The 57,671-nt window shown below is 61.7% G+C and carries 49 protein-coding genes and 2 tRNA genes (2 of these 51 running past the window's edge); 31 read left to right on the plus strand and 20 right to left on the minus strand.

Going from position 1 to position 57,671, the window contains the following annotated elements; genetic code table 11:
- On the minus strand, nt 1-826 hold the 5' portion of the coding sequence (locus ACJO2E_RS13080; RefSeq protein ID WP_406964392.1) for a DUF58 domain-containing protein. It extends 122 nt beyond the left edge of the window; only the first 826 of its 948 coding nucleotides appear in the window; the start codon lies at nt 824-826; the stop codon falls past the left edge of the window.
- Between the two features lie 14 nt (nt 827-840).
- Nucleotides 841-1,806: an AAA family ATPase gene (locus ACJO2E_RS13085; protein ID WP_406964393.1), complete on the minus strand. Its 966-nt coding sequence runs from the start codon at nt 1,804-1,806 to the stop codon at nt 841-843.
- Between the two features lie 159 nt (nt 1,807-1,965).
- On the opposite strand from ACJO2E_RS13085, the gene ACJO2E_RS13090 reads away from it, so the two are divergent.
- The 4 genes from ACJO2E_RS13090 to ACJO2E_RS13105 all read left to right on the plus strand — a co-directional run bounded on the left by ACJO2E_RS13090 (nt 1,966) and on the right by ACJO2E_RS13105 (nt 9,878).
- A complete protein-coding gene (locus ACJO2E_RS13090; protein WP_406964394.1) occupies nt 1,966-6,843 on the plus strand; it encodes an NAD-glutamate dehydrogenase in 4,878 nt (1,625 codons plus the stop codon).
- 133 nt (nt 6,844-6,976) lie between these two features.
- Complete coding sequence (gene can, locus ACJO2E_RS13095) at nt 6,977-7,657, plus strand: carbonate dehydratase (protein WP_406964395.1); 681 nt, start codon at nt 6,977-6,979, stop codon at nt 7,655-7,657.
- Nucleotides 7,654-8,706: a class I SAM-dependent methyltransferase gene (locus ACJO2E_RS13100; RefSeq protein ID WP_406964396.1), complete on the plus strand. Its 1,053-nt coding sequence runs from the start codon at nt 7,654-7,656 to the stop codon at nt 8,704-8,706. The genes can and ACJO2E_RS13100 overlap by 4 nt, the downstream gene beginning before the upstream one ends.
- Nucleotides 8,703-9,878 carry a class I SAM-dependent methyltransferase gene (locus ACJO2E_RS13105; RefSeq protein ID WP_406964397.1) on the plus strand — a complete coding sequence of 392 codons (1,176 nt, stop codon included), beginning with the start codon at nt 8,703-8,705 and terminating at the stop codon, nt 9,876-9,878. Before ACJO2E_RS13100 ends, ACJO2E_RS13105 begins: the two co-directional genes overlap by 4 nt.
- Nucleotides 9,879-9,900: 22 nt before the next feature.
- On the opposite strand, the gene ACJO2E_RS13110 is transcribed toward ACJO2E_RS13105, so the two are convergent.
- Complete coding sequence (locus tag ACJO2E_RS13110; protein WP_406964399.1) at nt 9,901-10,515, minus strand: riboflavin synthase subunit alpha; 615 nt, start codon at nt 10,513-10,515, stop codon at nt 9,901-9,903.
- Nucleotides 10,516-10,711: 196 nt separating this feature from the next.
- Here ACJO2E_RS13110 and ACJO2E_RS13115 point away from each other — a divergent pair, with 196 nt between their 5' ends.
- The 5 genes from ACJO2E_RS13115 to ACJO2E_RS13135 all read left to right on the plus strand — a co-directional run bounded on the left by ACJO2E_RS13115 (nt 10,712) and on the right by ACJO2E_RS13135 (nt 15,165).
- Nucleotides 10,712-11,737 (plus strand): hypothetical protein, encoded by a 1,026-nt coding sequence (locus tag ACJO2E_RS13115; RefSeq protein ID WP_406964400.1) that lies wholly within the window; start codon nt 10,712-10,714, stop codon nt 11,735-11,737.
- Nucleotides 11,738-11,792: 55 nt separating this feature from the next.
- Nucleotides 11,793-12,467, plus strand: a complete 675-nt coding sequence (locus tag ACJO2E_RS13120; protein WP_406964402.1) for a TetR/AcrR family transcriptional regulator — start codon at nt 11,793-11,795, stop codon at nt 12,465-12,467.
- A 151-nt stretch (nt 12,468-12,618) separates the two neighbouring features.
- On the plus strand, nt 12,619-13,089 hold the full coding sequence (locus ACJO2E_RS13125; RefSeq protein WP_406964779.1) for a L,D-transpeptidase family protein: 471 nt from the start codon (nt 12,619-12,621) through the stop codon (nt 13,087-13,089).
- 34 nt (nt 13,090-13,123) lie between these two features.
- Nucleotides 13,124-14,380, plus strand: coding sequence for a mechanosensitive ion channel family protein (locus ACJO2E_RS13130; RefSeq protein WP_406964403.1), 1,257 nt, complete (start codon nt 13,124-13,126; stop codon nt 14,378-14,380).
- Nucleotides 14,377-15,165, plus strand: coding sequence for an S-methyl-5'-thioinosine phosphorylase (locus ACJO2E_RS13135; RefSeq protein WP_406964405.1), 789 nt, complete (start codon nt 14,377-14,379; stop codon nt 15,163-15,165). The genes ACJO2E_RS13130 and ACJO2E_RS13135 overlap by 4 nt, the downstream gene beginning before the upstream one ends.
- 73 nt (nt 15,166-15,238) lie before the next feature.
- On the opposite strand, the gene ACJO2E_RS13140 is transcribed toward ACJO2E_RS13135, so the two are convergent.
- Nucleotides 15,239-15,976 (minus strand): CsiV family protein, encoded by a 738-nt coding sequence (locus tag ACJO2E_RS13140; RefSeq protein ID WP_406964406.1) that lies wholly within the window; start codon nt 15,974-15,976, stop codon nt 15,239-15,241.
- A gap of 127 nt (nt 15,977-16,103) precedes the next feature.
- Complete coding sequence (gene mfd, locus ACJO2E_RS13145; protein ID WP_406964408.1) at nt 16,104-19,610, minus strand: transcription-repair coupling factor; 3,507 nt, start codon at nt 19,608-19,610, stop codon at nt 16,104-16,106.
- 274 nt (nt 19,611-19,884) lie between these two features.
- Between mfd and ACJO2E_RS13150 the strand changes: the two genes are divergently transcribed.
- The 10 genes from ACJO2E_RS13150 to sthA all read left to right on the plus strand — a co-directional run bounded on the left by ACJO2E_RS13150 (nt 19,885) and on the right by sthA (nt 30,457).
- The gene (locus ACJO2E_RS13150) at nt 19,885-21,381 is read left to right on the plus strand and encodes a glyceraldehyde-3-phosphate dehydrogenase (protein ID WP_406964409.1); all 1,497 of its coding nucleotides are present in this window, start codon (nt 19,885-19,887) and stop codon (nt 21,379-21,381) included.
- Between the two features lie 356 nt (nt 21,382-21,737).
- Nucleotides 21,738-23,084, plus strand: a complete 1,347-nt coding sequence (locus ACJO2E_RS13155) for a Na(+)-translocating NADH-quinone reductase subunit A (protein WP_406964410.1) — start codon at nt 21,738-21,740, stop codon at nt 23,082-23,084.
- Between the two features lie 3 nt (nt 23,085-23,087).
- Entirely contained in the window at nt 23,088-24,296 is a 1,209-nt protein-coding gene (locus ACJO2E_RS13160; RefSeq protein WP_406964412.1) for an NADH:ubiquinone reductase (Na(+)-transporting) subunit B, read from the plus strand.
- Nucleotides 24,289-25,092 carry a Na(+)-translocating NADH-quinone reductase subunit C gene (locus ACJO2E_RS13165; protein ID WP_406964414.1) on the plus strand — a complete coding sequence of 268 codons (804 nt, stop codon included), beginning with the start codon at nt 24,289-24,291 and terminating at the stop codon, nt 25,090-25,092. The genes ACJO2E_RS13160 and ACJO2E_RS13165 overlap by 8 nt, the downstream gene beginning before the upstream one ends.
- 2 nt (nt 25,093-25,094) lie before the next feature.
- Nucleotides 25,095-25,760, plus strand: coding sequence for an NADH:ubiquinone reductase (Na(+)-transporting) subunit D (locus ACJO2E_RS13170; protein ID WP_328184965.1), 666 nt, complete (start codon nt 25,095-25,097; stop codon nt 25,758-25,760).
- Entirely contained in the window at nt 25,760-26,368 is a 609-nt protein-coding gene (gene nqrE, locus ACJO2E_RS13175; RefSeq protein WP_328184964.1) for an NADH:ubiquinone reductase (Na(+)-transporting) subunit E, read from the plus strand. The genes ACJO2E_RS13170 and nqrE overlap by 1 nt, the downstream gene beginning before the upstream one ends.
- A 37-nt stretch (nt 26,369-26,405) precedes the next feature.
- Complete coding sequence (nqrF, locus tag ACJO2E_RS13180; RefSeq protein WP_406964416.1) at nt 26,406-27,632, plus strand: NADH:ubiquinone reductase (Na(+)-transporting) subunit F; 1,227 nt, start codon at nt 26,406-26,408, stop codon at nt 27,630-27,632.
- A 22-nt stretch (nt 27,633-27,654) separates the two neighbouring features.
- Complete coding sequence (locus ACJO2E_RS13185; RefSeq protein WP_406964418.1) at nt 27,655-28,692, plus strand: FAD:protein FMN transferase; 1,038 nt, start codon at nt 27,655-27,657, stop codon at nt 28,690-28,692.
- A gap of 12 nt (nt 28,693-28,704) precedes the next feature.
- The gene (gene nqrM, locus ACJO2E_RS13190; protein ID WP_406964419.1) at nt 28,705-28,959 is read left to right on the plus strand and encodes a (Na+)-NQR maturation NqrM; all 255 of its coding nucleotides are present in this window, start codon (nt 28,705-28,707) and stop codon (nt 28,957-28,959) included.
- A gap of 106 nt (nt 28,960-29,065) precedes the next feature.
- Nucleotides 29,066-30,457: a Si-specific NAD(P)(+) transhydrogenase gene (gene sthA / locus ACJO2E_RS13195; protein ID WP_406964421.1), complete on the plus strand. Its 1,392-nt coding sequence runs from the start codon at nt 29,066-29,068 to the stop codon at nt 30,455-30,457.
- Nucleotides 30,458-30,514: 57 nt separating this feature from the next.
- On the opposite strand, the gene ACJO2E_RS13200 is transcribed toward sthA, so the two are convergent.
- From ACJO2E_RS13200 to dusA, 5 genes are all read right to left on the minus strand, one after another.
- Nucleotides 30,515-31,306, minus strand: a complete 792-nt coding sequence (locus ACJO2E_RS13200; protein WP_406964422.1) for a glycerophosphodiester phosphodiesterase — start codon at nt 31,304-31,306, stop codon at nt 30,515-30,517.
- Nucleotides 31,303-32,430, minus strand: coding sequence for a 3-deoxy-7-phosphoheptulonate synthase (locus ACJO2E_RS13205; protein WP_406964423.1), 1,128 nt, complete (start codon nt 32,428-32,430; stop codon nt 31,303-31,305). The genes ACJO2E_RS13200 and ACJO2E_RS13205 overlap by 4 nt, the downstream gene beginning before the upstream one ends.
- Nucleotides 32,431-32,451: 21 nt before the next feature.
- Nucleotides 32,452-32,907, minus strand: a complete 456-nt coding sequence (locus ACJO2E_RS13210) for a tellurite resistance TerB family protein (protein WP_406964425.1) — start codon at nt 32,905-32,907, stop codon at nt 32,452-32,454.
- A gap of 18 nt (nt 32,908-32,925) precedes the next feature.
- Nucleotides 32,926-33,891, minus strand: a complete 966-nt coding sequence (gene tal / locus ACJO2E_RS13215) for a transaldolase (protein WP_406964426.1) — start codon at nt 33,889-33,891, stop codon at nt 32,926-32,928.
- A 112-nt stretch (nt 33,892-34,003) separates the two neighbouring features.
- The gene (dusA, locus tag ACJO2E_RS13220) at nt 34,004-35,020 is read right to left on the minus strand and encodes a tRNA dihydrouridine(20/20a) synthase DusA (protein WP_406964427.1); all 1,017 of its coding nucleotides are present in this window, start codon (nt 35,018-35,020) and stop codon (nt 34,004-34,006) included.
- A 174-nt stretch (nt 35,021-35,194) separates the two neighbouring features.
- On the opposite strand from dusA, the gene potA reads away from it, so the two are divergent.
- Genes potA through ACJO2E_RS13245 form a run of 5 tightly spaced genes read left to right on the plus strand, consistent with a single transcriptional unit; the run spans nt 35,195 to nt 39,956 of the window.
- On the plus strand, nt 35,195-36,316 hold the full coding sequence (gene potA, locus ACJO2E_RS13225; RefSeq protein WP_406964428.1) for a spermidine/putrescine ABC transporter ATP-binding protein PotA: 1,122 nt from the start codon (nt 35,195-35,197) through the stop codon (nt 36,314-36,316).
- Complete coding sequence (gene potB, locus ACJO2E_RS13230; protein WP_406964429.1) at nt 36,309-37,169, plus strand: spermidine/putrescine ABC transporter permease PotB; 861 nt, start codon at nt 36,309-36,311, stop codon at nt 37,167-37,169. Before potA ends, potB begins: the two co-directional genes overlap by 8 nt.
- Nucleotides 37,166-37,936 (plus strand): spermidine/putrescine ABC transporter permease PotC, encoded by a 771-nt coding sequence (gene potC, locus ACJO2E_RS13235; protein ID WP_406964430.1) that lies wholly within the window; start codon nt 37,166-37,168, stop codon nt 37,934-37,936. The genes potB and potC overlap by 4 nt, the downstream gene beginning before the upstream one ends.
- Nucleotides 37,933-38,976, plus strand: coding sequence for an ABC transporter substrate-binding protein (locus tag ACJO2E_RS13240; RefSeq protein WP_406964431.1), 1,044 nt, complete (start codon nt 37,933-37,935; stop codon nt 38,974-38,976). The genes potC and ACJO2E_RS13240 overlap by 4 nt, the downstream gene beginning before the upstream one ends.
- 56 nt (nt 38,977-39,032) lie before the next feature.
- Entirely contained in the window at nt 39,033-39,956 is a 924-nt protein-coding gene (locus tag ACJO2E_RS13245) for an AEC family transporter (RefSeq protein WP_406964432.1), read from the plus strand.
- Here the strand turns inward: ACJO2E_RS13245 and ACJO2E_RS13250 are convergent.
- Entirely contained in the window at nt 39,927-40,931 is a 1,005-nt protein-coding gene (locus tag ACJO2E_RS13250) for a zinc ABC transporter substrate-binding protein (RefSeq protein ID WP_406964434.1), read from the minus strand. The genes ACJO2E_RS13245 and ACJO2E_RS13250 overlap by 30 nt on opposite strands.
- Nucleotides 40,932-41,090: 159 nt before the next feature.
- On the opposite strand from ACJO2E_RS13250, the gene gltX reads away from it, so the two are divergent.
- The 3 genes from gltX (at nt 41,091) to ACJO2E_RS13265 (ending at nt 42,846) form a co-directional block, all read left to right on the plus strand.
- Nucleotides 41,091-42,575, plus strand: a complete 1,485-nt coding sequence (gene gltX / locus ACJO2E_RS13255; protein ID WP_406964435.1) for a glutamate--tRNA ligase — start codon at nt 41,091-41,093, stop codon at nt 42,573-42,575.
- 112 nt (nt 42,576-42,687) lie between these two features.
- A tRNA-Ala gene (locus tag ACJO2E_RS13260) sits at nt 42,688-42,763 on the plus strand.
- 7 nt (nt 42,764-42,770) lie between these two features.
- Nucleotides 42,771-42,846 (plus strand) — tRNA-Glu (locus ACJO2E_RS13265).
- A gap of 391 nt (nt 42,847-43,237) precedes the next feature.
- On the opposite strand, the gene ACJO2E_RS13270 is transcribed toward ACJO2E_RS13265, so the two are convergent.
- The 3 genes from ACJO2E_RS13270 to ACJO2E_RS13280 all read right to left on the minus strand — a co-directional run bounded on the left by ACJO2E_RS13270 (nt 43,238) and on the right by ACJO2E_RS13280 (nt 46,050).
- Nucleotides 43,238-44,086 (minus strand): 6-pyruvoyl trahydropterin synthase family protein, encoded by an 849-nt coding sequence (locus tag ACJO2E_RS13270; protein ID WP_406964780.1) that lies wholly within the window; start codon nt 44,084-44,086, stop codon nt 43,238-43,240.
- A 138-nt stretch (nt 44,087-44,224) separates the two neighbouring features.
- A complete protein-coding gene (locus tag ACJO2E_RS13275; RefSeq protein ID WP_406964437.1) occupies nt 44,225-45,238 on the minus strand; it encodes a response regulator in 1,014 nt (337 codons plus the stop codon).
- Nucleotides 45,239-45,453: 215 nt separating this feature from the next.
- Nucleotides 45,454-46,050 carry a hypothetical protein gene (locus tag ACJO2E_RS13280; protein ID WP_406964438.1) on the minus strand — a complete coding sequence of 199 codons (597 nt, stop codon included), beginning with the start codon at nt 46,048-46,050 and terminating at the stop codon, nt 45,454-45,456.
- A 192-nt stretch (nt 46,051-46,242) separates the two neighbouring features.
- Here ACJO2E_RS13280 and ACJO2E_RS13285 point away from each other — a divergent pair, with 192 nt between their 5' ends.
- A complete protein-coding gene (locus ACJO2E_RS13285) occupies nt 46,243-49,167 on the plus strand; it encodes an insulinase family protein (RefSeq protein WP_406964439.1) in 2,925 nt (974 codons plus the stop codon).
- A gap of 55 nt (nt 49,168-49,222) precedes the next feature.
- On the opposite strand, the gene ppsR is transcribed toward ACJO2E_RS13285, so the two are convergent.
- Nucleotides 49,223-50,038, minus strand: coding sequence for a posphoenolpyruvate synthetase regulatory kinase/phosphorylase PpsR (ppsR, locus tag ACJO2E_RS13290; RefSeq protein ID WP_406964440.1), 816 nt, complete (start codon nt 50,036-50,038; stop codon nt 49,223-49,225).
- A 191-nt stretch (nt 50,039-50,229) separates the two neighbouring features.
- On the opposite strand from ppsR, the gene ppsA reads away from it, so the two are divergent.
- Both ppsA and rraA read left to right on the plus strand, forming a co-directional pair.
- Nucleotides 50,230-52,602: a phosphoenolpyruvate synthase gene (gene ppsA, locus ACJO2E_RS13295; protein WP_406964441.1), complete on the plus strand. Its 2,373-nt coding sequence runs from the start codon at nt 50,230-50,232 to the stop codon at nt 52,600-52,602.
- 40 nt (nt 52,603-52,642) lie between these two features.
- Nucleotides 52,643-53,119, plus strand: a complete 477-nt coding sequence (gene rraA, locus ACJO2E_RS13300; protein WP_406964442.1) for a ribonuclease E activity regulator RraA — start codon at nt 52,643-52,645, stop codon at nt 53,117-53,119.
- Between the two features lie 58 nt (nt 53,120-53,177).
- Here rraA and ACJO2E_RS13305 read toward each other — a convergent pair whose 3' ends face one another.
- From ACJO2E_RS13305 to ACJO2E_RS13315, 3 genes are all read right to left on the minus strand, one after another.
- On the minus strand, nt 53,178-53,480 hold the full coding sequence (locus tag ACJO2E_RS13305; protein WP_406964443.1) for a PilZ domain-containing protein: 303 nt from the start codon (nt 53,478-53,480) through the stop codon (nt 53,178-53,180).
- Between the two features lie 234 nt (nt 53,481-53,714).
- Nucleotides 53,715-54,422 carry a TIGR04211 family SH3 domain-containing protein gene (locus ACJO2E_RS13310; RefSeq protein WP_406964444.1) on the minus strand — a complete coding sequence of 236 codons (708 nt, stop codon included), beginning with the start codon at nt 54,420-54,422 and terminating at the stop codon, nt 53,715-53,717.
- A gap of 183 nt (nt 54,423-54,605) precedes the next feature.
- Nucleotides 54,606-54,905 (minus strand): YciI family protein, encoded by a 300-nt coding sequence (locus ACJO2E_RS13315; RefSeq protein ID WP_406964445.1) that lies wholly within the window; start codon nt 54,903-54,905, stop codon nt 54,606-54,608.
- 62 nt (nt 54,906-54,967) lie between these two features.
- On the opposite strand from ACJO2E_RS13315, the gene ACJO2E_RS13320 reads away from it, so the two are divergent.
- Nucleotides 54,968-55,840 carry a PHP domain-containing protein gene (locus ACJO2E_RS13320; protein ID WP_406964446.1) on the plus strand — a complete coding sequence of 291 codons (873 nt, stop codon included), beginning with the start codon at nt 54,968-54,970 and terminating at the stop codon, nt 55,838-55,840.
- Between the two features lie 48 nt (nt 55,841-55,888).
- On the opposite strand, the gene ACJO2E_RS13325 is transcribed toward ACJO2E_RS13320, so the two are convergent.
- Nucleotides 55,889-56,428 carry a YecA/YgfB family protein gene (locus tag ACJO2E_RS13325; protein WP_406964447.1) on the minus strand — a complete coding sequence of 180 codons (540 nt, stop codon included), beginning with the start codon at nt 56,426-56,428 and terminating at the stop codon, nt 55,889-55,891.
- 75 nt (nt 56,429-56,503) lie between these two features.
- Nucleotides 56,504-57,671, minus strand: the end of a protein-coding gene (gene rne, locus ACJO2E_RS13330) for a ribonuclease E (protein WP_406964448.1). The gene runs 2,123 nt beyond the window's last position; 1,168 of the gene's 3,291 nt are visible here — the last part of the coding sequence; its start codon lies off the right edge, out of view; it ends in the stop codon at nt 56,504-56,506.

Here is a 57,671-nt window from a genome sequence, read left to right on the forward strand (position 1 = left end):
GGGACTGCGAGTCTTCCCGCCAGGCCCGTTGCAGGGCCCGGTCGTCACCGTCGAACCAGAGTGTGCCGTCAGCGCCTCCCACGGCGTAGTCGCCATGGCCTGGCAGGTGATCGTCCAGGGGGTCGGTTACCAGTACCGCGGTGACCTGGTTGTGCATGGCCAGTCCCGCCAGCAGGGAGCGGGTGTCGCCGTCCGCTCCCTGGAAATCGCTGATCACGAACAGCCGGCTGCCGGTATGGGCGATGCGGCGGGCCTCGGTCAGTGCGTCGTTAAGGCCATCGCTGCCGGGCTCCGCCATGGTGGCCGGCTGGTGTCGCTGGTGGGCGGACAGGGCATTGAGCAGTTGCATGACCGAGCGCCGGCGCCGGGAGGGCCGGACAATCTCGGTGCTCTCGCCACCGAACACGATGCCCCCGGCCTGGTCGCCGGAACCGTGGGCGACCCAGGCCAGCAGGGCCGACAGTTCGGCGGCACGTACCTGCTTGTAGGAACCTTCACTGGCAAAGAACAGCCCGGGGCCAAGGTCGCACAGGATCAGCACGGGGCGTTCCCGTTCCTCCTCGTAGACCCGGGTGTGGGGTTCCTGCCGGCGGGCCGTGACACGCCAGTCGATGCGGCGCACGTCATCGCCGGGCTGGTAGGGGCGGACCTCGGCCAGGGACATGCCCCGGCCCCGCATCACCGAATGGTGGCCCCCGCGCCTCTGCCGCAGGGCCCGTCGGGCCGAGGGCATCTGCAGGGTGCGGGCCTGGGCCTGCAACAGCAACAGGTGCCGGAGGTCGGCGGTGACCCGGTGCTGGTGATGGGTGGCGGCGTTGCTGAACATGCTGACTCCCGGTTTCAGGCGGTGACCGGCACCCGCTCCAGCAGGCGGTTGACCACGTCGTCAGGGGTGATGCCGCCGGCCTCGGCGTCGAAGGTGAGTATCAGGCGGTGCCGCAATACATCCGGGGCGATGGCGCGTACGTCGTCCGGGGTCACGTAGTCGCGGCCATCCAGCCAGGCCAGGGCGCGGCTGCAGCGATCCAGGGCAATGGTGCCCCGGGGGCTGACGCCAAAGGCCAGCCAGCGGGCCAGGTCATCGTCCAGGGCCAGGGGATCCCGGGTCGCCAGCACCAGTGCCAGCAGGTAGTCCTCCACGGCATCGGCCATGAAAACCTCGCTCACCGACTGGCGGGCCTGATGGACCTGCTCCGCAGTTACCGGCTCACCCGCGCTGGTGGCACCCTCCCTGGCTTCCTGTCGGGCCAGGTGGAGGATCTCCCGTTCCGCTGAGGTCTCCGGGTAGCCGATCATCACATGCATCAGGAAACGGTCGAGCTGGGCTTCCGGCAGTGGATAGGTGCCCTCCTGCTCGATTGGATTCTGGGTGGCCATGACCATGAACGGTGCCGGTAGCGGGAAGGTGCGCATGCCCACACTGACCTGGCGTTCGCCCATGGCTTCCAACAGGGCCGACTGGACCTTGGCCGGCGCCCGGTTGATCTCATCCGCCAGTACCAGGTTGTGGAACACCGGCCCCCGCTGGAATTCGAACTGGCCGGTTTCCGGACGGTAGATTTCACTGCCGGTGACATCCGACGGCAACAGGTCCGGTGTGAACTGTATGCGATGGAAGTCGCCACTGAGGTTGTCCGCCAGCGCCTTGATGGCCGTGGTCTTGGCCAGGCCGGGGGCTCCTTCCACCAGCAGGTGGCCGTCTGCCAGGAGAGCGATCAGCAGGCGTTCCACCAGGGCATGCTGGCCGATAATGCGCTGGGAAAGGCGGTCCTTGAGATCGCCAAAGGTCTGTTGCAGGGAGGACATCGGGCTGACTACTCCGAAGGTTGTATTGTCTCGGTTATAACTTACGAATTTTTTGCGAATTTACAGCAAATTATCAAGGGTTTGACTATGCTGGAGTTACCATTCGTTCACATCCGTGCCTGCGTGCCGCGGCAGGCACCCGGACTGCAGAGGTGATTGATGAATACCCTGACCGTCACCAGCAAGGATCAGTTCCTTGAGCAACTGGACACGGAGTTTTTCCGCAAGCTGTCGAAGAAGGAAGCGGAACGGATCAGTCGCTTTTCCCGCCATTACCTCCTGCACCTGCCCCTGGAAGAACTGCTTGAAAGGGAGTTCCATGATACCTACGGGGCAGTGATGGCGGCCTGGCAGTTCCTGCAGAAGCGGGCGGCAGACCAGACACCGGTATCGGTCTTCAATCCGGACCTCGAGAGTGACGGCTGGCAGTCGACCCATACAGTCATCTTTATCCTGCACCCGGATATCCCATTCCTGATCGATTCGGTGCGCATTGCCATCAACAGCCGGAATATCGGCACCCACACCATCCATCACTCCATCATGACCGTGGAGCGTGACGACAAGGGCGTGCTCAAATCCCTGGACGGACCCGAAGCGTCGGAGGACGGCAGCAATATCGAAGCCTTTATTGTGCTGGAAATCGACCGCCATAGCGACCAGGAGGACCTGGCATCCCTGGAAAACCTGCTGCAGGACGTCCTCCACGAGGTGCGTATTGTGGTGTCGGACTTCGGCGCCATGAAACACAAGGCCGAGGAAATCGCCGGGGAGCTGGACAGTTCCCCCGCCGACATCACCCCGGACGATGTAGAGGAAGCGCGGGCCTTCGTGGACTGGCTGATGGACGACCATTTCACGTTCCTGGGGTACGACGAGTACGATTTTGTCACCGACAAGAAGGGCACCAATGTCTGTCGGGTGCCGGATTCAGAACTGGGTATTCTGCGGGTCAACAATGAACGGCGGGAGAAAGTGGCCCTGCGGCAGTTGCCCCGTCGCACCCGGCGCCAGATGACCCGCACCGACGAGCTGTTCATCTTTGCCAAGTCGGCCCAGCGTTCCCGGGTGCACCGGCCTGCCTACCCCGACTATATCGCCGTCAAGAAGTTCAACAGCAAGGGCGAAGTGGTGGGTGAGCGCCGCTTCCTGGGCCTGTATACCTCCCGTGCCTACAGCGATCGCCCGGAAAGTATCCCGTTGCTGCGCCGCAAGGTCCGTGAGGTGCTGGAACGCTCCGGGTTCATGCAGGACGATTACGCCGGCAAGGAGCTGGAGCAGATCCTCACCGTCTACCCCCGGGACGAACTGTTCCAGGTGGAGCTGGACGAGCTGTACCAGACCGCTCTGGATATCCTCTATATCCAGGAGCGGCGCCAGATCCGCCTGTTCATGCGGGAGGATGTGTACGGCCAGTTCGTGACCTGCCTGGCGTTCTTCCCCCGGGATATCTACAACACCGAGCTCCGTCTAAAGGTGGAGAGGGTCCTCTGCGACCGGCTGGAGGCTGAGGACATCAGCTTCATCACCCATTTCTCGGAGTCGGTGCTGGCCCGGGTCCAGTTCACCATCCGGGTACCCCAGCAGGGCAGCCGCCGGCTGCCGGTGAAGGAGCTCCAGGAGCGGGTCGTCGAACTGGCCCAGTCCTGGCGGGACGGCCTGGCGGAGGCCCTGCACGAAACCTGTGGCGAGGAGCGGGGCAACGAGCTGCTACAGAGCTACGCCTCGGCCTTCCCGGCCAGCTACCAGGACATGTTCTCGCCCCGGCGTGCCGCCATTGACCTGGAGCACATCAGCTCCGTGATCGACGGTCGTCCCCTGGCCATGAGCTTCTATCGGGCTCTGGAGGAAGAGGAGAGCACCGTTCATTTCAAGCTGTTCAATCCCACCGAACAGCTCCCCCTGTCCGATGTCATGCCCATCTTCGAGAACCTGGGATTCCGGGTGATCGGCGAACATCCGTTCGAGATTGTGGACCATGACGGTCGCGTGGTCTGGATCCATGATTTCTCGCTCCAGGCCCGGTCCGGGGCGGTGGTGGATCTCCACCGTATCCGGCCCATATTCGAAGAACTGTTCCAGCGGGTCTGGTTCGGCGAGGCGGAAAACGACGCCTTCAACAAGCTGCTGCTGTCCGCCTACCTGGGCTGGCGGGATATCGCCATCCTGCGCACGTACGCCCGCTACATGCGCCAGATACGCTTCAGTAACAGCCAGACCTTCATTGCCAACACGCTGGTCAGCCATGTGGACCTGACCGGGCTGTTGCTGCAGACCTTCGACACCCGCTTCAATCCGTCCCGGCAGCAGAGTGAGGCCAAGAGTCAGGCGGCCCAGCAGCGACTGGAACTGGAATTCAACGCCGGCCTCGACGAGGTGGATAACCTCAGTGAAGACCGTGTCCTGCGGCTGTTCCTGGAACTGATCCACGCCACCCTGCGCACCAACTACTACCAGGTGGACAACGAGGGCAGGTCCAAGTCCTATATCAGCGTGAAACTGGACCCGACCGCCATTCCGGATATGCCGCTGCCGCTGCCCATGTTCGAGATTTTCGTGTATTCGCCCCGGGTCGAGGGTGTGCACCTGCGCGGCGGCAAGGTGGCCCGTGGAGGCCTGCGCTGGTCGGACCGTTTCGAGGACTACCGCACCGAGATCCTGGGTCTGGTCAAGGCGCAGCAGGTCAAGAATGCGGTGATCGTACCGGTGGGGGCCAAAGGCGGCTTTGTGGCCAAGCGGCTGCCGGATCCGTCCGATCGGGAGGCGTTCCAGGCGGAGGGCATCGAGGCGTACAAAACCTTCATCCGCGGGTTGCTGGACATCACCGACAACCTGATTGACGCCAGCATCGAGCCACCCGTGAACGTTGTCCGCCACGATGGCGATGACCATTACCTGGTTGTCGCTGCGGACAAGGGCACCGCCACCTTCTCCGATATTGCCAACGGGCTGGCCGAGGAGTACCGCTTCTGGATGGGCGATGCCTTTGCCTCCGGCGGCAGCCACGGTTATGACCACAAGAAGATGGGCATCACCGCCCGTGGCGCCTGGGTATCGGTGGAACGTCACTTCCGCGAGATGGGGATCAACCCGGCCGAGGACACCTTCTCGGTGATCGGCATTGGTGATATGGGCGGCGATGTCTTTGGCAACGGCCTGCTGCAGTCGGACAAGGCCCGGCTGGTGGCAGCCTTTAACCACATGCACATTTTCGTGGACCCGGATCCGGATCCCGGGAAGAGTTACGCCGAGCGCAAGCGCCTGTTCGAGATGCCCCGGTCGGCCTGGTCGGATTACGATGAGTCCCTGATCTCCGAGGGTGGCGGGGTGTTCAGTCGTAGCGCCAAGTCGATTCCGGTGAGCCCGCAGATGAAGAAGCTGCTGGGTATCAAGTCGGACCGGGTGCCGCCGAACATGCTCGTCTCCCACATCCTCAAAGCGCAGGCGGACCTGTTGTGGATCGGTGGCATCGGCACCTACGTCAAGTCCACACGGGAATCCAACAGCGAAGTGGGTGACAAGGCCAACGACAACCTGCGTATCGACGGCAAGGAGTTGCGCTGTCGGATCGTGGGCGAGGGCGGTAACCTCGGCATGACCCAGCTCGGGCGTATCGAGTTCGCGCTGAATGGCGGTCGCCTGAATACCGATTTCATCGATAACTCCGGTGGGGTGGATTGTTCCGACCATGAAGTGAACATGAAGATCCTCCTCAACCGCATTGTGGCTGCCGGCGATCTCACCCAGAAGCAGCGCAACCGCATGCTTGAGGACATGACCGAGGAAGTGGCGGCCCTGGTGCTGAAGAACAACTACCGCCAGACCCAGGCCCTGACCGTGGCCAACGAGGGAGCCGTCACCCGGATCGAGGAATATCGCCGGCTGATGAATGCCTTCGAGGCGGCCGGCAAGCTCAACCGGGAGCTGGAATTCCTGCCGGATGAGGAAGCGCTGGAAGAACGCAAGATGGATGGCAAGGCCCTGACCCGGCCCGAGCTGTCGGTGTTGATTGCCTATGTCAAAGGGGATCTGAAGCAGGTCCTGATCGACAGCGACCTGCCGGACGACCCGTTACTGGTCTCCGAGATGCACAAGGTCTTTCCCGAACCGATGGTGGAGAAGTTCCCCCGGGAGCTGGAGGACCACCAGTTACGCCGGGAGATCATTGCGACCCAGATCGCCAATGACATGATCAACCATATGGGCATCACTTTCGTGGAGCGGCTGAACCAGTCCACTGGTGCTGATGCCCCGGCCATCGCCCTGGCCTGGATCATCGCCCGGGATGTGTTCCGGCTGGATACCTGGTGGGGCCGGATCGAGGAACTGGACTACAAGGTGCCGGCCTCGCTACAGATCAGTCTGATGAACGACCTGATGCGGCTGATCCGCCGCGCCGTGCGCTGGTTGTTGCGCAACCGCCGCAGCGAACTCAATATCCAGGGCCACCTGGACCGGTTTACCGACAGCATCAGCCGCATCTCCGCCAACCTGGCCGACTACCTGGGAGCCGGTGTCGAGAAGGAGTGGCGAAGCCAGAATGAGAAGTTGCAGAAGCAGGGCGTTCCCGAGGACCTGGCGGCGGTGGTGTCCGGCAGCTCGTACCTCTATTCCGCCCTGGGCATCATCGAGGTTCACGAGTCCGCCGGTGTCCCCCTCAAGACCGTGGCCAACCTCTACTACACCCTGGGTGAGCGCCTGGACCTGAACTGGTTTGCCGGGGCCATTGCCAACCTCAAGCCCACGTCGCACTGGCAGGCCCTGGCCCGTGAGAGCTTCCGGGAGGACCTGGACTGGCAGCAGCGGGCCCTGACCACCGGGGTACTGAGGATGGCAGAGGACTACAAACAGGTGGACGCCTGTGTGGAAACCTGGATGAGTCAGCACGAGGTGATGGTCCGGCGCTGGAAGGGCATGCTCGCGGAACTGAAAAGCTCCCGGCAGCCGGAATACGCGATGTTCTCGGTCGCCCTGCGGGAGTTGCTGGACCTGGCCCAGAGCAGTATCCACGCGCCCCTGTCGGAAACCATGGAATGATTGCCGACCCTGGATCGGGCCGTCGTGGGGGAAGTCCGGGACTGCTCTCTGGGACCAAGGGGGTATTGCGATTCACCGGCAAATGCCGTTCAATCTTGTCCGCGACCATTGAGGCTGAACGGAGACCGAAGGCATGAAAACACTGGAAAATCTGCTGAAAAGCAACCAGGCATGGGCGGATAGCATCAAGCAGGAAGACCCGGACTTTTTTCATCGCCTGTCCAACCAGCAGGCACCGGAATACCTATGGATAGGCTGCGCTGATAGCCGGGTACCCGCCAACCAGATTGTGGATCTGATGCCGGGTGAACTGTTTGTCCACCGTAACGTGGCCAACGTGGTGGTCCATACCGATTTCAACTGCCTGTCGGTGCTTCAGTTCGCCATTGAGGTGCTCAAGGTCAAGCATGTACTGGTGGTGGGGCACTATAACTGTGGCGGTGTCCGGGCTGCCCTCAAGGACGAGGGGTTTGGCCTGATCGGCAACTGGCTGCGTCATGTACAGGATGTGCGCGACAAGTACCAGGAAGTGCTGGACCAGCAGCCGTCGGAACAGGACCAGGTGGACCGCCTGTGCGAACTGAACGTGGTGGAGCAGGTGGAGCACGTGTGCCAGAACAGCATCGTGCAGGACGCCTGGAAACGGGGGCAGCCGCTCACCGTGCACGGTTTTATCTACGATGTGGCCGACGGCCTGCTGCGGGACCTGGGGCTCAGCATCAGCAGCGAGGCGGACCAGGCGTCTATCAAGGAGCGTAGCATCGGGGAACTGATCGGCCAGCCGGTACGTTCTGCCCGCCGTGCCGATCCATGAGCGAACCCTCCAGCGGCCTCAACGCCATTGCGGCGCTTGAGCGCAATGCCGACCTGATGAGCGGGCGGGTGGGGCTGATTGGCCTGCCCGTACCGCACCTTCCCGCCGGGCTGGAAACTGGTGACGCACCGGCGCTGGTGGTCACCGAGCACGCCGGTCTGGCGGATGCCCTGACAGGCTCTGACCGCTGCCGGGTCAGTTTCGGTTATGATCTGCCCGATGAGTGGGACCGCCCCCTGGATACCCTGGTGCTGTTTGTTCCCAAGGCCCGCCAGGCACTGGAGATGCAACTGGCCATGGCCCGGGCGCTGCTGGTTGATGGCGGCCGACTGGTACTGGTGGGCGAGAAGCGCGAGGGCATTGCCGGCGCCGCCCGGCAGTTACAGGCCCTGGCGCCGGACGCCCGCAAGGTGGACAGTGCCCGGCATTGCCAGGTCTGGGTTGCGAGCCTGGCCGGCGCGGCAGGAGCGTTTGATCCGCTTGCCTGGCTCCAGTGGCACGAACTCGATGCGGCAGGCATCCAACTGGCGGTGGCGAACATGCCCGGCATCTTCAGTGATGGCCGCCTGGACGAGGGCACCGCACGATTGCTGGAAAGCCTGTCGGACGTGCCGGTTGCCGGGCCGGTGCTGGATTTTGCCTGTGGTTCCGGGGTGATCGGCGCCTGGCTACAGGCCCGCAACCCCGACCTGGGGCCGGTGGATGGCGTGGACGTCCAGGCTCAGGCGGTAATGTGCGCCAGGCAGACCTACCAGCGTAACGGTGCCCGGGGTGAGATTATTGCCAGTGATGGCTTGCCCGCTGACCTGGGCCGTTACCGGACCATCGTGACGAACCCGCCGTTCCACTCCGGCGTGCGCACTGATACCTCCATGACCGAACGCTTCCTGCGGGAGGCCCGCCGTCACCTCCAGCCAGGTGGCGAGATGCGGCTGGTGGCCAACCGTTTCCTGCCTTACCAGCCTCTGCTGGAACAGTGTATCGGACCCTGTCAGACACTGTTCGAAGACCGGCGGTTCGCGGTCTACCAGGCCCGGGTGTTGTCTTGACCCAGGCTGATTGCAACACAGGTTTTACCGTTGGCGACCGGGTCCTCAACCTGCGGCGCCCCCATGGCGGCGGTCGGGACCTGAGGGCTTGGGACGCGGCCGATGAACAACTGGTGGCCGAAGCCCGTCAGAGGCTTACACCCGGTGACCGGGTGGCGGTGGTGGATGATGGTTTTGGTGCCCTGGCCCTGGGGCTTGCGGACTTCGTGCCCACGGTTATCGCGGACAGTGCTTCCCTGGTGGATGCCCTTGATCACAATGCGACCGCCAATAACCTGGCTGTGCCCCCAGTCCGGAGCTGGCTGGACGAACCGGGCCTTGGCGAAGCTCCAATGGACGAGGGTGGGCCTTTTGATGCGGTGGTTCTGAAGGTACCACGCCAGCTCGACTACCTGGAATTCCTGCTGAGATGGGTCAACCGGGCCCTGCGTCCGGACGGCTGGTTGCTGACCGGTGGGATGATCAAGCACCTGCCGGAACAGGCTGCGGGACTTTACCAGGAACGGGTTACCACCGAGACGGTGTTCCCGGCCCGGAAAAAGGCCCGCATGGTGCTGTGCCGTCCCGGCACCGACGGGTTGGATGGCTGGGGCGGACTCTGGAAGGGATACGCCACGCCGGGGTCCGGTCTGTCGATCCGGGCGTTGCCGGCGGTATTCGCCCGGGAACGTCTGGATATCGGCACCCGGGAGTTGTTGCCGTTGATTCCGGACGCCGTCAGCCCACTGCCGGCGGGGGGCAGGGTGCTGGACCTGGCCTGTGGCAACGGCGTGCTGGGCCTGGAGGCCCTGTCCGCCAGGCCGGACCTGTCGGTGACCTTTGCGGATATTTCCTCCCAGGCCGTCCTCAGTGCCAGCGCCAACGCCCGGGCATTGGGGGTGGCCGGGGAACAATGTCGCCTGGTCCATTCCGATGGCGTGCCGGCGGATGCCGGTCGGTTCCAGCGTATCCTGCTGAATCCGCCATTCCATGAGGGGGGTGTGGTGGGCGACCATATCGCCCTGCGCCTGTTCGCCGAGGCAGCGCAATGCCTGGACGAGGGGGGCGAGCTGCTGATGGTGGGTAACCGACACCTGGGCTACCACCGAAGCCTTCGTTCGGTCTTCGGCGATGTCCGGCAGTTGCGGGCATCGCCGAAGTTTGTCGTTTTCCGGGCGTCCAGGCCCCGTTAGCGGCCCCCTTCAATCAAACCCGTTAGCGCGGCGGCTTGTCGTATCCCATCCGGGCCAGCGTATCGACAATCGTCTGGGTCTGGCTGTCCACCTCGATATTCACCTCGTCTCCCACCTGCACATCGGCAAAGGTGGTGGCGCGCAGGGTTTCCGGTATCAGGTGCACGTTGAAGCGCCCGTCCTCCACATCGCCGATGGTCAGGCTGGCGCCGTTGACCGCGATGTAACCCTTGGCAAAGAGGTACTTGTGCCAGGCTTCCGGCACCTCGAAGGTGAGGGTGCAGTTGTTTTCCGGTTGCTCCCGGCCCACAACGCGGGCGGTGGTATGGACATGCCCGGACAGCAAGTGGCCACCGATCTCGTCGCCAATGCGGGCCGCCCGCTCGAAATTGACCCGGCTGCCCGGGGTGAGCCGGCCCAGGGTGGTGAGTCGCAGCGTTTCCTGCATGGCATCGAACCAGAGCCGGTTGCCTTGCTGGGCGGTGACCGTCATGCAGGTGCCGTCGATGGAGACGGAGGCGCCAATGGTTACGCCATCCACGGATCCGGGGGGAAAGGCGATCACAAAGGTGGTAAGGCCGGGGCGGGAGTCGACGGAATCCACGGTGGCGACGCCCTGAACAATGCCGGTAAACATGGTTGCACCTCGTAACAATTCAAAGGCAGCAAGTGTATCCCTACCGATGTAACCTATCAAAGATAATGAGTCATCGGACAGGGCGCCAGGATTGTGCCTTCCGGTAGTCTCCTAAAGTAACCGGTACACCGGGCGATAACCGAGGGTAGGAGAACGGTACAGGTCTGGCCGTTCCAGGCACACACCGGCGGCAGCTATGGCAGAAACCCGAGCGAGAAACAGCGACACCACCACGGCCCAGGGCGGGCCGGTACTGCGGCCCGGACGTCCGGCGGACCCCGGGCAGGTGTCGTCCGGTGTGCCGGTGGATCGGGCCGACAGCGTCCCGGATGAACGTGACGCCGGGGAAGCGGGCGATCATCCGCCGGCGAACACCGGTGAAGCGACCGGCGTTGAATCAGTGGCCGAATCGGGCGATGACACCTCCACAGAAGCATCCTCCGGGGCCGATGAAGCGGAACGGCGGTTTGCGGAATCTCGCCAGCGTCGGTTGCGCCGGTTATTGCGGCAGTGCGAACGCATCAACCTGATGGACTTCAATATCCTGTCCCTGGCGGGCTGGCCCGACAATTACACCCTTAATGCCGCCCGGCGCCGTCGTGACAGCTGGTTGCTCAGCGCCACCATTGCCGCCCTGGTCTTCCTGAGCGGTATGACAGGCTTTGTGCCGGCCTGGATTGCCGGCGGTGGTTTCGGCGCCTTCGTGGTAATCCTGTTGATGGGCGTGCCCTTCGTACGACGGCTGTACAGCTCGAAATCTTCCTACCTGGACCTGATCCTCTATCGCCAGCAGCTCCTGCGGGACGCCCGCAAGCACATTGCCCACCTGGAAGGGGAGCTGGGACTGATCTGGCAGTGCAACGAACTGTCCGAGTTCAATCCGACCCTGTCTTCGCCACGGTTCAGTACCCTCAAACACCTGTCCGAACAGCGACGCCTGGCGGGATCCCTGTCCAGGCGGGAGCATATCCGCCTGTACCTGATCTTCATGCTGGAAGCCGAGAAGGCCTACGAGCGGATGCAGAATGTCTATTTCGAGGAGCACCAGAAAGCCATTGACCGGGGCTGGCAGTCCGTGGCCCGTGCAGTGACCGAGCCGGAAGGCCGGCAGGGGGTGCGGGAGGAGATTGCCGAAGGAGAGGCGGATGGTGCCGGGAAAGCCCGGAAACCGGATCATGAATCCGACCGCGGAAAGGGTCCTGACAAGGCCGCCAGTGCTTGACAGATTTCTGTTTTAAACGTATGTTTAAAACAATCGTTTTTCAGGGGAAGGTGTTGTGGCCCAGTCAGATACAGTGGACCGGATTCTCGATGCGGCGGAAGAGCTGTTCGCCGAGCGGGGGTTTGCCGAAACGTCACTCAGGATGATTACCAGCAAGGCCGGGGTCAACCTGGCGGCGGTAAACTATCATTTTGGCTCCAAGAATTCCCTGATACAGTCCGTCTTTGCGCGTTTTCTCACTCCGTTCTCGGCCACCCTGGAAGCGGAGTTCGACGAGCTGGAGGCACGTCCCGGAGATCGCTCACCTTCGGTGGAGGAGATCCTCGGTGCCCTGACCGGCAGCGCGGTGCGGATGCCCCAGCGCAATGACCGCGGCATATCCATCTTCATGCGTCTGCTGGGGCTGGCCTATACCCAGTCCCAGGGGCACCTGCGCGCTTTCCTGGAGGATGAGTACAGGGGCGTGTTTACCCGCTTCATGGGGCTGCTCAAACAGGCAACCCCGGAACTCAGCTCCGTGGACCGGTACTGGCGGATCCAGTTCATGCTGGGTGCCACCGCGTTTACCATGTCGTCCAGTGACGCCCTCCGGGATATTCTCCAGGCCAAGAAGGGGGTTGAAACCCCGATCCAGGAAATCGCCGCCCGCCTGATTCCGTTCCTGGCGGCGGGCATGCAGGCGAAGGACCTGATGCTGGTGCCCCGCGCCGAGGCCAGTGTAACTTCCTAGCACATGCTTCAGGGCACGACCTGGTCAACATCATGTTCCGGCGGTTGCCTCTGTCCGCAGGGTTCGCTACCTTTGCTGCTCCCATACCTGACGCAGGAGCACAGGATTGTCGGACGATTCCCATTCCACAGGCCCCGGGCCTGCCATTGTCATTGATCTGCGGCAGCAGACCCTGGACTGGTATGGTGCCGGTGGCGAACACCGGCGCTGGCCGGTGTCCACGGCCCTCAATGGTCCCGGTGAAGCCGAACATTCCGGGTGCACGCCCCGGGGGCGGCACTATGTGCGGGCGATGATCGGGCAGGGACAGCCTGAAGCCACGGTATTCGTGGCCCGTCGTCCCACCGGCGAAACCTGGTCGGCGGAACTCTCCCGCCTGCAGCCTGAGAGGGACTGGATCCTCAGTCGCATCATCTGGCTGTGTGGGCTGGAATCCGGCTTCAATCGCGGCCCCGGTGTCGATACCTTCCGTCGTTACATCTACATTCACGGCACCCCGGATTCCGAGCCCATGGGCGAAGCGCGCTCCCATGGCTGTATCCGCATGCGAAACCGGGATGTCATCGACCTGTTCGACCGGCTGAGCCCCGGTGTGCCGGTGACCATCCGGCCCTGCCCGTAACCCTGATTCAACCGTTGTAAAGGAGATTGAGCCCGTGGATGAAACGCCAGAGGTGATAAGCAGCTGGGTCAACAACTGGAACCTGCTGTCCCAGAGCTGGCGGGTGGCCATTGTGGTGTTCGGGCTGGTCTTCGCCACGGCGGCGGTGGCTTTCCTGATCAGCCGGATCATCGTGATGCTGGAGCGGCGGTTCGAGAAGACCGACAACCTCTGGGACGACGCCGTGCTCCATGCCCTACGGAGGCCCGCTATTGGCTTTGTCTGGCTGCAGGGCGTGTTCTGGGCCGCCGAGGTGGCCCGTGTCTATTCCGATGCTGATATTTTCTCGGCCAACAGCAAGCTGCTGGAACTGGGCTTTATCTGGATACTGGTCTGGACCCTCTTCGGCGTGATCAAGAAGGCGGAGGAGATCCTGATCTCGCCCATGAAAATGAAACAGCCGATGGATTACACCACGGTGAACGCCATCAGCAAGCTGTTGCGGGCGGTGGTGGCCATTACGGCGGTGTTGACCATCATGCAGTCCCTGGGCTACAGCATTTCTGGGGTACTGGCGTTCGGGGGTGTGGGTGGCATCGCGGTGGGTTTTGCCGCCAAGGACCTGCTGGCTAATTTCTTCGGCGGCTTTATCATCCACCTGGACCGGCCCTTCAAGGTGGGGGACTGGGTGCGTTCCCCGGACCGGGAAATCGAGGGGACTGTTGAGAAAATCGGCTGGCGGCTCACCACCATCCGCACCTTTGACCAGCGTCCACTCTACGTGCCCAACGCGGCCTTCACCCAGATTGCGGTGGAGAATCCGTCACGTATGCACAACCGCCGGATTTTCGAAACCATTGGTATCCGCTATGCGGATGTCCGCGAGATGAGCGATATCGTAAATGATATCCGCTCAATGCTGGAGAACCATGAGGAAATTGATACCCGGCGGACGCTGATTGTCAACTTCCTGGCGTTCAACAGCTCGTCCCTGGATATCATGGTTTACACCTTTACCAAGACCACCCAGTGGGTGAAGTTCCATGAGATCAAGCAGGATGTGCTGCTGAAGATCAGTGATATCATCGAATCCTATGGCGCCGAGGTGGCCTTCCCCACGCGCACCCTGCATGTGGCGGACAGCTTGCGCCTGGAGCGCGATCAGTCCGAGACTGAAGACGAGCAGTCTGAAAGCGAAGAGGGCAGCGGCGGCGGCGCCCGTTCAGGCGGCAGGGCTGCGGACCGGGGCGCGGTAAGGCAGCCCAGGGGATCGGGCCAGACCACCACCCAGGGTGACGAGGCTGAAGAATGAGCGGATTAACGGACTCCACGGCCATGGGCCATGACATCGCCATTATTGGTGGTACCGGTCTGACGGAGCTGGACGGTCTCACAGTGACCGGCGAATATCGGGTGGAAACCCCCTGGGGGGCTCCGTCAGGGCCGGTGCTGAAGGGAATGTTCAGGGGGCAACCGGTGCTGTTCCTGGCTCGCCATGGGCATCCCCACCGCATACCACCCCACCAGGTGAACTACCGGGCCAACCTCTGGGCGCTGCGGGACGCCGGCGCCGCCCAGGTGATTGGTGTCAATGCGGTGGGCGGCATCACCCCGGCCATGGGGCCTGCCCGGATTGCCGTTCCCCACCAGTTGATCGACTACACCTGGGGGAGAGGGCACACCTTCTTCGAGCAGGTGGAGGGCGCGCCGTTGGAGGGCGTCACTCATATCGACTTTACCTATCCCTACAACGAACCCCTGCGGCAGGCCCTGCTGACGGCCGCAGCCCGTCGACAGGTCATGGTGGTTGATCATGGGGTCTACGGCGCCACCCAGGGGCCCCGGCTGGAAACCCCGGCGGAGATTGCCAGGCTGGAACGGGACGGCTGTGACCTGGTGGGAATGACCGGAATGCCTGAGGCGGCGCTGGCTGCGGAGCTGGGGCTGCCTTATGCCTGCCTGGCACTGTCGGTAAACTGGGCTGCCGGCAAGTCCGATCACATCATCACCATGGAGGAGATCGGTCAGGCGCTGGAAGAGGGGATGTCCGGCGTGAAGGCCATCCTGGAAGAGGTGATTCCCGACCTCCGGGGCTAGTAATCTGTCAGGACACTGGTGTTCCGACAGGGCACCGGGAACGCCAGGCGCGCTCCCGGTCCGCTACCGGCGGTCAGTCCAGCGGGCGGAAATACACCAGCACGCCGATGGTGGGGGAGTCCAGAAAGTGGATTTCCTTACTTCGCATGCGGCGAACCTCATGGATCCAGGTGATAAGCTCCCGGCCCTGGTTGCCATCCATAACGGGCATTATAGTGGCCGGTGACGTGCCCACGCCCTGGGGCTCCGCTTCGGTATCGCCCTGGTCGCTGTTGCCCTCGCTGCTGTCGCCCGTCTCGCCACCCATGGTGTCTTCCATGGCGGCGCCGTCGGCTGCCCGCCAGTGGTTGAGCTGAACGTCCACCAGCAGATAGCGGCGCCGGTTGACCTCAATGGTACCTTCAACCGCCCGGTGGCCGGCGCTCTCCAGCATCTCGCCCACTTCGATCCGCATGGGGTCGCCGTTGTAGTTGGGCGGGAAACGCTGGATCCAGCCGGTTTTCATCAGTACCCGGTATTTGCCACTGTTCTCCAGGCGGCTGGCGGCGGTGTTCAGGGTCAGATTGTTGGTGGTGCGGATGTCGGAACTGACGTTTCCGAGGTCATCCACCACCCAGAGGCGCTTGCTGGCGTCCTGACGCTCCGGGTGTTTGTCTGCCATCTGTTCCGGCAGCACTGGGTCCGCCAGCCGCTTCAGTATCACGATTTCGGCGCGATAGGTGTTGTCCGCCTGGGCGGGGGCCGCCAGGGCCATGAGCAGTGCCAGGGCCGCGAGCAGACGCTGGGCGTTGGTGAAGGCCGGTTTGTACAAAGGTGTTCTCCTGATCCGTTTGTCGAAACCAACAGCGGCCCCGTCCGGGGATGCCATTTTCCTGGTGTGTCCCGGTTGCCGAAGGCTAGCCGGCGACACCCTGTTTTCCCGGGGCAGACTGGGCCCGTCAGGCGGCCAGCTCTTTCAGCACCGATGAAATGGCGTCGAGTTTACCATCGGTTGTGTCGTCTTTCAGCCGTACGCTGAAGGTATTCGCACCTTCCAGTCGATAGGCGTCCGGAGCCTGCTGTACCTTCTGCACCAGTTTCAGTGGATCCACGGTGGTGCTGTTACCGAATTCCAGCTTCAGCCACTCGCGACCGGCGTCCACCTTGACCACGCCCAGGCCCTCGGCCCCGATGCGCAGGCTGGTCTGGCGCACCAGGTTCTTCGCCGGGTCAGGCAGCAGGCCGAAGCGGTCGATCATTTCCACCTGCAGTTCCTTCAGTTCGTCCTCACTCTTCACGCTGGCGAGCCGCTTGTAGAGCATCAGCCGGTTGTGGACATCCGGCAGGTAATCGTCGGGAATCAGCGCCGGGATGCGCAGGTTCATTTCTGTACCATGGCTCAGGGGCAGGTCGGCATTGGGGGTGCGGCCCTCGCGGATGGCCTGTACCGCCTCATCCAGCAACTGCATGTAGAGAGTGAAGCCGATGGTCTCGATCTGCCCGCTCTGTTCGTCCCCCAGAAGTTCGCCGGCGCCCCGGATCTCCAGGTCGTGGGTGGCCAGCATGAAGCCGGCGCCCAGATCCTGGGCTTCGGATATGGCGTCCAGGCGTTTGCGGGCATCAGCGGTCATGGCCTTTGGGGGCGGTGTCAGCAGGTAGGCGTAGGCCTGGTGGTGGGAGCGCCCGACCCGACCACGAAGCTGGTGCAACTGGGCCAGGCCGAACTTGTCCGCCCGCTCGATCACAATGGTGTTGGCGCTGGGAATGTCGATGCCGGTCTCGATGATGGTGGTGCACACCAGCACGTTGAAGCGCTTGTGGTAGAAGTCCGACATGATCTGTTCCAGTTCGCGCTCACGCATCTGGCCATGGGCCACGCCGATGCGTGCTTCGGGGATCAGGTTGCGCAGGTCCTCGGCGGTCTTCTGGATGGTGGCCACGTCATTGTGCAGGAAGTACACCTGGCCGCCCCGGAGGATTTCCCGCAGGATGGCCTCCTTCACCATGGCGGTGTCCTTCTGGCGGACAAAGGTCTTCACCGACAAGCGGCGCGCCGGTGGCGTGGCGATAATGGACAGATCCCGCAGGTGGCCCATAGCCATGTTCAGGGTGCGGGGAATGGGCGTGGCGGTGAGTGTCAGCATGTCCACTTCAGCCCGCAGCGCCTTGAATTTCTCCTTCTGGCCGACGCCGAAGCGGTGTTCCTCGTCAATGATCACCAGGCCCAGGTTCTTGAAGCGGATGTCGCCCTGTAACAGCTTGTGGGTGCCGATGACGATATCCGCCTTGCCTTCCTCAATCTTCTCGATGGCCTTGGCGGATTGCCCGCTGCTGCGGAACCGTGACAGCAGTTCCACGGTGACCGGGGTATCCGAGAACCGGTCCCGGAAGGATTCATAGTGCTGCTGGGCCAGCAGGGTGGTGGGGACCAGCACCGCCACCTGCTTGCCGGACCAGGTGGCGATAAAGGCTGCCCGCATGGCCACCTCCGTCTTGCCGAAGCCCACATCGCCGCACACCAGACGGTCCATGGGGCGCTCCCCGGTCATATCCTCGATCACCCGTTCGATAGCGGCCTGCTGGTCCGGGGTCTCCTCGAAGGGAAAGCCGGCGGCAAAGTGGCGGTAGGCTTCCTTGGGATCATCGAACTGGAAGCCTTTACGGGCCTCGCGGCGGGCGTAGACATCAAGCAGTTCCGCGGCGGTGTCGCGGATCTTCTCCATGGCCTTCTGCTTGGCGTTGCTCCAGCGGTCAGTGCCCAGCTTGTGCAGGGGGGCGTGCTCGGTGTCGGAGCCGGTGTAGCGGCTGATCAGGTGCAGGCTGGCCACCGGCACGTAGAGCTTCGAGCCGCCAGCGTACTCCAGGGTCAGGAATTCGGTGGCGTCCCCATCCACGGTGATGGTTTCCAGGCCCTGGTAGCGGCCGACGCCGTGGTCAATGTGCACCACCGGGGCACCCACCCGCAATTCCGACAGGTCCCGGTAACCCGAGTCGTCCACTTCTGTGGGCTTCTCCCGGCGACGGCGCTGGAGTACCCGTTCGCCGAACAGCAGGGTTTCGGTGATCAGGGCCACGCCTCCCCGGCGCAGGAGCAGGCCCGGCTCCAGGGGGGCGACAGTGATCGCCAGGTCCACGTCAGAGTCGAGGAAAGCGCGCCAGTCATCAACCGGCTTCACCTTGAGGCGGTTCTCCGCCAGGTTGTCCTTCAGGGCCTCCCGGCGCCCGGAGGATTCGGCGCAGATCAGCACCCGGCCATCGAAATCGCCGATGAACTGTCGCAGCCGCGAGGCCGGGTCACTGGACCGTCCGTCCATGGCCACATTGGGTAGCGGTTCCGTCCCCAGCGAGGTGATGCCCTGACCGGAGCGGGTGGTTTCCCCCGCCACCAGGGTGACTCGTGGGCGCTGGCGTATCAGGCCAAACAGTTCATCGGTCTTCAGGAACAGCTCGCCCGGCGGCAGGATCGGCCGCATCCGGTCGTGCCGTCGTTCCTCGTATCGGCTGGCGGTGTCCTGCTGGAACAGATCCACTGCCTCGTTCAGGCCATCGGCGGTAAATACCAGCGTCTCCCCGGGCAGGTAGTCGAACAGGGTGGCGGTGTGATCGAAGAACAGCGGCAGGTAATACTCGATGCCCGTCGGGGTGATGCCCTGGGTTACGTCCTGGTAGACCGGTGCATTGCGGTCGGCGTGGGGGAAAAACTCGAACCAGCGGTTGCGGAAACCGGAGCGGGCGTCCTTGCTCCAGGGGAATTCGTAGGCCGGCAGCAGCTCGATCCGGTCGATGCGATCCAGGGAGCGCTGGGTCTCCGGGTCGAACGTGCGAAGGGTTTCGATTTCGTTATCGAACAGGTCGATCCGGTAGGGCTGGGTAGCGCCCATGGGGAAGATGTCGACAATGGCGCCACGGACCGCGTACTCACCGTGCTCGTAGACATTCTCGGTGTGGCGGTAGCCGGCGGCCTCCAGTTGCAGGCGCCACTGCTCCGGTTGCAGCCCCTGGCCGGTTTCCAGCAACAGGGTGTTGCCCTGCAGGTAGTCCACCGGGGGCAGCCGGTGCATCAGGGTGCGGGCCGGTACGATCAGGATGCCGCGACGGGTCCGGGGCAGCCGGTGCAGGGTGCGGATACGCCGGGAGATGATGTCCTGGTGCGGAGAGAACAGGTCGTAGGGCAGGGTTTCCCAGTCCGGCAGCGACAGCAGTTCGAGGCCATCATCGGTAATGGCCTCCGCCTCTTCCTCCGGGGGCAGGCCCAGGTAGAAGCGTACCGCCTGCTCCAGACGGATGGCCTCATCGGTGCTACGGGTGATCACCAGGGTCAGGCCGTCCGTTCGCCGTGCCGTCTCGCTGATTGCCAGGGCATCAGCGCTACCGTGCAACTGGTCCCAGATGCGATGGTCCGACGCCTGGCTGGGAGGCGCGGGGATGAAGTCTGACATGGCGGTATGCTCGGTACCCGGTTTCATCGGGGTGATCAGCTCCTGCGGTTGTGCTGGTCGGCGACGGTCGTATCATGAACGGAACGTAAGTTCTGAAGCCCATCGTGGGGTGGCGACCATTCTGAAAAGGAGGGTATTCTATCGGTGACAGCCTGAACTGTCATGACAGTATGGTGAACAGGGCCTGGCAGGGTCGGGCGAGGGATTGCCGTCGCGTTTTTCGAGTAGGAGTTGTCCACAGGCTCCTTAAATTGGATAATACGCACCCATTTTTTCGAGTGCCAACTGCAGAGGTTCAAGCGTGAGTCACGAACAGATCAACCAGCACCTGTCCAACTGGACCGAGCGGGAGTCTACCGCCGAGGCCATGATTCCCCTGATCGGCCGGCTTTACCGCAAGAATAACGTGGTGACATCCGTCTACGGTCGTTCAATCATTAACCAGTCGGTTATTGGTATCATCCGGGCGCATCGCTTTGTCCGGCAGGTGGAAGACAGCGAGCTGTCCGTGCACGACACCCTGCCGCTTCTGGAGGTCATGGACAGGCTGGAGCTGGGCCAGGCTCACGTGGATATCGGCAAGCTGGCCGTGAAGTTCAAGGCCGAGGGCAATGGCCGCTCCCTGGAAGATTTCGTGCGTGACGAGATCGGTCCGGTGGTTGGCCAGTACCGCGCCGAGTCCGAGAAGAATGCGGTTGAGGAAACCAAGGACGTGGTGCTCTATGGTTTTGGTCGTATCGGTCGCCTGCTGGCCCGCATCCTGATTGAGAAGGCCGGTGGCGGTAACAACCTGCGCCTGCGTGCCATCGTGGTTCGCCAGGGTGGCGCCGACAATGACCTGGAGAAGCGCGCCAGCCTGCTGCGCCGGGATTCCGTCCATGGTCCGTTCAACGGCACCATCACCGTGGACGAGGAAAACTCTGCACTGATCGCCAATGGTAACTTCATCAAGGTGATCTACTCTGACGGCCCCGACAAGGTGGATTACACGGAATACGGTATCAATAATGCCGTGATCATCGACAACACCGGTAAGTGGCGGGACGAGGAAGGCCTGGGGCTGCATCTCAAATCGAAGGGGGCCAGCCGGGTGATCCTGACCGCCCCGGGCAAGGGCGATATCAAGAACATCGTCTATGGCATCAACAACGACAGCATCACCGATGATGACCGGATCCTGTCCGCGGCCTCCTGTACCACCAATGCCATCACGCCAGTGCTGAAGGCCGTCCATGATGAGTTCACTATCCTGGATGGGCACGTTGAGACCGTTCACTCGTACACCAACGACCAGAACCTGATCGACAACTACCACAAAGGCAGTCGCCGTGGTCGCAGTGCACCGTTGAATATGGTTCTGACCGAGACCGGGGCTGCCAAGGCGGTGGCCAAGGCCCTGCCGGAGCTCAAGGGCAAGCTGAGTGGTAACGCCATCCGGGTACCCACTCCCAACGTCTCCATGGCCATCCTTCACCTGAACCTGGAGAAGGACGTCACCGTCGAGAGCGCCAACGAGTACCTGCGGGAGATGGCCCTGCACTCCGAACTGCAGAAGCAGATCGACTTCGTCAACTCACCGGAAGTGGTGTCCTCCGACTTTGTCGGCTCCCGCCATGCCGGAGTGGTGGATGCCCAGGCCACTATTGCCAGCGGCAAACGCCTGATCCTCTATGTCTGGTATGACAACGAGTTTGGCTACAGCGCCCAGGTGATTCGCTGCGTCAACCAGATGGCGGGCGTGACCTACCCGATCTTCCCGAAGCGTTCCCGGGAATGGGCCCAGGCCCTCGCTGACTGATTCCGGTCAGTAAGCTCCAGAACCCCGGCGGCCCCTGGCCTCCGGGGTTTTTTATTACCTATCAGATACTTTTCGCCGGTTTCCATGTCCGTTCGTTACGACCAAGGTCAGGTTCCCCTGCTAAGGTTACCGGTGGAAATAGGTTCTCTTAATCTCTATAATTGGCGCGATTTTGGGTACGTCTGGCACCCGCTTCTCATCGCTTTCCTGAAAACTGACCGCTACCGCGTGCAATGGGGCACGGTCATCAGCCTTTATCCGGGCTGCACAAGCTTCGCTTGAAATGTCGGGGAACTGGGCCGCTGGGGTCGGGCGTGATCAATCCTTTAACAGTTCCTGATGAACGGACGAGGCTAATGATCAATATCAAAAAAGGCCTGGATCTTCCCATCAGCGGCGCTCCTGAACAGACCATCTCAGAAGGAAAGCCGGTACGCCATGTCGCGCTGATCGGCTTTGATTACAACGGCATGAAGCCGACGATGGAAGTGAAAGAGGGGGACCGCGTCAAGCGCGGGTCGCTGCTGTTTACGGACAAGAAGACCCAGGGCGTTCGCTATACCTCACCGGCCGCCGGTGTTGTCAAAGAAATCAACCGTGGTGAGCGGCGGGTATTCCAGTCACTGGTGATCGAAATCGACGGTGACGAGGCGGAAACCTTCGCCCGTTACAGCGACGCCGACCTGGCCTCCCTCGAGCGCCAGCAGGTGGTGGACAACCTGGTGGAATCCGGTCTGTGGACCGCCTTCCGTACCCGGCCCTTCAGTAAGGTGCCGGCCATCGACTCTTCCCCCAACTCCATTTTTGTCTCGGTGATGGACACCAATCCGCTGGCGGCGGATCCTGTGGTGATCATCAGGGAGCAGGGCGAGGCCTTCAGCAAGGGCCTGCAGATCCTGAGCAAACTGACCAACGGCAAGGTGTTCGTGACCGGCCGGCCCGGTTCCGACGTGCCGGTGCCCCAGTCCGATGCCATCCAGGTGGAGCAGTTCGACGGCGTCCATCCGGCAGGCAACGTGGGCACCCATATTCATTACCTGGATCCCGTTTCCCTGGGCAAGACGGTCTGGAGCATCGGCTACCAGGACGTGATCGACATTGCCCGGCTGTTCGAAACCGGTGAGCTTCCCGTGGAGCGTGTGGTGGCCATTGGTGGCCCGAAAGCTTCCAGTCCCCGTCTGGTCCGCACCCGCATTGGTGCCAGTCTGGACGAGCTGTTGAAGGACGAAGTGGCCTCCGACTGTGAGGTGCGTGCCATCTCCGGATCCGTGTTCGGCGGTCGCCGTGGCACCGGTCCCTGCGCCTACCTGGGGCGTTACGCGAACCAGATATCCGTGCTGGAGGAAGGCAACAAGCGCCAGTTCATGGGCTGGCTGTCCCCCGGTGCCAACAAGTTCTCGGTCATGAATATCTACCTGTCAAAGCTGGTCGGTGGCAAGAAGTTTGACTTTACCACCACCACCAACGGCAGCGAGCGGGCGATGGTCCCGGTGGGTGTCTACGAGAAGGTCATGCCCCTGGATATCCTGCCGACGCAGCTGCTGCGCACGCTGATCGTGGGCGACACCGAAATGGCACAGAAGCTGGGTGCGCTGGAGCTGGACGAAGAGGATCTGGCGCTGTGCACCTTCGTGTGTCCGGGTAAATACGAGTACGGTCCGATTCTCCGTGAGAACCTGACCCGAATCGAGATCGAGGGCTAACCGATGGCAATCCGACAGTTTCTCGATAACATCGAGCATCATTTCGAAAAGGGCGGCAAGTACGAGCGCTGGTATGCCCTGTACGAGGCGGTAGACACCATTTTCTATTCGCCGGCCAGCGTGACTTCCACCACCTCCCATGTGCGTGACGGCATCGACCTCAAGCGCATCATGATCACGGTATGGCTGTGTACGTTCCCGGCCATGTTCTTCGGCATGTGGAACATTGGCTTCCAGGCCAACAACTTCCTGGCGGCCAATCCGGATGCCATGGTGGCCGACGGTGGTCTGCGGGCGGCCTTCATCCAGGCGCTGGCAGTGACTGGCTCCGGTGCCGGTATCTGGGACAACTTTGTCTATGGCATGGCGTACTTCATTCCCATCTACTTCGTCACCTTCGCGGTTGGCGGTTTCTGGGAAGTGCTGTTCGCCACCGTCCGTCGTCACGAGGTGAACGAGGGTTTCTTCGTGACCTCCGTGCTGTTCGCGCTGATCTGTCCGCCCACCATCCCGCTCTGGCAGGTGGCCCTGGGCATCACCTTCGGTGTGGTGATCGGCAAGGAAGTGTTCGGCGGTACCGGCAAGAACTTCCTGAACCCGGCCCTGACCGGTCGTGCGTTCCTGTACTTTGCCTACCCGGCGCAGATTTCCGGTGACACCGTATGGACCGCTATTGATGGCTTCAGTGGTGCCACGGCCCTGAGCTGGGCGGCGTCCGGTGGCCTGGAGGCGCTGGAGCAGAACATCGGCTGGATGAACGCCTTCATGGGAACCATCCAGGGTTCCATGGGGGAAACCTCCACCCTGGCGATCCTGATCGGCGGCCTGATCCTGCTGGGTATGAAGATCGCCTCCTGGCGCATTGTCGGAGGGGTGATGATCGGTATGATCGCCACGGCATTGCTGTTCAATGTGATCGGTTCCGACACCAACCCGTTCTTTGGCGTTGGCCCGGAATGGCACCTGGTAATGGGCGGTTTTGCCTTCGGCATGATGTTCATGGCCACGGATCCGGTATCCGCCGCCATGACCGACACCGGTCGCTGGTGCTTTGGCATCCTGGTGGGGGTGATGACCGTACTCATCCGTGTGGTTAACCCGGCGTTCCCGGAAGGCATTATGCTGGCCATCCTGTTCGCCAACCTGTTTGCACCGCTGATGGATCACTACGTGGTTCAGGCCAACATCAAACGGAGGCTTGCCCGTGGCTAAACCCAAAGATACTGTCGCCAGAACCCTTCTGGTGGCGCTGGTACTGAGCATCGCGTTCTCGGTTGTCGTGTCCACCGCTGCCGTAATGCTGCGCCCGGCGCAGATCCAGAACCAGAACCTGGACATCAAGACCAACATCCTGGCCGCAGCTGGTATGCTGGAGCCGGGTACCAGCGTGGACGAGATCGAACAGCAGTTTGCCCGTTTTGAGGTACGACTGGTCGACCTGGATACCGGTGAGTATGTGGAGCCGTCCGCCGTGGGTGTCGAAGACCCCATGAAGTACGATATGTACAAGGCCGCTTCAGACCCCGAGATGTCCACCAACATCCCGTCCAGTGAAGACAAGGCCGGCATCAAGCGCCGTCCCAATGTCGCCAAGATCTATACCCTCAGTGAAAATGGCGAACTCACCCGTGTGGTGCTGCCCATCCACGGCTACGGTCTGTGGTCCACGCTCTATGGTTTTGTGTCACTGGAAGGTGACCTGAACACCATCGAAGGCCTGGGTTTCTATGCTCACGCGGAAACCCCCGGCCTGGGTGGCGAAGTGGATAACCCCCGCTGGAAACAGCAGTGGGTCGGCAAGGAACTGTACGGTAACGATATGTCCGAGCCGCAGATCCAGCTCGTCAAGGGTGGGGTCAGTTCCGATGCCCGAGACCGGGAGCACAAGGTCGATGCACTGTCCGGGGCAACCCTGACCAGCCGTGGTGTCCAGCAACTGGTGAACTACTGGATGGGCGACCGCGGATTCGCGCCGTTCCTGCAAAAACTTCGTGAAGGGGAGGTCTGATCATGGCAGACGCTTCAGCCAAACAGGTTCTCTTCGAACCGATCTTCAGTAACAACCCCATCGCGCTGCAGATCCTCGGTATCTGCTCCGCGCTGGCGGTGACGACCAGCCTGAGCGTGACCATTGTCATGTGCCTGGCGGTTATTGCGGTTACCGGCTTTTCCAACCTGGCGGTATCGCTGGTTCGCACGCAGATTCCGGGCAGTATCCGGATCATCGTGCAGATGACCATCATCGCCTCCCTGGTTATCGTGGTGGACCAGATCCTCAAGGCCTACGCCTATGAGATTTCCAAGCAGCTGTCGGTGTTTGTTGGTCTGATTATCACCAACTGCATCGTGATGGGCCGTGCGGAAGGCTTCGCCATGAACAACCCGCCGCTGCTGAGTTTCCTGGACGGTATTGGTAACGGTCTCGGCTACTCGGTGATGCTGCTTTTCGTGGCCTTCTTCCGGGAGTTGATCGGCGCCGGCTCACTGTTCGGCTTCACCCTGCTGCCGACGGTCAACGAAGGCGGCTGGTATGTGCCCAACGGCCTGTTGCTGCTGCCGCCGAGTGCCTTCTTCATCATTGGTCTGGCAATCTGGGGCCTGCGCGCCTGGAAACCGGAGCAGGTTGAGGAGCCGGAATACAAGATGTCCCGCCACACCGCCAAGGAGGCCTTCTGATGGAGCACTATATCAGTCTGATCCTGAAGGCCATCTTTGTTGAGAACATGGCGCTGGCCTTCTTCCTGGGGATGTGTACCTTCCTGGCCATTTCCAAGAAGATCGAGGCCGCCGTTGGCCTGGGTATCGCCGTGGTTGTGGTGCTGACTGTCACCGTGCCGGTGAACAACCTGCTGTACAACACCATCCTGCGGGAGGGGGCCCTGGAGTGGGCCGGTCTGCCCAACGTGGACCTGAGCTTCCTGGGCCTGCTGACGTACATCGGGGTAATCGCCGCCATCGTACAGATTATGGAAATGGTGCTGGACAAGTACATTCCGGCCCTCTACGCCGCGCTGGGTGTGTTCCTGCCGCTGATTACGGTGAACTGCGCCATCCTGGGTGCGTCACTGTTCATGGTGGAGCGGGACTATACCTTTGGTGAGAGCCTGGTGTACGGCTTCGGTGCCGGTGTGGGCTGGGCCCTGGCCATTGTCGCCCTGGCCGGCATCCGTGAGAAGCTGAAGTACAGCGACGTTCCCGAGGGCCTGCGTGGCCTGGGCATCACCTTCATTACCGTGGGTCTGATGTCCCTGGGCTTCATGTCCTTCTCCGGCATTTCCCTGTAAACAACCCGGTGATTCGGTTTAACGAAAAGGCGAGACCATGAATACAGAAATCATTCTCGGCGTGGTCATGTTCACCGTTATCGTTCTGGCGCTGGTGGCGATCATCCTCGCCGCCCGCTCCAAGCTGGTAAGCACCGGTGATGTGACCATTGAGATCAACGATGACCCCGAGCACACCCTGAAGACCAGTGCCGGTGGCAAGCTGCTGGGCACCCTGGCCAACAGCGGTATCTTCCTGTCCTCCGCCTGTGGCGGCGGCGGTACCTGCGCCCAGTGCAAGTGCAAGGTATTTGACGGCGGCGGCGCCATGCTGCCCACCGAGAAGACCCACTTCACGCCCCGGGAAGAGAAGGAAGGCTGGCGCCTGTCCTGCCAGGTGCCGGTGAAGCAGGACATGAAGATCGAGGTGCCGGAAGAGTTCTTCGGCGTGAAGAAGTGGGAGTGCGAGGTGGTGTCCAATCACAACGTGGCCACCTTCATCAAGGAACTGGTACTGAAACTGCCGGAAGGCGAGGAAGTGGACTTCCGCGCCGGTGGTTACGTCCAGCTGGAGTGCCCTCCCTACGAAATCCCGTTCAAGGACTTCGTGATCGAGGAGGAATTCCACGAGGACTGGGACAAGCACGATATCTGGCGCTACAAGGCCATCAACAAGGAAGAGACCATCCGCGCCTATTCCATGGCCAACTATCCGGAAGAGAAGGGCGTTCTCAAGTTCAACATCCGGATTGCCACGCCGCCTCCCGGCACTGATCATCCGCCGGGCATCATGTCGTCCTACGTGTTCAACCTGAAGCCGGGTGACAAGGTGACGGTGATGGGGCCGTTCGGGGAGTTCTTCGCCAAGAAGACCGACGCCGAAATGGTGTTCATTGGTGGTGGTGCCGGCATGGCGCCCATGCGCTCCCATATCTTCGACCAGCTCAAGCGTCTCAAGAGCGATCGCAAGATCAGCTTCTGGTACGGCGCCCGGAGTGTCCGCGAGATGTTCTACGTGGAAGACTTCGACATGCTGCAGCGGGAGAACGATAACTTCGAGTGGCACGTAGCCCTGTCGGACGCGCTGCCCGAGGACAACTGGGAAGGCCCCACCGGGTTTATCCACAACGTCCTGTACGAAAACTACCTGAAGGACCACCCGGCTCCGGAAGATTGTGAGTACTACATGTGCGGCCCCCCCATCATGAACGCGTCCTGCATCAAGATGCTCAAGGATCTTGGTGTGGAAGACGAGAACATCATGCTGGACGACTTCGGGGGTTAAAGGCGCTCTGATGACATCCGGCATGTCCCGACCCGTCAGGGTGACCCTGGCCAGCATCCTCTGGGTGCTGGCCGTGGCCGCTCTGGCGGGTTGTTCGTTTGAGCCCGAGGAAAAGGTCTGGGAAATCTCCGGCCCTATCTTTGGCACCCAATACCATATTAACGTCGTATTGACCGACGACAGGGAAACCCTTGAAGATCTGTCGCAAGGTATAGAGGCAACCCTGGAATCGGTGGATGCGGCCATGTCCACCTGGCGGGATGATTCGGAACTGAGCCGCATCAACCAGCTGGAAGACCAGAGTGGCTGGACACCGGTATCCGGCGAACTGTTCGAGGTGCTGGAAGCGGCCCACAAGGTGGCGGATGAGTCCGGTGGTGCCTTCGATATCACCATCGGGCCGGTGGTGAATCTGTGGGGGTTCGGCCCCGAGGGACGTCCCGAGGAGGTGCCGGACGACGCCGAGTTACAGCAGCGCCTGTCACGGACCGGTTTCCGCTTTCTGGAACTGGACCCGGTGAAACAGGCCATCCGTGCGGAACAGCCGCAGTACCTGGACCTGTCCGGTATCGCCAAGGGCTATGGCGTTGACGCCGTTGCCCGTTACCTGGAAGGGCAGGGTATTGACCGGTATCTGGTGGAAATCGGCGGTGAGGTCAGGGTCAGCGGTCGCAAGCCGGACGGTTCCGCTTGGCGGCTGGCGGTGGAGCAACCGGTGGAGGATGCCCGGCAGATCAACCGGGTGATCGCCATGGACCGGAATGGCATGGCCACCTCCGGTGACTATCGTAACTATTACGAATCGGATGGCCAGCGCTATTCCCATACCATAGACCCGGCTACCGGGCGCCCGGTCGGGCATCGGCTGGCCTCGGTCACGGTAATTGCGGAATCGTCGATGATGGCCGATGCCTGGGCTACGGCCTTTACCGTGATAGGCTATGACGAGGGTTACCGTCTGGCCCTGCAGAAAAACCTGGCGGTGTATTTTATCGTGCGCGAGGGGGAGGGCTTCGAGACCTACCATACCCCCGCCTTCGCCACCTATCTGATTGAGTGACAGGAGGTAGTCATGGGCACCTTTCTACTGGCACTGCTGATTGTTGGTCTGCTGGTGGCGGCCATGTCCGTCGGCGTGATCTTCGGACGCAAGCCTATTTCCGGCACCTGCGGCGGCCTTGGTGCGGCAGGCATAACCGGGCCCTGTGAAATCTGTGGAGGTGACACCAGCAAGTGCGAGGAAAACACCGGGTCCGCCGATGCGGATGCCAGTGACCTTGCCTATGATGCCACGCAGGCCGCCCGGGGTGGCCGCAGCCCGTCCTGAACGCGAGTCGTCGAAAACAGACAGCAACTTCATGCCCCGATCGCGAAGCGCGAGCCTTGCTGCCGGGGCTTCCCTCTTGACCACGCGATAAGGAGCGACAGTCCTGATGGCAGAACATCATTATGACGTTGTGGTGATCGGTGCCGGCCCTTCGGGCGAAGGCGCCGCCATGAATGCCACCAAACACGGCAAGCGCGTCGCAATCATCGAAGACAAGCCCAACGTCGGCGGCAACTGCACCCACTGGGGAACCATACCGTCAAAAGCCCTCAGGCACTCTGTCAAACAGATTATCACCTTTAACACCAACCAGATGTTCCGGGATATCGGCGAGCCTCGCTGGTTCTCGTTCCCCCGGGTGTTGCAGAATGCCCAGACGGTGATCGACAAGCAGGTCAAACTGCGCACCCAGTTCTATGCCCGTAACCGCGTGGACCTGATCAATGGCCGTGCCTTTTTCCTGGACGGGAACCGGCTGGAAGTGCGTGGGAACAAGACGGCGGAAGTGCTCAACTTCAAGCAGGCGGTGATTGCCACCGGCTCACGGCCTTACATGCCGCCCGACGTGAATTTCCGCCACCGTCGCATCTACAACAGCGATACCATCCTCAACCTGTCCCACACACCCCGGACACTGATTATCTATGGCGCCGGTGTTATCGGGTCGGAATACGCCTCCATCTTTGCCGGACTGGGGGTGAAGGTGGACCTGATCAATCCGGGCAATCGCCTGCTGTCGTTCCTGGATGACGAGATTTCCGACGCACTCAGCTACCACCTGCGTAACAACGGCGTGCTGGTGCGCCACAATGAGGAGTACGAGTCCGTGGACGGGGATGACCATGGCGTGGTGCTGTCCCTCAAGTCCGGGAAGAAGATCCGTGCCGATGCCTTCCTGTGGTGTAATGGCCGGGCGGGCAACACCGACAGCCTCGGACTGGAAAACCTGGAACTGGAGCCCAACGGTCGTGGCCAGCTACAGGTGGATGAACACTACCGGACGGCGGTTCCCAATATCTATGCCGCCGGGGATGTGATCGGCTGGCCGAGTCTGGCCAGTGCCGCCTATGACCAGGGACGCTCGGTATCCTCGGATATCGTGCAGGATGAGTATTTCCGCTTCGTCTCCGATGTGCCCACAGGTATCTACACCATCCCGGAAATCAGTTCGGTGGGGCCCACCGAGCGGGAACTGACGGAAAGGAAGGTACCCTACGACGTGGGACAGGCGTTCTTCAAGGATCTGGCCCGGGCCCAGATCACCGGAGAGAAGGTGGGCATGCTGAAGATCCTGTTCCACCGGGAAACCCGGGAAATCCTGGGTATCCACTGCTTTGGTGACCAGGCGGCGGAAATCGTGCACATCGGCCAGGCCATCATGAATCAGGAAGGGGAAGCCAACTCCCTGAACTATTTCATCAATACCACCTTCAATTACCCCACCATGGCGGAAGCCTACCGGGTGGCGGCCCTCAACGGTCTGAATCGTATTTTCTAGCGTTCCGGAGAGGCGTACGATCACCCTTTTCAGGGGTGATCGTTGCCAGGGCCAGCCCTAAATAGTTGCACCCTGGCCCCGGGACGGGTTGTGTTCCGGCTCGGAGGATGATGACGGTAACCGCACCCTGCGGTTATCGAAGTAGATCCGGGTACTGGTGGGGAAGTCGGTGATGATGCTGTTTACCCCCATGTCTTCCATCAGCAGCATGTCGTGGATGCGGTTAACGGTCCATACCGACACTTGCATATCGAGGCGCTGGGCCTGCCTGACCATGTCCCGGGAACAGATCCGCCAACTGGGCACCAGGTAGCTGCAGCCCAGGCGCTTGGCGGTGGCTACGGGCCTGGGGAAACGACGACCGGCGACGTAGCCGGTGTGGATCTTCCGGTTGCGACGCTTGATCTCCTGCAGGAACCAGGCATCGGAGGAGGTGACCACTACCCCGTCGAACAGTTGGCGTTTCTGGATCAGCTCGGTGAGCCGGTTGCACAGGACGTTGAGACGGCTGCGGGCATCGGGTTTGACCTCAAGCTGGTAGTGGTGGACATCCGGGCAGGCATCCAGTACCTGTTCCAGCGAAGGAATACCCGCCGGCTCGGGCCAGGGGGTGGTCTGGTGGCGGGCGTCCATCCTGGCCAGTTCAGAGGCGGTGTGGCTGGCGACCTTGCCTGCCTGACCGGTGGTCCGGTCAAGGGTGATGTCATGGATAACCACCGGCACCCCGTCCGCGGATAGCTGGACGTCCAGTTCAAAGTGCCGAATGCCGTGGCGATAGGCGGTCTCGAAACCCGGCAGGGTATTTTCCGGCGCTTCCCCCCGCGCTCCGCGATGACCATAGATGATCATGGTGTTGCTGATTCTCCCGTCCTGCGATAGAGCTGCTGGCGTTTCTTCCAGAGCTGGTGGCATTGGCTGACATCTTCAAGGTAGGCCGGCAGCTCCTCCATCAACAGTGCCTGGGGGCCATCCACCAGGGCTTTTCCCGGCCTCGGGTGAAAGTCCACCAGCACCATGTTGGCGCCGGCCACCACGCCCTGGGCGGTGGCGTGCATGACATCGGGGATGCCGTCTGGTGCCGCGTCACGGCTGCCCACGGAGTGGGAAGGGTCGATACACACCGGCATGCGGGTCAGGCGCTTCACCGTGGGTACATGGGCGAAATCCACCATGTTCCGGTGGGGATTCCCGGCTTCGGTTTTCATGCCCCGCAGGCAGAAGACCACATTGGCGTTGCCCTCGCTGGCCAGATACTCGGCGGCGTTGAGGGACTCGTTCAGGGTGATGCCGAAGCCCCGCTTGAGCAGCACCGGGTAGGTCTTCTGGCGGCCGATGGCCTTGAGTAGCTCGAAGTTCTGGGTATTGCGGGTGCCCACCTGGAGCATGACGCCGGTTGGCCGCCCGAGCTTTTCCAGGCACTCGTCGATTTCCTCGATGTGGCTCTCATGGGTGATTTCCATGGCGACCACCCGGATATCGTGCTTGCCCGCGGTCTCGAACACCCAGGGCAGGCAGCTCTTGCCGTGGCCCTGGAAAGAATAGGGATTGGTGCGGGGCTTGTAGGCGCCCATGCGGGTACAGTGCTGACCCTGTTCACTCAGGGTCCGCATCATGATCTCCACATGTTCCTGGGTATCCACGGCGCACAGGCCGGCAAACACGTTCAGGTTGTCCTGGCTGAAGTCCACGCCGTTATAGCTGAAACCGGACTGGCGTCGGTCATCCCGGTGCCGGCCAAGGATGCGGTAGTCGTCGGAGATGCGGATCACCCGTTCCACGGCGGGCAGGGCTTCGATCTCGTCCTTGTCCAGGCTCTTGGTATCCCCCAGCAGGTAGATCTCGGTCAATCGCTGGGTGGCCCCCTCCACTTCGTGAACCTTCACGGCCACACCGGGCAGGTTCTGCAGGAAATGCAGGGTCTGGCGATAGCTGTCGCTGTCCAGGGGCGTATCCGGATGGAGAATGGCGAGCATGACGTCCCTCCTGGGATCGTGTCAGTGGGATTGTTCGGCCCGGTGCCGTGCCTGCATGTATTCCCGATGGTTGAGGTGCAGCAGGTCCGCCATGCGACGGATCAGGTGTTCCTCATACTTGTCGATGCGGTCATCGGCCAGTGCCACCCGCCAGATGCTCTCCAGCACGGCCTGCTTGGATTCCTGGCTGAGCTGCTCGTTGAGCACGCCGGTGAACTCGTACAGGGAGGTGGAGTCATCGGCATGGTTGAGGGCATCGTCCAGTATCGACCGGGCTTCCTCCCGGGTGATCTGGTGTACGCGAATGGCACAGTCCACTATGGCGGCCAGCTCCCGCTGGTCCTCATCGTTATCGACCCGGGACAGCTGGACCATCAACGCGGTGGCGGCAACGGCCAGTTGATGGCTGTCCGGGTTGGGGGAGCCGCCAGTCTTTCCGGTATCCGGAAACAGCATCTGGCGAAGGCGGTCTATCATCGTTGTAATTCCTTCTGGTCAGGCCACGCTGGCCAATCGGCTGACCCGTTGCTCCAGTTCAATCTGGTCGGCGGCAAACCGGCGGATGCCCTCGGCCAGCTTCTCGGTGGCCATGGCGTCCTCATTGGATTCCCAGCGGAACAGACGTTCGTCCATGATGACCGGTCGGTCCGGGCTGGTGGCGTTATCCGGGGACAGCTTCCGTGGCAGTTCGCCGGAATCTTCCTTCAGCGCCTGCAGCAGGGCTGGGCTGATGGTCAGCCGGTCGCAGCCGGCCAGTTGCTCGATTTCCCCAATGTTACGGAAACTGGCGCCCATCACCACCGTGTCATAACTATGGGCCTTATAGTAATGGTAGATCCGGGATACCGACTGCACGCCGGGGTCTTCTTCCGGTGCAAAGGCGTCCCGGTCGCTGTGGGCCAGGTGCCAGTCGAGGATACGGCCGACGAACGGAGAGATCAGGAAGGCACCGGCATCGGCGCAGGCGGCTGCCTGTACGAAGGAGAACAACAGGGTCAGGTTACAGTGGATGCCTTCCTTCTCCAGTTGCTCGGCGGCGCGGATGCCTTCCCAGGTGGAGGCGATCTTGATCAGCACACGGCTGGTATCCACTTCCGCCTGTTCGTACAGTCTGATGAGCCGCCGGGCCTTGTCCACGGTGGCGACGGTATCAAAGGACAGTCGGGCATCCACTTCCGTGGACACCACGCCGGGAATCAGGTCGAGGATCTTCCGGCCGGCCTGTACCGCCAGGTGATCCGTTGCCCAGGCCAGTTGTTCCTGGTCACTGCCGCCCTGGCGGCTGGCGTAATCCACGGCCTCGTCCAGCATCGGACGGTAGGCATCCGAGGTGGCAGCCTTGAGCAGCAGGGAAGGGTTGGTGGTGGCATCTTCCGGGCGCCATTCGGCAATGGCTTCCAGGTCACCGGTGTCGGCCACCACGGTGGTCATGGATTTCAGTTGTTCAAGCTTGCTGGTCATGGGTCCTGTTCCTTGTGTCGTTATATAGGCGTCCTGGCGCAGGTGAGGTTACATACTGATACGATAACCGGCTGCCAGGACGGGAACAAGACAGGAACGGCTTAACGGCCTGTTAGGTGACGGTCTCGGGGGCAGATTCACGGTCGGGTTCGCGTACCTTGGCCAGGGCATCCAGTACCACCTCGATACCACTGCCGGGCCGGTGGGCGTTCTCGCTGATATGACGCCGGAACTGCCGTCCGCCGGGCTGGCCATGGAACAGGCCCATGATATGCCGGGTGATGTGGGTCAGGTATACGCCCCGATCCAGTTCCTCCTGGATGAACGGTAACATGGTCCGCAGGGCATCATGGCGGGAAGCGACCGGGTCTGTGTCACCAAAGAACTCGCTGTCCACGCCGGCCAGCAGCCACGGGTTATGGTAGGCCTCGCGGCCCAGCATTACGCCGTCGGTGTGGTTAAGGTGCTCATGGCATTCCCCGAATGTTTTGATGCCGCCGTTGATGATGATTTCCAGCTCCGGGTAGCGGGCCTTGAGGTCATACACCCAGGGGTACTTGAGCGGCGGCACATCACGGTTCTCCTTCGGGCTCAGGCCTTCCAGGATGGCAATGCGGGCATGGACGATAAAGGTCCGGCAGCCGGCCTCCGCCACCGTCTCGATAAAGTGGCACAGGTCGTCCCAGGATTCACGGCCATCAATGCCGATACGGTGCTTGACGGTCACCGGCAGGGATGTGGCGGCGATCATTGCCCGCACACCTTCAGCCACTTTCCCGGGGTGGCCCATCAGGCAGGCGCCGATCATATTGTTCTGCACCCGGTCACTGGGGCAGCCCACATTCAGGTTCACTTCGTCAAAGCCAAACTGCTCCGCCAGGCGGGCACAATGGGCCAGTTCGTCCGGGTTGCTGCCACCCAGTTGCAGTGCCAGGGGATACTCCTCGGCATTGTGACGCAGGAACCGTTCGGTATCCCCATGGATCAGCGCCCCGGTGGTGACCATTTCCGTATACAGCAGTGCCCGACGGCTGAGTAGCCGCGCCAGGTAGCGAAAATGGGGGGTGGTCCAGTCCATCATAGGGGCCACACTGAAGCGGCGGGATAGGGGAATGCTGTTGTGTACCATGAACCCGAAACGAATAGCCGTTGAATGGGCGGGTATTGTACCCCATAGACCCGTTCCGTCTGTAGCAGAGTTCCGAGGGCAACATTGGCCGGTATCTGCCTGGAAGGTGCTTCACCCTTTGCTCATACCCCCATTTTCTGAAAAAATAGCCACCTCACCTTTCGGGCGCCGCTGATGACACAGAAGACGCTGCTTTCATTAAGAAATCTTGGCAAGAGCTTTTCGGGCAAGACGGTACTGGATTCGCTGGATCTGGACATTGCCGACGGGGAGTTTATTACCCTGCTGGGGCCTTCCGGCTGTGGCAAAACCACGCTATTGCGGCTGCTGGCCGGCTTCGAGGTGCCGGATACCGGGCGGATTGAGCTGGCAGGGGCGGACATTACCGATCTGCCGCCGGAGCAGCGCCCCCTGAACACCGTGTTCCAGAACTATGCGCTGTTTCCCCATATGTCGGTATTCGACAATGTGGCCTATGGCCTGAAGATGGAGAAACGTCCGAAGGACGAAATCCGCCAGCGGGTGCAGGACGCCCTGGACATGGTCCAGCTCGGGGAATACGCCCACCGCAAGCCGCATCAGTTGTCCGGTGGCCAGCAGCAGCGGGTGGCCATTGCCCGGGCCGTGGTCAAGCGCCCGAAACTGCTGTTGCTGGATGAACCCCTGTCGGCCCTGGACTACAAGCTGCGGCGGACCATGCAGATTGAGCTCAAGCGTCTGCAGCGGGAGTTGGGCATTACTTTCGTGTTCGTGACCCACGACCAGGAAGAGGCCCTGTCCATGTCGGATCGAGTGGTTGTGCTGATGGACGGGGTGGTGCAGCAGAAAGGGACACCCCGGGAAATCTACGAACGCCCAGCCAACCTGTTCACGGCGCGGTTCGTCGGGGAAACCAATCTCTTCCCCGGCACCCTGGAGCAGGCGGACGGGGACCAGATCATGGTCAATGTTGCCGGTTACCGTCGCAGCATGCCCCGCCCCCGGTTTTCCCTGGAGACGGGGCAGGCCGTCCATGTCCTGCTGCGTCCGGAGGATATCCGGGTGCTGGAACCCGATGCTGATCATGGCTTTCCCGGCAAGGTGGTGGAGCGCAACTACAAGGGCAGTACCCTGGATTCGGTCATCCACCTGGAGGACGGCACCGAAGTGCTGGCCAGCGAGTTCTTCGATGAGGACGACCCCGCCTTCGACTACCGTCTTGGCGAGCCGGTACGTGTGAGCTGGGTAGAGGGCTGGGAATGGCTGCTGCCCAGGGAAACGACTACCGTTGACGGGGACCACGCGGCGGATGCTTAGGGGGCTGCGGCAACCCTTCCGTACCGGGGTGCTGGTGTTGGTCTGGGGCTGGCTGCTGGCCCTGGTGCTGGCGCCGAACCTGCTGGTGATTGCGACCAGTTTCCTGACCCGGGATCCGGCGACCTTCCTCTCCCTGCCGGTGACGCTGGAGAACTATCGTGCCCTGGTGGACCCGCTGTACCTGGAAGTTTTCCTGCATTCCCTGTACATGGCCGCGGTGTCCACGCTGTGCTGTCTGCTGATCGGTTATCCCTTCGCCTGGGCACTGTCGCGGGTGGGCAGGGAGCGGCAGCTGCTGTTAATCTTCCTGCTGATTGTCCCTTTCTGGACCAATTCGCTCGTACGCACCTACGCTCTGAAACTGCTGATGGCCACCAACGGCCTGATCAATAACGGGCTGATGTCCATGGGGCTGATTGATGAACCCCTGAGGATGCTGTACACCGAAGGCGCCGTGATCGTCGGACTGGTCTACCTGCTGCTGCCGTTCATGATCCTGCCCCTGTACTCGGTGTTCGAGGACTTGCGCCGGGAACTGCTGATGGCATCCCACGACCTGGGGGCGGGACGCTTCAGTACCTTTATCCACGTGGTGGTGCCGCTGACCCTGCCGGGGGTGCTGGCCGGGGTCATGCTGGTGCTGTTGCCGGCCATGGGGCTGTTCTTCGTGCCGGACATCCTCGGCGGTTCCCGCAACCTGCTGGTGGGTAATGTCATCAAGAACCAGTTCCTGGACGCCCGGGACTGGCCCTTCGGCGCGGCGGCCGCCATCCTGCTGACCCTGGCCATGGCACTGTTGCTGTTCACCCACCGGCTGAGTCAGCGGCGGCTGGGTGAGGAGAGTGACGTATGACTCGCTGGCTGCCCAGAGCCTACCTCACGCTGGTCTACCTGGCGCTCTACATCCCCATCGCGGTGCTGGTGGTGTTCTCGTTCAACGACGGTCGCACCGGGTACCGCTGGGGCGGCTTTAGCCTGCGCTGGTATGAGGCGCTGTTCAACAATAGCGCCATGATGCAGGCGCTGTGGAATTCCCTGTGGCTGGCGGTCTCCGCCGCCACCCTGTCCACACTGATCGGCGCGCTGACGGCGCTGGCTCTGCACCGGTACCGTTTCCGGGGCAAGAAGGCCCTAAAGGGTATGCTGTTCGTGGTGATGATGTCGCCGGAGATCGTACTGGCCATCTCGCTGCTGGCCCTGTTCCTGCTGGTGGGTATGGAGTTGGGCTATGTCTCGCTGTTGCTGGCACACGTCACCTTCTGCCTGCCGTTCGTGGTGATTACCGTCATGGCGCGCCTGGCGGGCTTTGATGAGCGACTGCCCGAGGCCGCCCGGGATCTGGGGGCTTCGGACTTCACCATGACGCGGACCGTGCTGCTGCCAGTGATCATGCCGGCCCTGCTGGCGGGCTGGTTACTGGGCTTTACCCTGAGCCTGGACGACGTGGTGGTGAGCACTTTCGTCAGCGGGCCGGGATATGAAATCCTGCCGTTGCGAATCTACTCTATGGTTCGTGTCGGCCTGAAACCGGAAGTGAACGCACTGGGTACCCTGCTGCTGGTGTTTTCACTGCTGATGCTTGTGATGTCCCAATGGATTCTTGTGAGGAGCAAACGATGAAGAAACTGGTATTGGCTGGACTGACGACAGTCGCCCTGACCGGGTGCAGCGGTCAGGAAGAGGAGCAGGTGCTGAACCTGTACAACTGGTCCGAGTACATGCCCCAGGAAGTGCTTGATCGTTTTGAGGAAGAGACTGGCATCCAGGTGGTCTACACCACCTACGACAGCAACGAGGCCATGTATGCCCGTCTGAAGTTGCTGGACGACAGCAGCCAGTATGACCTGGCGGTACCGTCCACCTACTACGTCAACAAGATGCGCAAGGAAGATCTGCTGATGGAGATCGACCACAGCCAGATCGAGGGCTTTGACAAGCTGGATCCGGAGCTGGTGGACCAGAGCTTCGACGAGGGCAACGCCTATTCCGTACCCTACCTGTGGGGCACCACTGGTCTGGCCGTCGACAGCGACGCAGTGGATCCGGCGGAGGTCAGTGGCTGGGCCGACCTGTGGAATGAGAAATATGATGGCCAGGTGATGCTGACCAACGATATGCGGGAGGTGTTCCATGTCGGGTTGAGCGTGCTGGGGTACTCCGGCAACACCCGGGATCCGCAGAAGATCGAGGAAGCCTACGAGAAGCTCAGGGAACTCATGCCGGCTGTGCGTACCTTCAACTCCGACGCTCCGCGCATGCCCTACCTGGAAGGGGAAACCGATATCGGCATGATCTGGAACGGCGAGGCAGTGATGGGCAAGGATGACATGCCGTCACTGGAGTATATCTATCCGGAGGAGGGTGTCATTGTCTGGCTGGACAGTTTCGTCATTCCCAAGACTGCGGCCAACCCGGAAGCGGCCCACAAGTTCATCAGTTTCGTGCTGCAGCCGGAGATCTCCGCGCTGATCAGCGAGGAGATCGGCTACGCGACCCCCAACCTGGCGGCCCGTGATCTGTTGCCGGAAGAGGTGGCCGGCAATCGCGCCAGCTACCCCACCAGTGAGGACATGGAAAACGCCGAGTTCCAGGAAGATGTGGGCGACGACGCCATGCAGGTATACAACCGTTACTGGGAGCAACTGAAGACCGGCGGGTAAAGACCCGGTCCGAAAAATGGTAGCATCCTCAGCTTCCATCTTTTGAGGAGCCAGAAATGTCAGTCGTGGTCCAGGCCCTGATACCGGTATTCGTGCTGATTGTTTTGGGGCACCTGTTCCGCCGCTGGCATTTTCCCGCCGACGGCTTCTGGATTCACGCCGAACGCTTTACCTACTATGCCCTGTTCCCGGCCATGCTCATCTATAAGCTGGGACAGGCGCGTCTTCCCGCCTCAGCCTATGGCGAGATCCTGCTGCTGATTGCCGCCATGCTGGTGGCCATGACCCTGGTGCTGGTGGTTATCCAGCTCATCTGGCGCTGGCCGGGGCCGGTGTTCTCATCGGTGTTCCAGGGTGGCATCCGTTTCAACTCCTACGTGGGGCTGGCGGCGGCCGGAATGTTGCTGGGGGACGACGGACTGTCGCTGATTGCCGTGGCCGTAGCGGTCAAGGTGCCGCTGCTGAACCTGCTGTGCATCCTGATGTTCTCGGTGACCTGTCGCCAGGGCCGGTTGCGACTGGCGCCGGTACTCAGGGCCATTGTCACTAATCCGTTGATCATCGGGTCGGTAGCCGGCGTGATCTGGAGCTTCTTCCGGGTCGGTTTCCATCCGATTCTGGCGGGCATCCTGGAACCGCTCAGTAATCTGGCGTTGCCGCTGGGGCTGATGTGCGTGGGGGCGGGGCTGGAGTTAAAGGCACTGCGTCATGCTTCGGCGCCTTTCCTGGTGTCGTCCGTGGCCAAGCTGGTGGTGTTCCCGGTGCTGACCCTGGGCCTTGCCCTGCTATTGGGGATGGACGGCACCATGGTGCAGGCGGCCATCCTGCTGGCGGCCCTGCCCACGGCAACCTCTTCCTATATCCTGGCCCGGCAACTGGGGGGCGATGCCCCCCTGATGGCGGCTATTATCAGTGGCCAGACTCTGCTGGGCATGGTAACCCTGCCTCTGTTACTCGGTTTTCTCTGGCAGGCAGTTTAGGACGGCGGCGGCCATGCTCTGCTGGAAGTCGAGATAGCCCTGGGGTGTGGCCGGAATATCGCTGGCCAGTGGATCCCAAACGCTGATGGGCAGTTCCACATCCCCCATCAGTGACTGCCACCACTGGCGGTCAAACTGGGGTTCTATCATCAGGCAGGCCTGCTCCGCCCTGTTCAGGCGATTCTGGACTTCCGCCAGGTGTCGGGCGCCGGGAGTGCGTTCGGGGCTCAGTGTCAGCACGCCAGCAATGGCCAGGCCGTAGTGTTCCGCAAACCGTCCGAAGGCATCGTGATAGGTGAACAGGTCCAGCTCCCGGGCGGGCGCCAGTTGCTCCCGGATGGATGCCTCGCGGGCTTGCAGGTCGTGGGTGAAGCTGGCGAGGTTGCGGTCGATGGCACCGGCGTCCACGCCATCCAGTTCCTTCAGGTGACCGGCGATGGTTTCTGCCATGGTGATGGCCAGGGCTGGGTCGAGCCAGATATGGGGGTCCTCACCTTCGCCGTGACTGTGGCCATGATGGTCATGGGCCTGTTCATGGCCATGGCTCTCATGGTGTTCCGACTCGGCATCACCGTGCCCGTGCTCTTCGTCATGGTGCTCGTGCTCATCGTGAATCTGTCCCTGGGTGTTCTGTTCCTCCGGCGCCAGGGCCACGCTACGGTCCTGGAGATCCGGCCCTGTGAGCAGGCGGGTCAGGAAGGTTTCCATACCCGGGCCGACCCAGAAGACCCGATCAGCTGCTGCCAGTTGACGGCGCTCGGAGGGGCGCAACTGGTAGGTGTGGGGGCTGGAGCCGGCTGGAACCAGGGTGGTGACTTCCACCTGGTCATGGGCCACAGCGCGGACCAGTAATTCCACGGGCTTGAGGGAGGTGACAACCTGGGGAGTATCCGCGGACGCGGAAGCCAGGCAGCTCCACAGGAGCAGGACGATAATGGCCGGTACGGCGCTGCGTAGTGACGGTAATGCAAGCATAGTGAGGGTGTGTCCAGGATGGATTAATAAAACGTTATAATATAACAGATGAATCTGTCTTGGAAGTCGTGCCATGCCGCTGCGGTCCATGGGAATTCAGTGCAGGCTCGGTATAATGGCGCCTTTCCATTCATCCACTGCGTCAGGCAGGATCCATTAATGACTGTACGTACCCGAATTGCCCCTTCGCCCACCGGTGATCCCCATGTGGGCACGGCCTTTGTCGCCCTGTTCAACCTGTGCTTCGCCCGCCAGCACGGCGGTCAGTTTATCCTCCGTATTGAGGACACGGACCAGGCCCGCAGCACGGCGGAATCGGAGCAGGATATCCTGCGTGCCCTGCGCTGGCTGGGGCTGGAATGGGATGAAGGGCCGGACGTTGGTGGTCCCCACGGTCCCTATCGCCAGTCCGAACGCAAGGACTCCTACGCCAGCTATGCCATGGAGCTGGTGGAGAAGGGCCATGCCTTCTACTGCTTCCGTACTCCGGAAGAGCTGGATGCTATCCGGGAGGAGCGCAAGGCACGGGGCGAAAATCCGGGCATCAAGGGTGACCTGGAACTGCCGGAAGAGGAAGTGAAGCGTCGCCTGGAAGCCGGCGAGCCCTATGTCATCCGCATGAAGGTGCCGGATGAGGGCGTCTGTGAGATAGGCGATATGCTTCGCGGCACCATCGAGATCGACTGGGCCCAGGTGGATTGCCAGATCCTGCTGAAGTCCGATGGCATGCCCACCTATCATCTGGCCAACGTGGTGGATGACCACCAGATGGCGATCACCCATGTTCTGCGGGGTGAGGAGTGGATCAACTCGGCACCCAAGCACAAACTGCTGTACCAGTACTTCGGCTGGGACATGCCGGTACTGTGCCACCTGCCGCTGTTGCGTAACCCGGACAAGAGCAAACTGTCCAAGCGCAAGAACCCCACCTCCATCAACTTCTATGAGCGGATGGGCTTCCTGCCGGAGGCGGTGACCAACTACCTGGGCCGCATGGGCTGGTCCATGCCCGACGAGCGGGAGAAGTTCACCCTGGATGAGATGGTGGAGCACTTCGACATCAGCCGCGTGTCCCTGGGCGGCCCGGTATTCGATGTGGAAAAGCTGCGCTGGCTGAACGGTCTGTGGCTGCGGGAAGATGTTTCCGACGATCAGTTTGTGGAGCGTTTGCGCCAGTGGTGGTTCAACGAGGATGCCCTGCGGGCCCTGGTGCCCCATGTGAAGGGCAGGGCGGAGGTGTTCTCGGATGTGGCGCCCATGGCCTCGTTCATGTTTTCGGGCATGCTGGAACTGTCCCCCGAGGACTTCGCCCACAACAAGCTGGAAGAGGCCCAGGTCAAGCGGGTGCTGCAGTTCGCCCTGTGGAAGCTGGAGGCTCAGCGCCACTGGAGCAAGGAGAATATCTTTGCCGACATCAAGGGCCTGGCCAAGGCCATGGAGCTGAAGATGGGCGACTTCATGTTCGCCATCTTTGTGGCCATTGCCGGCACACCCAATTCCTGGTCGGTTATGGATTCCATGGCCCTGCTGGGCCCCGACATGACCCGGGCACGCCTGCGTCATGCCCTGAATGTGCTGGGTGGTTTTTCCAAGAAGGAAACCAAGCGGGTGGAGAAAGAGTACGCCGCGCTGGTTGCAGAATGAACGATCTGGTGGCGTTTTGAACGTTCTGGACAGGGATGTTCAGAAAACTGAAAAAAATGTGTTCCAAGTGTTGACGCCCCCCGGGCGGATCCTTAATATACGCAGCCGTTGAGGGGCCATAGCTCAGCTGGGAGAGCGCAACACTGGCAGTGTTGAGGTCAGCGGTTCGATCCCGCTTGGCTCCACCAATTTCTAGTCCCCTTCGTCTAGTGGCCTAGGACTCCGCCCTTTCACGGCGGCAACAGGGGTTCGAACCCCCTAGGGGACGCCAATTTGGCAACACGGTTTAGTCCACCGGGTTGCCAGCATCAAAACCGCCTTCGGGCGGTTTTTTTGTGTCTGGACGATTTTAGGTGTTTCTTGTTCGTACAAGACTGCGATCTTGGGGCAGGAGCCCAGTCGGTAAGATTTTTGAAAACACGCCCGGCAAGTACGTCCATGTAGGGCTCGACGAGCGCCATCCCTGGCGCTCCACGGTTCTCAAAAACCTTCCCCACTGGCCTCTTTCAGACGTGGGAGTTAACTCAAAGGTTGGATAGAGCTGGGGTGGGGAGGTTTTTCCGGACCGTCGAGCCCTACATGGACGTACTTGCCGGGCGTGTCCGGAAAAGCCTTACCGCCCCGGCTCCAGCCCCCATAAAGTGAGGTCTGGGGCCCAAAGTCTAGCGAACAGCAATGGCACCCTTGCCAACACCTTCAAAGGCCTTCACCCGCACCTCATCAGCCGGATAGTCCTTCTTGATCTCGTCGGCCAGGTAGGCGGCAATCAGCTCCACCGTCGTATCCGTCTCCAGCAGCCACACCCGCTGACGGGGCAGGGTCAGCCGGAATTCCCCCTGCTCGGCATCGTACTGAAAGCTCACGTACTCAGTGCCGTCCGCATCCGACCAACTCTGACTCAGATCCTCACGGGTACCGATATAGATATCCTGCCACTGCTGCGCCCAGTGCTTCTCCAGCTCCGGACTGTGGCGGCCATTGATATCGATACGGATCGGGGATCGGTGCCCATGGGCAATACGCTGGCAGTTGCCCAGGTGCTTCTTCAGCCCATGGACATAGTGATAGTAGGGCCCTTCGATCAGCTCTTCACGCAGTGTGACTTCCACGGCGGTCACATTGGCGGGCAGCACCGCCTTCAGTTCCTGCTCCAGAAGACGGGCCACGGCGGACGGTACCACTTCATGATGGTCCAGGAGCACCACCGACTGCTCGGGGCCTTCATGACGGAGATGGCTACCACCATCCAGTTGCCAGGTCAGCTTGCCGGGGCTGTCGCCACGGTGCAGGCAGGGCGCATTGGCGGGCACCACCAGACGATGGTCCACCCGCTCGTCGATGACCCGCTTGATGGTGCGCTTCACATTGCCGAAATCGAACACCATGCCCTGCTCATCCAGCTCGCCACCGAGCACGATATCGGCAATCCAGCTCTCTCCCACCAGGCCACGCCGGCGATCGAGATAGGCGAAATCGATGACAGTAAGGTTGTCGATAAACAGGTGGTTCATGGATTCATCCGGCAGGAAGACAGCGATCATTGGCTCAGTAGGTCCGCGAATTAACCAAACGGGACACCAGTCGCATTCTATCAAACTTCGCTGCCGCCGGGATAACCCGTCGTGTCAGGAACCTCCGAAACGGGGGCTTCAGAGGGGGATCAGTCCGGTCATCCAGGCAACGCTGAGGCCCACCACGCCCAGGCTCAGGGTCAGCACCGTCAGGTAGGCTTTGCGGGAGGATGTGCGGCGGCGGTTGGCCGTCAGGTCATCCAGATGCCGGGCCACCTGTTCGGCCTGCTGCTTCGAGGCCTCGGATGCCTGGTGCAGGGTGTCCGCCTGGAGAGACTTCCAGAAAGCCTGGTCCTGGTCCCGCTGGCGGTCCAGCTCTTCTTTCAGGTGATCGTTCCGGTCCCGGATCATCCGGTCCATGGTCTTCAGCAGGTCCTTCTGGAAACTTTCCAGGGTTTTGTCCAGCAGGGTGTTTACGTCGGCGGTTACCGCCCTGGCGATGGCCTTCTGCTGGGCATCGAGGATGGCCTCCAGGGCATCCAGTTTTTCGTTGACCAGGGTGGTGTGCTGGTCGTTGTGTTCGTCCATGCCCTGGCGCAGGTAGCCCACCTGGTCATCGAACAGTTGCGTCAGGCGCTCGTGCAGTTGTTCGCTTATCTGGGTCTTGACCTCGGCCCGGGCGGCCATGGCCACCTGGTCCGCGCTGAGCAGGGGGATATCGGGATCGTTGGCCGGTGGCACCTGGCTTTCCTCGCTGACCGTTACCGGCTCGGCTTCCGGCATGCTGCGCAGTTTCTCCAGGACCCTTGAGACGCCGTCCGGGGCCGGCGGCTTGGGAAGGATTTCGTCCACTCCCATCTCGCGGGCGGTTTGCTCGAATTCGGCGGACTTGCCGGAGGTGCACATCACAATGGGGATATGGGCGGTGCCGGGGTTGTTGCGGATGGCCCTGGCGGCCTCCACGCCGTTCATGCCGGGCATCAGGTGGTCAATAAAGATAACGTCCGGGCGCTGGGAGTTGCTGAGCAGGTCCAGCGCCTCCTCGGCGGAACCGGCCATGCTGACTTCCATGTTGCTGCCTTTCAGGAGCTTGCTCAGGGTAAATCGTGCAACCTTTGAGTCGTCCACCAGCAGCGCGTTCTTGATGTCCATGGGGCTATCTCCTGGATTGGCCACCGGATGCCCCTGAGACCCGGCGACAAGGGGAGGGCGCCGGGCCCCCGGGGCATCAAATACCTAAGGGGCGATGGTTCGCCAGGCGACCGGCATTCCTGTCCGGTGGCTGGCCATCGCCCGATCAGTTTACCCCGATATTGATACAAAATGTTACAAAGTGATGGGCGGAATCTTGCCGATTGCAACCTGGATCACATTTCGTCCGGTGGCACCAGGCCCTGGCTCTGGGACCAGGCCCGCATGTGGATATCGGCTTCCCGCTGGAAGGGAGACTTGAAGGGATTGATGATCACGTCGAACAGGAAAAAGAACAGACCCACGGACAGCCAGCCGGATAACAGCATGCTGATGGTGCGTGCCTGCACCTCCGGATTGGAGAGGACAAAGCTTTCCAGGTGGGGCAGCAGTGACTGAACCATCACCACCGGATTGAACTCAGCGAGCACCAGCGGTACCCAGAAGGCCAGGACAACGGGGAAGAAGCCGAACGACCAGGCACCCCGAAGCAGCAGGTAGGCCAGCAGGTTGCGGATATAGCGCTGGCGCAAGCCAGGGGAGCGTCTGGCCCGGGCCAGGTATCGGCGGCGTTCATTGTGGTAGTCGGTGGAATCGGGAACCCGTGGACGGTCTCCGCTCCGGGCGGGCCTGTCGGCCTTCCTGCGGGAAGGCGCCGTCGCAGCGACGCCGTTGTTCGTCGCCTGGGGCCGCGACGGCGTGTCCATCCGTGGGGTGCTGTCAGCCCGGGCCTGCGGGGAATAGTCCGTCAACTGGCTGGATGTTTCCGACATGGTCTCGGTTTCCTCAATCTGGGACGTCGCCGGGCGGGGCTTTTCAATCAGCCTCCCCGCCTCCATCATAGGGGAAATCTCACGGCGGTGATCCGCGACCGGTCACATCCGGCGTCATGGTTACCCTCCGTGATACCGAGGATACCGTGATAATCTACATAAGACTATTCTGCCAGACGGGACAACGACTGAATGACTGATCGCAATGAGTCCAATGTACACCCTGCCTTCGAAAAGGTACGCAGCCATCCCATCGCGGCCCTGAACCTGACCATGGAAGAGTATGTCCACCGCAAGACCGGTGCCCGGCACCTGCACATGGCGGCGGACAATGACGAGAACGTCTTCTTTGTGGCCCTGCGGACCTTTCCCATGGACTCCACCGGCGTGGCCCATATCCTGGAACACACGGCCCTGTGCGGCAGCGAGCGCTATCCGGTACGGGACCCGTTCTTCATGATGATCCGCCGGTCCCTGAACACCTTCATGAACGCCTTTACCAGCAGCGACTGGACCGCCTACCCCTTTGCCAGCAAGAACCGCAAGGACTTTGACAACCTGCTGTCCGTCTACCTGGACTCGGTGTTCTTCTCCAAGCTGGATCCGCTGGATTTTGCCCAGGAAGGTCACCGGCTGGAATTCGAGACACCGGACGATCCCAGCAGCCCGCTGGTATACCGGGGTGTGGTGTACAACGAAATGAAGGGGGCCATGAGCGCCCCCACTTCCCAGCTCTGGCAGAACCTGTCCAGCCACCTGTTCCAGACCACCACCTACCACTACAACAGTGGTGGCGAACCCGATCATATCGTGGACCTGCGGTACGACGACCTGCTGGCGTTCTACCGGCACCATTACCACCCCAGCAACGCCATCTTCTGTACCTATGGCGATATCCCGGCCCGGGAGCATCATGACCGCTTTGAAGAGCTGGCCCTGTCCCGCTTTGACGCCCTGGAAGTGGACCTGCCGGTGCGGGACGAGAAACGCCTGTTCTCGCCGCTGCGGGTGGAGCAGGGCTATGCCGTCAGCGCCGGCGAGCCCACCGAACGCAAGACCCATATGGTGATGGGCTGGCTGCTGGGCCACAGCTTTGAGCTGCAGCAGAACCTGGAGGCGCAGCTGGTGGCCAGCGTACTCCTGGAAAACAGTGCCTCCCCGCTGATGCATGCCCTGGAGACCACGGATATCGCTGCGGCACCCTCGCCGATGTGCGGACTGGAAGATTCCAACCGGGAGATGACCTTTGTCTGTGGTATCGAGGGCACCGAGCCGGAACGCCGGGATGATCTGGAAAGTCTGATCGACGGCGTACTCAAAAAGGTGGTGGAGGAAGGCATTGCCCAGGAACGCCTGGAAGCCATCCTGCACCAGTTGGAACTGCACCAGCGGGAGATAGCCGGTGACAGCTTCCCCTATGGCCTGCAACTGATCATGTCAGCCATTTCCCCCATGGTGCATGGCGGTGATCCGGTGGAGCTGCTGGATCTGGAGCCGGTGCTGGAAACCATGCGGGAGAAGATTCGCGATCCCGGCTATGTGCCCGGCCTGATCCGCCGCCTGCTGATCGACAACCCCCACCGGGTCACGCTGACCCTGCGGCCCGACGACCAGCTTGAGAACCGTCGCCAGGAAGCCATCCGCGAGGCCCTGGCCCGTCGCAAGGCGGAACTCAGTGAGGAGGACAGGCAGCAGATCGTCGAACGCGCCCGGGCCCTGGAGGAGCGTCAGCATCGCAAGGACGACGACTCCATCCTGCCCAAGGTGGACCTGAGCGACGTACCGTTGAAGACTCACATGCCGGAGGGGCGTGAGCTGGACGCCTTCCCCGCCGCCCTCTATGCCCAGGGCACCAACGGGCTGGTCTACGAACAGGCGATCTTCCGGCTGCCGACCCTATCCCGGGAAGAATTGCTGATGCTGCCGTTGTACACCACCATCCTCACCGAGGTGGGCTGTGGAAGCCTGGACTACCTGCAGATGCAGGACCGGATCTCCGCCTGCAGTGGCGGGATTGGGGCCAGTGTTTCTGCCCGTGGCAGTATCGACGACGTGCAGACCCTGGATGGTTACATGATCCTCAGCGGCAAGGCCCTGGCCAGGAACCGCAAGGCGCTGTCGGAGCTGTTGCGGGATGTGTACGACAATGCCCGCTTCGACGAGAAGGGCCGTATCCGTGAACTGGTGGCGCAAATCCGCGCCCGCCGGGAGCAGGCGGTGACCGGTAGTGGTCATGGTCTGGCCATGAGTGCCGCTTCCCAGGGCCATAGCCCCGGCGCCTGGCTGTCCTTCCGACTGGCTGGCCTGGCGGGCATCAAGGCCACCAAGGAACTGGACGATACCCTTAACGACGAGGTCGCGCTGGACAAGCTGTGCCAGGACCTGGCCGGCCTGCACCAGCGTTTCCGCCAGCAGCAGCGCCAGTTCCTGCTGGTGGCCGAGGAGGAGCACCTGGAGGCCATGGCCGAGGGTGTCAGCGGTCTCTGGCCGGAAGCGCCGGAGACCCGGGGTGAGCAGTGGCAGATAGAGCCGGTCAGCTATGACACCAGGGAAGCCTGGCTCACCTCAACCCAGGTGAACTTCTGTGCCCGGGCTTACCCCACGGTGGCGCCGGATCATCCCGATGCCGCCGCGCTGACGGTGCTGGGTGGCTTCCTGCGCAATGGCTTCCTGCACCGGGCGATCCGGGAGCAGGGCGGTGCCTATGGTGGCGGCGCCGGGCAGGATAACGTCAACGGCACCTTCCGCTTCTTCTCCTACCGGGATCCGCGCCTGGGCGAGACCCTGGACGACTTTGACGCCTCGCTGGCGTGGCTGCAGGAGACCGACCACGGTCAACAGGAGCTTGAAGAGGCGGTGCTGGGGGTGATCAGCCAGCTCGACAAGCCGCGCTCGCCGGCGGGCGAAGCCCGTCACGCCTTCCACAGCCGTCTGTTTGGTCGTTCCCCGGAACAGCAGGAGCGTTTCCGCAAGCGGGTGCTGGCGGTTACTGTGGATGATCTCAGGCGGGTGGCTGGCGACTGGCTGCGTCCCGAGAAGGCCAGTACGGCGGTGATCACCAGCCATGACAACCGGGATGGCGTCACCCGTCTCGGGTTGGATATCCGCGAACTCTGATGCCTACCGCCCGTCCCCGCGCCTGTAGCACTGCGCGGGGACGGGCAGCCTTCCTCTAACGCAGACGCTTGAGCCCGGTGGTCACCATGATGCGGGTGGAGATTTCCTCCACCGAGTAGGCCGTGGTGTTCAGGTAGGGAATGCGTTCTCGCCGGTACATGGTCTCGATCTCCTCCACTTCGTGCATGCACTGTTTGATGGACGAATAGCGGGAGTTCGGGCGCCGTTCGTTACGGATCACCGCGAGCCGTTCCGGGTCGATGGTAAGGCCGAAGATCTTGGTGCGGTGCGGGCGCAGCACCTCCGGCAACTGCTGGCCGTCCAGGTCTTCCTCGGTAATCGGGTAGTTGGCCGCCTTCACGCCGTATTGCAGGGCCAGGTACAGGCAGGTGGGTGTCTTGCCGGAGCGGGAGGCGCCTACCAGGATCAGGTCCGCCTCGTCGTAGTAGCGGGTGCGGGCACCGTCGTCATTGTCCAGGGCGAAATTGACGGCATGGATCCGCTTCTCGTAGGTGCTTTCGTTACCAATGGAGTGGGATTTTCCCACGGTGTAGGAGGACGATGACTGGAGTTCCTGCTCCAGGGGATTCAGGAAGGTGCCGAAGATATCCACCATGAAGCCGTCGGCCTTGCTGATGATCTCCCGGATGTCCGCCTGCACAATGGTGTCGAACACCAGTGGGCGCACACCGTCGACCCGGGCGGCCTCGTTGATGCGCTCCACCATGGCTTCCGCTGTCTCGTTGTTGTCGATGTAGGGCACGGTGACCCGTTCGAACTCGATTTTCTCGAACTGGGCCAGCAGGCTGTTGCCCAGTGCTTCGGCCGTAAGGCCGGTGCCATCGGAGATAAAGAAGGCGGTGCGTTTCATGAGCAGAGGTTCCCTAGGTAATCGTCGCAGGTTACAGTATGATACACGCCAAATTCGAAAGTCAGGAGCAACCTTATCATTCCCGGGGCCTTGCCGTGCAGCCTTTTCAGACAGTACGCGCATGGATTTACAGGGGATGAGCGCTCCTCTATTCTTTGCTGTTTGCTCGACTGAACCAAGGGAGACGCGCTTTGGAAGATTACATTATCTGGTTTGAGAACCTGGGGATGTCAGATGTTGAGCGGGTAGGGGGCAAGAATGCCTCGCTCGGCGAAATGATCAGCAATCTGGCCAACGCCGGGGTATCCGTACCAGGTGGATTCGCAACCACGGCTCACGCCTACCGGGAGTTCCTGGCCAAGGACGGGTTGCGTGATCGCATTGACGAAGCGCTGGATGCCCTTGATATCAATGACGTCAACGAACTGGCCCGGGTGGGCGCGGATATCCGCCAGTGGGTGCTGGAGCAGCCGTTCCCCGCGGATCTGGAAAAGCACCTGGAGCAGGCCTTTATCAAGCTTCAGGATGGCAACCGTAACCTGGCGGTTGCCGTGCGCTCCTCGGCAACTGCGGAAGACCTGCCGGACGCCTCCTTTGCCGGGCAGCAGGAAACCTTCCTGAACGTGGTGGGTTTTGACCAGGTCAAGAAATCCGTCAAGGAAGTATTCGCCTCCCTCTTTAATGACCGCGCCATTTCTTACCGGGTACACCACGGGTTTGACCACAAGCTGGTAGCCCTGTCGGCTGGTATCCAGAAGATGGTGCGCAGTGAGACCGCTGCCAGTGGCGTCATGTTCACTCTGGACACTGAATCCGGTTTCCGGGATGTGGTCTTCGTCACTGCTTCATACGGCCTGGGCGAGACGGTGGTTCAGGGCGCCGTTAACCCGGATGAGTTCTATGTCCACAAGCCCACGGTGGAGGCCGGCCGCCCGGCGGTGCTGCGTCGCAACCTGGGCAGCAAGGCCATCAAGATGGTCTACTCGAAAGACAAGGACGCCGAGCACTTCGTCGATACCGTGAAAGTGGAGCAGGACGATCGGAATCGCTTCTGCATTGACGATGCGGAAGTCACCGAACTGGCCAAGCAGGCCATGATTATCGAGAAGCACTATGACCGGCCCATGGATATCGAGTGGGCCAAGGACGGCGACGACGGTCGCATCTACATCGTCCAGGCCCGCCCGGAAACCGTGAAGAGCCGGGCCGCCGCCAACGTCATGGAGCGTTACCTGCTGAATGAGCAGGGCAAGGTGATCGTCGAGGGCCGCAGTATCGGCCACAAGATCGGCAGTGGTGCTGTTCGCGTGGTGGACAGCATCAAGGATATGGACAAGGTACAGGCCGGCGACGTGCTGGTCACCGACATGACTGACCCGGACTGGGAGCCGGTGATGAAGCGCGCCTCCGCCATTGTTACCGACCGTGGTGGCCGTACCTGTCACGCGGCGATTATCGCCCGGGAGTTGGGCATTCCCGCCGTCGTCGGTTGTGGTGACGCCACCGAAGTGCTGAAGGACGGGCAGGAAGTAACCGTTTCCTGTGCAGAAGGGGATACCGGCCTGATCTATGAGGGCAGCCTGGACTTCGAGCTGCGGGAGAACACCGTGGAGTCCATGCCCGCCATTCCGTTCAAGATCATGATGAACGTGGGTAACCCGGACCGGGCCTTTGACTTCCAGGCGTTGCCCAACGAGGGCGTTGGTCTGGCCCGCCTGGAGTTCATTATCAACCGGATGATCGGTGTCCATCCCAAGGCCCTGCTGAACTACGACAGCCTGCCCCGGGACATCCGCCAGACCGTCGAGAAACGTTTCTCCGGTTACCCGTCACCGGTGGATTTCTACGTGGACAAGCTGGTGGAGGGTATCTCAACCCTGGCGGCGGCTTTCCATCCGAAGAAAGTCATCGTGCGCCTGTCGGACTTCAAGTCCAACGAATACGCCAACCTGATCGGCGGCACCCTGTACGAGCCGGACGAGGAAAACCCCATGCTGGGCTTCCGCGGCGCGTCCCGCTACATCTCAGACACCTTCCGCGACTGCTTCGAGCTGGAATGCCGGGCACTGCGCAAGGTTCGTGACGAAATGGGCTTCACCAACGTGGAAATCATGGTGCCCTTCGTCCGTACCGTCGGCGAGGCCAGCCAGGTGGTCGACCTGCTGGCGGAGAATGGCCTCAAGCGGGGTGAGAACGGGCTGCGGGTCATCATGATGTGTGAGCTGCCGGCCAATGCGCTGCTGGCGGACCAGTTCCTGGAGCACTTCGACGGCTTCTCCATCGGCTCCAATGACCTGACCCAGCTTACCCTGGGGCTGGATCGGGACTCCGGCATCATCGCGCACCTGTTCGATGAGCGGAACGATGCGGTCAAGGCCTTGCTGTCCAACGCGATCCAGGCCTGCAAGCGCGCCGACAAGTATATCGGTATCTGTGGTCAGGGGCCGTCGGATCATCCGGACCTGGCCAAGTGGCTGATGGACGAGGGCATCGACACGGTGTCCCTGAATCCGGATTCGGTGCTGGATACCTGGTTCTTCCTGGCGGACGAAAAACTCGATTGATCACGGTTCTGACAATACTGGATAGAAGGAGACTGACAACGTGGACATCGTAACCCCGGATATCTGTGACGATTATCCTGAGGTCCAGGTGGTGGAGCCTGGTTTCCAGAACTTTGGTGGCATTGATGCCTTCGGTGGCGAAGTGGTCACCGTAAAGTGCTTCGAAGACAACTCCGTGGTCAAGGAGCAGGTGGGGAAGCCCGGTAACGGCTGTGTGATGGTCGTCGACGGCGGCGGCTCAAAGCGCGCCGCGCTGCTGGGGGATATGCTGGCGGAAAAGGCGGCGGCCAACGGCTGGGCTGGCCTGATCATCTACGGCTGCATCCGTGATGTGGATGTGATCCGCAAGACCGAACTGGGTGTGCAGGCCCTGGGAACGCACCCCCGCAAGACCGACAAGAAAGGCATCGGCGACCTGAACGTACCGGTCACCTTTGGTGGCGTCACCTTCAAGCCGGGACAGTACGTCTACGCCGATAACAACGGTATCGTTGTATCGGAGAAAAAGCTGGGCTGAAATCAGTTGCCCGGCTTAACGAAGAAGGCCCCGGCAGATGCTGTCGGGGCCTTCTTCGTTAATGTCTGACCTTTTCGATCGCCACCCCCAGCAGGTGGCCATCGCCCTCAGGCTCGGTGCGCAGTACCCGTACCTCGGTCTCGAACGGCGGGAACTGGTCACTGGTTGAGGGGAGCAGGGTGTGTAGCGTCGCCCCCTCCGGAATATAGCCCTCCACGTAAAGCTGCATTCCGGTACCGCTGAGGTCGCGGCAGATGCCACTGAATGAGCGGCCTTCACCGTCGGTTATCTCGATCGCTGAGTTAACCTGCATGCGATGAAAGTCGCGCTTTTCCGAGTAATCCCTCATGGTCATCGACATGACTACCCCTTCCTGATCTGGTTTGGGAGGCTCCGGTATCCCGAAGCCCCTATAAGTCCTTTTAGCGGTTATGTGCCGATTGGTCAAAGAACCTGACGTCATAACAACGGTATATGACCATAGATTTGGTGTTAGGGGAGTGATCCAGTGCCCATATCTGGTGTCTGGAGTCCCTTTAAGGGGGTGGCTGGTGACATGACTGGATGCTGGTCACGACAAAAGGCCTGACAGGTATCAGGCCCAGGTGTCGTGTTTCTTGGTGGGTTTGAGCCAGGGCAGAACGACTGCGATGAACATGCCCAGGATCAGCAGGCCGGCACCCAGCAGCATGAAGTCGGACTCCCTCTTGGCCTCAAGGCGTTCCACCTCGGCGGTGAGTACTTCCACCTCGTTCTTGAGCTTCTGGTTGCTTTCCTGCAGTTCCCGGTTGCGGCGATCCAGGTTCAGGGCGTTGGCGGAGACCGAGCGGATTTCCTCCAGTTCAGCCGTCAGTTCCTCCACCCGTTGTTCCAGTGCCTGTTCCCGGGAGGAAAGCTGGTCCCGCTCTCCGGATACCTCGCTCATCTGCGACTGCAGTTCCTCAAGCCGGGCGCGGGTCTGTTCCAGTTCCCGGTTGGCCGCTTCCAGCCGGTCCTCGGCGATGGGCTGGTTGGTCAGGTAACGGGTTGGAAGCCAGCCCTCAAGGCCCTGACTGGTGCGTACCCGGCTGTAGCCGGATTCCTCGTTCTGTTCCAGCAGGGTGACGGCGGTACCACTGCGGAGGCCGCTGTGGAGCACACGAAACTGGTTACCCTGGCCACTCCTTACCGGGGCATACAGGGTGTCGTCGATATAGACGGTTCGTGCCTGGGCAACGCCGGTGACCACCATCAACAGGGCCAGGGGCAGGATCAGGTAGCGAATACGGGAAAGGGCACGGGTGGTTACAGCTCGGGCTATCACAGCATGAATCCTGGCAGTTGGAATCCGGGTTATTGGAACATCGGGAGCCCGTCATCCTGACGCACGGGGCGAGAGGGTTTCCGGGGCTCCCAAACCGGCAATTTTGTCACATACATCCCCCTGATCAAGTAGCCGGCTATTACAAAACGCTCATTCTCCGGCAGGCGGGAACGGGTTTCCGGATTAAGGCAGCACGGCCTTGAACGGCTTGACAGTGACCCGCTGGTACACACCGGCCTCTACGTAGGGATCGGCGTCCGCCCAATGGCGGGCTGCTTCCAGTGATTCGAACTCGGCAATTACCAGACTGCCGGTAAAGCCGGCGTCACCGGGTTCCGTGGTATCCAGGGCCGGATGGGGGCCGGCGACCAGTAGCCGGCCCTGGTCCCGCAGGGCCTCCAGGCGACCGATGTGGGCTGGTCGTGCCGGTTTTCGCAGGGGCAGGCTGTTTTCGACATCTTCGCTGATGATGGCGTAGTACATGGCAGGTCTCCGTTGATGAACATGGTAGACTGTCGGTTTAAACCGGATGTTCAGGAAAGCCAGTGACTATAACCCAGCACGCCAGCCATTGCATTGACCTCCATTGCCACAGTACCGCATCGGACGGCGCCCTGAGCCCGTCAGCACTGGTGGCGCGTGCAGCGGAGAAGGGGGTGACCCATCTGGCGCTAACGGACCACGATACCGTCGACGGTATTGCCGAGGCACGTGGTGCGGCCCGTAAGGCGAATATCCAGCTGATCAATGGTATCGAACTTTCCTGTGTGTGGCGCAAGCATACGATTCATATCGTGGGTCTGGACATGGATCTGGACAATGCTGAATTCCTGGAGCGGGTGGCGGGCCAGCAGGCCAACCGCTGGAAACGGGGCCGGCGAATCGCGGAAAAGCTGGCCAGGCATGTCAATGGTTGTGATGAGGGTATCCTGGACAGCGCCACCGGGCTGGCCCAGGGGGATGTGCCCGGTCGCCCCCATTTTGCCCGGGCGTTGGTGGAAGCCGGTCTGGTGAAGGATTCCGCCCAGGCCTTCAGGAAGTACCTTGGCAGCGGCAAGCCGGGCGACGTGAAGGCCTTCTGGCCGGAGCTGTCCGAGGTGGTCCGCTGGATCACCGACGCCGGTGGCATTGCCGTTGTGGCCCACCCCCGCAAATACAAACTGACCGCCACCCGGCTCAGGGAGCTGGTCGCTGACTTCATGGCTGCGGGCGGGGAGGGCATTGAAGTGATTACCTCCGGTCAGTCCAGCGGGGATCTGGGGTTCCTGACGGAGTTGTGCCGACGTGAGTCACTGCTGGCATCCCGTGGCAGCGACTTTCACTTTCCGGGTGCAAGCTGGTGTGAGTTGGGACGGATCCCGGGGTTGCCGGAGGGGCTGACACCGGTGTGGGACCGGTTTCGGAACGCCCCGGCCTGAGGCGTTCAGCGAAACAGGTGGGTGCCCCGTGAGACACCCGGCCCCGGTTCAATCCGGGGCGTGGAACTGCAGATACAGGTCGGTGAGGGTGTCGGGAATGGCATCCGCCATCTGCTGGGCGACTTTGTCGTCCTCCCGGGCCTTGCGGAAGTCCTCGTCGTCGAACAGGCCCGACAGGGTCAGCATGGGAACCATCAGCTCGGCGGTTTCCGCCTCGTCTTCCTCCAGCCAGGCTTCCTCATGCTCCAGGAACGTATCGACAAACCCTGCGCACCAGTTTTCCAGTGCATTCATGGGGTCGCCGTCCTCCGGTTCCGGTAATTCCAGCGATTGTCCCATGTCCAGGGAGTGCGCCAGCCCCTGGGCCAACTGGTCGGTAAGGCGGGCGAACACCTCCGGCACATCGTCCGGTGCCACCGACTCCTGACCGGTTGCCAGCCGGAAGATCTCGGCGGCGTCCAGGGTTTGGGGACCTACCACGCTGGCGCATACGACGCCATGAAGGCCAAAGAAATCCAGTGATTCCTCTCCCCAGGGATCTGCGAAGAGAATGTCTTCCAGCGCTTCGATCTCGTCGTTATTCAGCATGCAACTGCTCCTGGCGCACGGCCATGGTGGGGTCTCACGGATACCTTAGATGGGTATCCGTGAATTTTTCAACGCTTATTGGCCAGAGCTGCTGGTCCCGTCACCGTCTTTGCCCGAATCCGCGCTCTCCGTGGCCTGTGCCTTGCGGGCGGCTTCTGCCGCGCGCTGGCGCTTGCGCACTTCGCGCGGATCGTTGTAGGCGCGACCGGGGGTGACAGGCGCTTCCGGAGCCTTGGGCTCAGACTTCGCGGCCTCTTCCGCCAGCTTGTTATCGCCCTGTTCGGCGGTCGGTGCCGGCTCCGGCTTTCTGGCCGGTTTCTCTTCCTGGCTGGCGCCTGAGTCGGTCGACGGTTTGGTGTCCCTGTCTTCCTCGGCCGGAGCAGTGGCTTCGGATGCCTTCGGGTCAGCCGTCGGCTGGCCCCCGTCATCCTCTGCCCGGGCTGCCCGTTTGTTCTCGGGCCTGGGCTTGCGTGCCGGCTTGCCCGAATCCTTGCCGGGCTCCGACGGAGCCTCCTGGTCGGCATCAGACTTGCCTTCAGACTGTACGTCCGGCTGTTTGCGTTCCGCTTCAGCAGGCTCCGCGTCCGCCTGCCCGGGCGTCTCATCGGTGACCGGTGTGGTCGGTTTGTCATCCGATGCAGCGGTCTTGTCCTGGGCCTTGCCGTCCGGCGCCTTCCCCGCGGGGGCGGCAGTCGGTTTTTCGGCGTCAGCCTTCTTGCCGTCGGCGCTTGCGGCAGTGGCGGCAGTACTCTCGGCCTTCGCCTCAGCGCCTGGGCCGGACTTGTCGTCTTCCGTCTGCGGTGCCTTCGCTTTAGCTTCGGTATCCGCCGATTTCTTGTCGGTGTCCCCGTCCCCGGCGCCCTGGGCGGGCTGTTCAGTCTTGCCTGCCTCGGCCTTCCGGTCGGAAGCGTCCCTGCTGTCCGTGGTTCGGGTATCCGCCGCTGCCGGCTGTTTCTGTTCCGGAACACTCTGGCTACGGGGCTCCCCGCTATCAGGCTTGTCCCCGGGCTTCACCGGTGCAGCGGAAGCCCGGCCGGTTTCCCGGTCCGCCGGCTCGCCCTGATGTTTTTCAGTACGCTCGGCCTTGCGGCTGGCTGGCGTGGTGGCCGGGGTCTCTGCCGGTGAGCCGTCGCGGTTGCGGCTGCGGCGATTGCGCTTGGGCCTGTCGCTCTTCTCGGGCTTGCCCTGAGCCTTGTCCGGTCCCTTGTCGGGTCCTATGTCCTGGCCGCTGTCCTTCTCGGAC

The organism is Marinobacter shunpengi (assembly GCF_045449695.1).
GTDB lineage: Bacteria > Pseudomonadota > Gammaproteobacteria > Pseudomonadales > Oleiphilaceae > Marinobacter.

Excerpts from the sequence above, each read along its gene's own strand:
- ACJO2E_RS13085 (WP_406964393.1), bottom strand. The coding sequence starts at position 1,806 with ATGTCCTCCCTGCAACAGACCTTTGGCGATCTCAAGGACCGCCTTTCC.
- ACJO2E_RS13090 (WP_406964394.1), top strand. The coding sequence starts at position 1,966 with ATGAATACCCTGACCGTCACCAGCAAGGATCAGTTCCTTGAGCAACTG.
- can (WP_406964395.1), top strand. The coding sequence starts at position 6,977 with ATGAAAACACTGGAAAATCTGCTGAAAAGCAACCAGGCATGGGCGGAT.
- ACJO2E_RS13100 (WP_406964396.1), top strand. The coding sequence starts at position 7,654 with ATGAGCGAACCCTCCAGCGGCCTCAACGCCATTGCGGCGCTTGAGCGC.
- ACJO2E_RS13110 (WP_406964399.1), bottom strand. The coding sequence starts at position 10,515 with ATGTTTACCGGCATTGTTCAGGGCGTCGCCACCGTGGATTCCGTCGAC.
- ACJO2E_RS13115 (WP_406964400.1), top strand. The coding sequence starts at position 10,712 with ATGGCAGAAACCCGAGCGAGAAACAGCGACACCACCACGGCCCAGGGC.
- ACJO2E_RS13135 (WP_406964405.1), top strand. The coding sequence starts at position 14,377 with ATGAGCGGATTAACGGACTCCACGGCCATGGGCCATGACATCGCCATT.
- mfd (WP_406964408.1), bottom strand. The coding sequence starts at position 19,610 with ATGAAACCGGGTACCGAGCATACCGCCATGTCAGACTTCATCCCCGCG.
- ACJO2E_RS13155 (WP_406964410.1), top strand. The coding sequence starts at position 21,738 with ATGATCAATATCAAAAAAGGCCTGGATCTTCCCATCAGCGGCGCTCCT.
- ACJO2E_RS13160 (WP_406964412.1), top strand. The coding sequence starts at position 23,088 with ATGGCAATCCGACAGTTTCTCGATAACATCGAGCATCATTTCGAAAAG.
- ACJO2E_RS13170 (WP_328184965.1), top strand. The coding sequence starts at position 25,095 with ATGGCAGACGCTTCAGCCAAACAGGTTCTCTTCGAACCGATCTTCAGT.
- nqrE (WP_328184964.1), top strand. The coding sequence starts at position 25,760 with ATGGAGCACTATATCAGTCTGATCCTGAAGGCCATCTTTGTTGAGAAC.
- nqrF (WP_406964416.1), top strand. The coding sequence starts at position 26,406 with ATGAATACAGAAATCATTCTCGGCGTGGTCATGTTCACCGTTATCGTT.
- ACJO2E_RS13185 (WP_406964418.1), top strand. The coding sequence starts at position 27,655 with ATGTCCCGACCCGTCAGGGTGACCCTGGCCAGCATCCTCTGGGTGCTG.
- nqrM (WP_406964419.1), top strand. The coding sequence starts at position 28,705 with ATGGGCACCTTTCTACTGGCACTGCTGATTGTTGGTCTGCTGGTGGCG.
- sthA (WP_406964421.1), top strand. The coding sequence starts at position 29,066 with ATGGCAGAACATCATTATGACGTTGTGGTGATCGGTGCCGGCCCTTCG.
- ACJO2E_RS13200 (WP_406964422.1), bottom strand. The coding sequence starts at position 31,306 with ATGATCATCTATGGTCATCGCGGAGCGCGGGGGGAAGCGCCGGAAAAT.
- ACJO2E_RS13205 (WP_406964423.1), bottom strand. The coding sequence starts at position 32,430 with ATGCTCGCCATTCTCCATCCGGATACGCCCCTGGACAGCGACAGCTAT.
- ACJO2E_RS13210 (WP_406964425.1), bottom strand. The coding sequence starts at position 32,907 with ATGATAGACCGCCTTCGCCAGATGCTGTTTCCGGATACCGGAAAGACT.
- tal (WP_406964426.1), bottom strand. The coding sequence starts at position 33,891 with ATGACCAGCAAGCTTGAACAACTGAAATCCATGACCACCGTGGTGGCC.
- dusA (WP_406964427.1), bottom strand. The coding sequence starts at position 35,020 with ATGGTACACAACAGCATTCCCCTATCCCGCCGCTTCAGTGTGGCCCCT.
- potA (WP_406964428.1), top strand. The coding sequence starts at position 35,195 with ATGACACAGAAGACGCTGCTTTCATTAAGAAATCTTGGCAAGAGCTTT.
- potB (WP_406964429.1), top strand. The coding sequence starts at position 36,309 with ATGCTTAGGGGGCTGCGGCAACCCTTCCGTACCGGGGTGCTGGTGTTG.
- potC (WP_406964430.1), top strand. The coding sequence starts at position 37,166 with ATGACTCGCTGGCTGCCCAGAGCCTACCTCACGCTGGTCTACCTGGCG.
- ACJO2E_RS13240 (WP_406964431.1), top strand. The coding sequence starts at position 37,933 with ATGAAGAAACTGGTATTGGCTGGACTGACGACAGTCGCCCTGACCGGG.
- ACJO2E_RS13245 (WP_406964432.1), top strand. The coding sequence starts at position 39,033 with ATGTCAGTCGTGGTCCAGGCCCTGATACCGGTATTCGTGCTGATTGTT.
- ACJO2E_RS13250 (WP_406964434.1), bottom strand. The coding sequence starts at position 40,931 with ATGCTTGCATTACCGTCACTACGCAGCGCCGTACCGGCCATTATCGTC.
- gltX (WP_406964435.1), top strand. The coding sequence starts at position 41,091 with ATGACTGTACGTACCCGAATTGCCCCTTCGCCCACCGGTGATCCCCAT.
- ACJO2E_RS13270 (WP_406964780.1), bottom strand. The coding sequence starts at position 44,086 with ATGAACCACCTGTTTATCGACAACCTTACTGTCATCGATTTCGCCTAT.
- ACJO2E_RS13275 (WP_406964437.1), bottom strand. The coding sequence starts at position 45,238 with ATGGACATCAAGAACGCGCTGCTGGTGGACGACTCAAAGGTTGCACGA.
- ACJO2E_RS13280 (WP_406964438.1), bottom strand. The coding sequence starts at position 46,050 with ATGTCGGAAACATCCAGCCAGTTGACGGACTATTCCCCGCAGGCCCGG.
- ACJO2E_RS13285 (WP_406964439.1), top strand. The coding sequence starts at position 46,243 with ATGACTGATCGCAATGAGTCCAATGTACACCCTGCCTTCGAAAAGGTA.
- ppsR (WP_406964440.1), bottom strand. The coding sequence starts at position 50,038 with ATGAAACGCACCGCCTTCTTTATCTCCGATGGCACCGGCCTTACGGCC.
- ACJO2E_RS13305 (WP_406964443.1), bottom strand. The coding sequence starts at position 53,480 with ATGTCGATGACCATGAGGGATTACTCGGAAAAGCGCGACTTTCATCGC.
- ACJO2E_RS13315 (WP_406964445.1), bottom strand. The coding sequence starts at position 54,905 with ATGTACTACGCCATCATCAGCGAAGATGTCGAAAACAGCCTGCCCCTG.
- ACJO2E_RS13325 (WP_406964447.1), bottom strand. The coding sequence starts at position 56,428 with ATGCTGAATAACGACGAGATCGAAGCGCTGGAAGACATTCTCTTCGCA.